Origin of the sequence: Collinsella aerofaciens, from assembly GCF_015555045.1 — a bacterium.
In the GTDB taxonomy this organism is placed as follows: Bacteria; Actinomycetota; Coriobacteriia; order Coriobacteriales; family Coriobacteriaceae; genus Collinsella; species Collinsella aerofaciens_W.
In genome coordinates, this window is the sequence record NZ_JADNJQ010000002.1 from 37,663 (window position 1) to 95,333 (window position 57,671).

General features: G+C 59.0%; 43 protein-coding genes (1 of these 43 running past the window's edge). 13 read left to right on the forward strand and 30 right to left on the reverse strand.

The features are described 5' to 3' along the window. Nucleotides 1–910 precede the first annotated feature (910 nt). The 8 genes from I2E45_RS01470 to I2E45_RS01505 form a co-directional block, all read right to left on the reverse strand. Complete coding sequence (locus I2E45_RS01470) at nt 911–2,674, reverse strand: SpaA isopeptide-forming pilin-related protein (RefSeq protein ID WP_195443917.1); 1,764 nt, start codon at nt 2,672–2,674, stop codon at nt 911–913. A gap of 114 nt (nt 2,675–2,788) precedes the next feature. After that, nucleotides 2,789–4,459 (reverse strand): isopeptide-forming domain-containing fimbrial protein, encoded by a 1,671-nt coding sequence (locus I2E45_RS01475; RefSeq protein WP_195443919.1) that lies wholly within the window; start codon nt 4,457–4,459, stop codon nt 2,789–2,791. Next, complete coding sequence (locus tag I2E45_RS01480) at nt 4,452–7,952, reverse strand: Spy0128 family protein (protein ID WP_195443921.1); 3,501 nt, start codon at nt 7,950–7,952, stop codon at nt 4,452–4,454. Before I2E45_RS01480 ends, I2E45_RS01475 begins: the two co-directional genes overlap by 8 nt. A 505-nt stretch (nt 7,953–8,457) precedes the next feature. Beyond that, the gene (locus I2E45_RS01485; protein WP_195443923.1) at nt 8,458–9,279 is read right to left on the reverse strand and encodes an HAD family hydrolase; all 822 of its coding nucleotides are present in this window, start codon (nt 9,277–9,279) and stop codon (nt 8,458–8,460) included. Nucleotides 9,280–9,502: 223 nt separating this feature from the next. Further along, nucleotides 9,503–10,597, reverse strand: coding sequence for an MFS transporter (locus tag I2E45_RS01490; RefSeq protein ID WP_195443925.1), 1,095 nt, complete (start codon nt 10,595–10,597; stop codon nt 9,503–9,505). A gap of 458 nt (nt 10,598–11,055) precedes the next feature. Continuing rightward, on the reverse strand, nt 11,056–12,360 hold the full coding sequence (mobB, locus tag I2E45_RS10590) for a molybdopterin-guanine dinucleotide biosynthesis protein B (RefSeq protein WP_195443927.1): 1,305 nt from the start codon (nt 12,358–12,360) through the stop codon (nt 11,056–11,058). Nucleotides 12,361–12,364: 4 nt separating this feature from the next. Then, nucleotides 12,365–13,420 carry a GTP 3',8-cyclase MoaA gene (moaA, locus tag I2E45_RS01500; protein ID WP_271742030.1) on the reverse strand — a complete coding sequence of 352 codons (1,056 nt, stop codon included), beginning with the start codon at nt 13,418–13,420 and terminating at the stop codon, nt 12,365–12,367. Between the two features lie 235 nt (nt 13,421–13,655). Then, complete coding sequence (locus tag I2E45_RS01505) at nt 13,656–14,693, reverse strand: hypothetical protein (RefSeq protein ID WP_195443928.1); 1,038 nt, start codon at nt 14,691–14,693, stop codon at nt 13,656–13,658. Nucleotides 14,694–15,010: 317 nt separating this feature from the next. Between I2E45_RS01505 and I2E45_RS01510 the strand changes: the two genes are divergently transcribed. The 3 genes from I2E45_RS01510 (at nt 15,011) to I2E45_RS01520 (ending at nt 18,535) form a co-directional block, all read left to right on the forward strand. Next, complete coding sequence (locus I2E45_RS01510) at nt 15,011–16,357, forward strand: MATE family efflux transporter (RefSeq protein WP_195443930.1); 1,347 nt, start codon at nt 15,011–15,013, stop codon at nt 16,355–16,357. A 54-nt stretch (nt 16,358–16,411) separates the two neighbouring features. After that, a complete protein-coding gene (locus tag I2E45_RS01515; RefSeq protein WP_229058771.1) occupies nt 16,412–17,122 on the forward strand; it encodes a MerR family transcriptional regulator in 711 nt (236 codons plus the stop codon). A 240-nt stretch (nt 17,123–17,362) separates the two neighbouring features. Beyond that, complete coding sequence (locus I2E45_RS01520) at nt 17,363–18,535, forward strand: hypothetical protein (protein ID WP_195363721.1); 1,173 nt, start codon at nt 17,363–17,365, stop codon at nt 18,533–18,535. Between the two features lie 417 nt (nt 18,536–18,952). On the opposite strand, the gene ligA is transcribed toward I2E45_RS01520, so the two are convergent. After that, nucleotides 18,953–21,181, reverse strand: coding sequence for an NAD-dependent DNA ligase LigA (gene ligA, locus I2E45_RS01525; RefSeq protein WP_195443932.1), 2,229 nt, complete (start codon nt 21,179–21,181; stop codon nt 18,953–18,955). Between the two features lie 429 nt (nt 21,182–21,610). Between ligA and I2E45_RS01530 the strand changes: the two genes are divergently transcribed. Genes I2E45_RS01530 through I2E45_RS01545 form a run of 4 tightly spaced genes read left to right on the forward strand, consistent with a single transcriptional unit; the run spans nt 21,611 to nt 23,265 of the window. Continuing rightward, nucleotides 21,611–22,012 carry a hypothetical protein gene (locus I2E45_RS01530; protein WP_195443933.1) on the forward strand — a complete coding sequence of 134 codons (402 nt, stop codon included), beginning with the start codon at nt 21,611–21,613 and terminating at the stop codon, nt 22,010–22,012. Between the two features lie 54 nt (nt 22,013–22,066). Then, nucleotides 22,067–22,435 (forward strand): hypothetical protein, encoded by a 369-nt coding sequence (locus I2E45_RS01535; RefSeq protein ID WP_195443935.1) that lies wholly within the window; start codon nt 22,067–22,069, stop codon nt 22,433–22,435. 44 nt (nt 22,436–22,479) lie between these two features. Continuing rightward, a complete protein-coding gene (locus I2E45_RS01540; RefSeq protein WP_195443937.1) occupies nt 22,480–23,001 on the forward strand; it encodes a hypothetical protein in 522 nt (173 codons plus the stop codon). Nucleotides 23,002–23,013: 12 nt separating this feature from the next. Beyond that, nucleotides 23,014–23,265 (forward strand): helix-turn-helix domain-containing protein, encoded by a 252-nt coding sequence (locus I2E45_RS01545; protein WP_161115503.1) that lies wholly within the window; start codon nt 23,014–23,016, stop codon nt 23,263–23,265. A 104-nt stretch (nt 23,266–23,369) separates the two neighbouring features. Here the strand turns inward: I2E45_RS01545 and I2E45_RS01550 are convergent, their stop codons facing one another. The 5 genes from I2E45_RS01550 to I2E45_RS01570 all read right to left on the reverse strand — a co-directional run bounded on the left by I2E45_RS01550 (nt 23,370) and on the right by I2E45_RS01570 (nt 29,056). Next, the gene (locus tag I2E45_RS01550) at nt 23,370–24,824 is read right to left on the reverse strand and encodes a S1C family serine protease (RefSeq protein ID WP_195443939.1); all 1,455 of its coding nucleotides are present in this window, start codon (nt 24,822–24,824) and stop codon (nt 23,370–23,372) included. Nucleotides 24,825–25,030: 206 nt separating this feature from the next. Then, entirely contained in the window at nt 25,031–25,693 is a 663-nt protein-coding gene (locus I2E45_RS01555) for a response regulator transcription factor (protein WP_161145500.1), read from the reverse strand. Nucleotides 25,694–25,743: 50 nt separating this feature from the next. Beyond that, nucleotides 25,744–27,081: a glutamine synthetase family protein gene (locus tag I2E45_RS01560; protein ID WP_195443941.1), complete on the reverse strand. Its 1,338-nt coding sequence runs from the start codon at nt 27,079–27,081 to the stop codon at nt 25,744–25,746. 134 nt (nt 27,082–27,215) lie between these two features. After that, entirely contained in the window at nt 27,216–28,238 is a 1,023-nt protein-coding gene (locus I2E45_RS01565) for a LacI family DNA-binding transcriptional regulator (RefSeq protein ID WP_195443942.1), read from the reverse strand. A 125-nt stretch (nt 28,239–28,363) separates the two neighbouring features. Continuing rightward, nucleotides 28,364–29,056: a GntR family transcriptional regulator gene (locus I2E45_RS01570; RefSeq protein ID WP_117745681.1), complete on the reverse strand. Its 693-nt coding sequence runs from the start codon at nt 29,054–29,056 to the stop codon at nt 28,364–28,366. A gap of 848 nt (nt 29,057–29,904) precedes the next feature. Between I2E45_RS01570 and I2E45_RS01575 the strand changes: the two genes are divergently transcribed. Then, complete coding sequence (locus I2E45_RS01575; protein WP_195443943.1) at nt 29,905–30,630, forward strand: ATP-binding protein; 726 nt, start codon at nt 29,905–29,907, stop codon at nt 30,628–30,630. 304 nt (nt 30,631–30,934) lie between these two features. Continuing rightward, nucleotides 30,935–31,129 carry a hypothetical protein gene (locus I2E45_RS01580; RefSeq protein WP_195443944.1) on the forward strand — a complete coding sequence of 65 codons (195 nt, stop codon included), beginning with the start codon at nt 30,935–30,937 and terminating at the stop codon, nt 31,127–31,129. Between the two features lie 99 nt (nt 31,130–31,228). On the opposite strand, the gene I2E45_RS01585 is transcribed toward I2E45_RS01580, so the two are convergent. The 7 genes from I2E45_RS01585 to aspS all read right to left on the reverse strand — a co-directional run bounded on the left by I2E45_RS01585 (nt 31,229) and on the right by aspS (nt 39,011). Further along, entirely contained in the window at nt 31,229–33,178 is a 1,950-nt protein-coding gene (locus I2E45_RS01585; protein WP_195443945.1) for an NAD(P)/FAD-dependent oxidoreductase, read from the reverse strand. 102 nt (nt 33,179–33,280) lie between these two features. After that, entirely contained in the window at nt 33,281–33,481 is a 201-nt protein-coding gene (locus I2E45_RS01590; RefSeq protein WP_195443947.1) for a hypothetical protein, read from the reverse strand. A gap of 202 nt (nt 33,482–33,683) precedes the next feature. Beyond that, a complete protein-coding gene (gene feoB / locus I2E45_RS01595) occupies nt 33,684–36,011 on the reverse strand; it encodes a ferrous iron transporter B (RefSeq protein ID WP_195443949.1) in 2,328 nt (775 codons plus the stop codon). A 123-nt stretch (nt 36,012–36,134) separates the two neighbouring features. Next, nucleotides 36,135–36,356: a FeoA family protein gene (locus tag I2E45_RS01600; protein ID WP_006234774.1), complete on the reverse strand. Its 222-nt coding sequence runs from the start codon at nt 36,354–36,356 to the stop codon at nt 36,135–36,137. A gap of 39 nt (nt 36,357–36,395) precedes the next feature. Next, nucleotides 36,396–36,638: a FeoA family protein gene (locus I2E45_RS01605; RefSeq protein ID WP_022094360.1), complete on the reverse strand. Its 243-nt coding sequence runs from the start codon at nt 36,636–36,638 to the stop codon at nt 36,396–36,398. A 193-nt stretch (nt 36,639–36,831) separates the two neighbouring features. Continuing rightward, the gene (locus tag I2E45_RS01610) at nt 36,832–37,080 is read right to left on the reverse strand and encodes an HPr family phosphocarrier protein (protein WP_195404046.1); all 249 of its coding nucleotides are present in this window, start codon (nt 37,078–37,080) and stop codon (nt 36,832–36,834) included. A 143-nt stretch (nt 37,081–37,223) separates the two neighbouring features. Next, nucleotides 37,224–39,011 (reverse strand): aspartate--tRNA ligase, encoded by a 1,788-nt coding sequence (gene aspS / locus I2E45_RS01615; protein ID WP_195443951.1) that lies wholly within the window; start codon nt 39,009–39,011, stop codon nt 37,224–37,226. 256 nt (nt 39,012–39,267) lie between these two features. Here aspS and serB point away from each other — a divergent pair, with 256 nt between their 5' ends. The 4 genes from serB (at nt 39,268) to I2E45_RS01635 (ending at nt 42,270) form a co-directional block, all read left to right on the forward strand. Beyond that, entirely contained in the window at nt 39,268–39,903 is a 636-nt protein-coding gene (gene serB / locus I2E45_RS01620; protein WP_117563673.1) for a phosphoserine phosphatase SerB, read from the forward strand. Between the two features lie 114 nt (nt 39,904–40,017). Then, nucleotides 40,018–40,800, forward strand: a complete 783-nt coding sequence (gene larB / locus I2E45_RS01625; protein ID WP_195443953.1) for a nickel pincer cofactor biosynthesis protein LarB — start codon at nt 40,018–40,020, stop codon at nt 40,798–40,800. Between the two features lie 10 nt (nt 40,801–40,810). Continuing rightward, nucleotides 40,811–41,728 carry a nickel pincer cofactor biosynthesis protein LarC gene (larC, locus tag I2E45_RS01630; RefSeq protein WP_195443955.1) on the forward strand — a complete coding sequence of 306 codons (918 nt, stop codon included), beginning with the start codon at nt 40,811–40,813 and terminating at the stop codon, nt 41,726–41,728. Nucleotides 41,729–41,730: 2 nt separating this feature from the next. Next, nucleotides 41,731–42,270: a TetR/AcrR family transcriptional regulator gene (locus tag I2E45_RS01635; RefSeq protein ID WP_195443956.1), complete on the forward strand. Its 540-nt coding sequence runs from the start codon at nt 41,731–41,733 to the stop codon at nt 42,268–42,270. A 302-nt stretch (nt 42,271–42,572) separates the two neighbouring features. Here I2E45_RS01635 and larD read toward each other — a convergent pair whose 3' ends face one another. The 9 genes from larD to I2E45_RS01680 form a co-directional block, all read right to left on the reverse strand. Then, nucleotides 42,573–43,304, reverse strand: coding sequence for a D/L-lactic acid transporter LarD (gene larD, locus I2E45_RS01640; protein WP_117790214.1), 732 nt, complete (start codon nt 43,302–43,304; stop codon nt 42,573–42,575). A 49-nt stretch (nt 43,305–43,353) separates the two neighbouring features. After that, a complete protein-coding gene (gene larA / locus I2E45_RS01645; protein WP_195443958.1) occupies nt 43,354–44,631 on the reverse strand; it encodes a nickel-dependent lactate racemase in 1,278 nt (425 codons plus the stop codon). 419 nt (nt 44,632–45,050) lie between these two features. Beyond that, nucleotides 45,051–47,864, reverse strand: coding sequence for a phosphoenolpyruvate carboxylase (locus tag I2E45_RS01650; protein WP_369831629.1), 2,814 nt, complete (start codon nt 47,862–47,864; stop codon nt 45,051–45,053). A gap of 258 nt (nt 47,865–48,122) precedes the next feature. Next, nucleotides 48,123–49,436, reverse strand: coding sequence for a histidine--tRNA ligase (hisS, locus tag I2E45_RS01655; protein ID WP_195443960.1), 1,314 nt, complete (start codon nt 49,434–49,436; stop codon nt 48,123–48,125). Between the two features lie 192 nt (nt 49,437–49,628). Next, the gene (locus I2E45_RS01660; protein ID WP_195443962.1) at nt 49,629–50,048 is read right to left on the reverse strand and encodes an MFS transporter; all 420 of its coding nucleotides are present in this window, start codon (nt 50,046–50,048) and stop codon (nt 49,629–49,631) included. Nucleotides 50,049–50,087: 39 nt separating this feature from the next. Next, entirely contained in the window at nt 50,088–51,383 is a 1,296-nt protein-coding gene (locus tag I2E45_RS01665) for a M20 family metallopeptidase (protein ID WP_195443964.1), read from the reverse strand. 121 nt (nt 51,384–51,504) lie between these two features. Beyond that, entirely contained in the window at nt 51,505–52,482 is a 978-nt protein-coding gene (locus tag I2E45_RS01670) for a DMT family transporter (RefSeq protein WP_195443966.1), read from the reverse strand. 333 nt (nt 52,483–52,815) lie between these two features. After that, nucleotides 52,816–55,005: a YhgE/Pip domain-containing protein gene (locus tag I2E45_RS01675; RefSeq protein ID WP_195443968.1), complete on the reverse strand. Its 2,190-nt coding sequence runs from the start codon at nt 55,003–55,005 to the stop codon at nt 52,816–52,818. Beyond that, nucleotides 55,006–57,671 carry the 3' portion of a YhgE/Pip domain-containing protein gene (locus tag I2E45_RS01680; protein ID WP_271824610.1) on the reverse strand. 67 nt of this gene lie beyond the right edge of the window, so 2,666 of the gene's 2,733 nt are visible here — the last part of the coding sequence; its start codon lies off the right edge, out of view; its stop codon occupies nt 55,006–55,008.

Consider the following 57,671-nt stretch of genomic DNA (forward strand, 5'->3'; position numbering starts at 1 on the left):
CCACCGTCCGCACCGCGCGTGCGCCTACGGACCTTAAACCGAACCTCATACGAGTCAAGAAACGCGATGACGAACGTGCCCACCGCCGCGAGGGCGGCGAGCGCGTTAAGGAATTTCAGCATTTGGGGACCTCCGATCGAGTCGTCGGCCGCCCGCGCACGGGATGCGTCGCAAGGGTATTTTACTGCGAGTGTATGCACCCACGCCTGGTAAACGCGATTTTGACAAACATTTGTTCGATAGTTACACACACGGTTCCTCACCCAGCGAAGCCTGGCCGCATTGTCCGGGTTTGCCCGACGTGTTTGCGTTTTCAAAATGTCCCGAATCGGCTGGGCGATTCGGGATACAATGACTATAGAAAACGACGCACCCCGCGTAAATGTTTGGGAGCGCGGGCGGCCTAGTTTTCAGCTTTTGTTAAATGCCCGGGATCCGACCCCCGGGCATTCTTATTTGCGCTTGTTGCGGCGCAAATGCCTTCTACCGTCCGCACCGCGCGTGCGCCTACGGACCTTAAACCGAACCTCATACGAGTCAAGAAACGCGATGACGAACGTGCCCACCGCCGCGAGGGCGGCGAGCGCGTTAAGGAATTTCAGCATTTGGGGACCTCCGATCGAGTCGTCGGCCGCCCGCGCGCGGGATGCGTCGCAAAGCCATTTTACTGCGAGTGTATGCACCCACAGCTGGTAAACGCAATAATTGCAAACATCTGTTCGATATTCATACGCTTGATCCATCGGGCAATGGAGTCTGGTTGCGTTATCCCAAAAGAACGGGGCAGACTCCAGTGCGGAGTCTGCCCCGAAAAGAGAATGGCAAAGCAAGAACGTGGATGGACGAGAAGAGTGTCCGCAAGTCTCATGGCCATCACATCCCACCTGCCAAAGGGATGGGCGAGCGAGCGTTACTCCTGCTCGGACTCCTCAGCCTGCTTACGGCTGCGGATGAGGTGAGCCACGCCGATGCACAGCACCGCGCCACCAGCGATCCAAGTGAAGGTCACGCCGTTAAGGCCGGTGAGCGGGAGGTTGGAGCCCTGCTGGTCGGTGACAGTGAGGTGCACCTTGCCGTCAGCGGCCTCGGTATTAGTTTGAGCCACCTTGACGAGATTCTCATCAGTACCATTAGCAAGAGTGCAGCCCGGGTTAACAACAGTCGTATCGTCTGCCGGAAGCGTCCCGCGAGTAATGGTGAACGTGATGCCAGCGCTGTGGGAGTTGTTATATCCAGGCGCCGGCTTGACCTCCGTAAGGACGTAAGTACCCTCATCAAGACCAACAACGTTGATCTTGCCGCTTGCGTCGGTCGTCAGCTTGGCCTGCTCGCTATCAGGCGTCTTGGTACCATCCGCCTTGATATAGTTACCATCATCGCCCTGCTCCTGCAGCGTGAACTCAACGCCCGCGAGCACCTTATCTTCATCATCGGAGCCCACCTTGGTGACATCGATGCCATAGGTGTAGTCATAAGCAGGGTGCTCAACCGTGGTTCCCGTAGCATTCTCATCATGCGGGTTGTTGGAATAGGTCAGCGTAACCTTATTTATCTGGGCTTTACCAAGCAAATCCTTGAACTCTTCTTTGATCTTACCCTTTTCAAAGATCTTGCGAGAGTCGAGCTTAGCCTGGTATTCGACAGTCACCTCAGAGCTGCCGCTCAGCGAGATAGCAGTGTTGCCCTCACCCTTGCAATCCTTGAGATTGGGGAAGTTGACAGTCAGCGTACCGTTATTGTATGTGGCATTGTAGCCATTCTCAACCTCGGTACCACCGATCTTGACCGTGACATCGGGCGTCGTGCCGCCATCCTTAAACTTGGGCGTCATGGATTTGGGAAGCGTATCCGTGAAGGTGTACGTGTAGGTGCTGTAGGTGTTGATATTACTCGCAACCGTACCGATGAGTTTATAATCAACCCAATCGTCCATAGCTGAGTCAGCGGCCTTATTGGGGTTCAGAAAGTCACCGAATGTGCCATTCTGTGCGTCATCCTTGACGGCCTTGGTCACGTTGGGGACGCTCTTCTTGGGGGCTACATTAACGTCAGAGCCACCGACGATGGTGAAGATCGGTGAGGTGTACGCGTCGGTATTGCCTTCAGTACCGCTAGTCTTACCGGGCGTATCGGTCACGAAAAGCCAGTAGCCATGTTCCAGATTCTCAAAGTTACCCTTGCTGGAATTGCTTGGCTGTGTCCAAGTGAGCGTCTTGTCCCCCTCCAAGGCCGCAGCAATCAAGTCCAGAACCGTGCCACTATCAACCGCCGTATTCTTTCCGGCATTCAAGCCCTGAGCTTGATTAATGAACTCAGCCCACGTCTGGGCGTCAGCATTAACGTCAGGTACTCCTTTAACGTTCTTGAGCGCAGTCGTAACGAGGGTCTTCACATTACCCGGAGCCCACTGAATATCAGAAAGAGTCTTGGCGACCGAATCATCCCAACCATCGCTCTTTTTGTCCTGCGTGATCTTCGCGGTAAAGATCTTGATGCCCTTGAAAGATGTGGCATATCCAGCGTCAGGGTCAGCGATAAACACCTTGCCCGGCTCCGTAGCCACCGTCGGCGTACCCGCCGCAAACGCCATGGTCACCGGGGCCATCATGCCGCCGAAGCTCAGCGCTGCCGTGAGGCCTGCTGTCACTGCCAGGCGTGCGATGTTCTTGTTCATGCTCATCTTCTTTTCCTCCGTTTTCCGGTTGGTTCTCATTCGATCGGTCATCATCTGTCTGTGTCTTAGCATCTGCTTCGCTACGTCTCGCCCCGCTCTCTGTGGGGCTGCCAGCTACTCTTTATGGCTGCCACCTCCCCGCTTGATCAGGAGCGCGACCACGATCAGTGCAGCTCCGGCGACCGCTGCGGCGGCCACGGCGTACATTGCCATATCGCCAGTCAAGGGCATAAAGCCTCCGGTGGTGATGCTAGGGGGTGTGCCGGTGGGCGTATTAATGATCGACGCCTCCAGGCTGCCCGTCGACCCGTCCGCGCTGTCGGCGCGCAGGGGCGACTCGGCCGTGATGGTGAGCTTGGGCTTGGCGGCGGCCACCTGATCGACGTCCAGGCCCTCGGCCTTGACCGTCACGGAGCGCGTGCCCTCAAAGGCGGTGTAGCCCTTGGGCGCCTTGAGCTCGCGGACCTCCAGCTTGCCCGAGTCCACGCCCGAGACGGTCACGCGACCGTCCTCGCCCGTGGCGACGGTGGCCTTGCCCTCCGCATCCCACGTGCCGTCGGCCGCTAGCGTGCGGCCGCGGTCGTCGGCGATGTCCAGGACCGCCCCAGCAAGCGGCTTATCACCGTCGCTACCACGCTTGATGAGCGCGAGATCCCAGGTGTAGGCGCACGCGTCATCGCTCGGCGTGCGGGTAAAGCCGGCATCGCCGGACTGGTCGGCAAAGGGAGAGCGCGGGTAGCGCAGGTAGGCCTCGTTGGGGTTGCCCTTCGCGATGCCGTGGCTGCATGCGCTGTTGAGCGGCGCATTGTACACGGCGACCACGCGGGCGCCCGCGGTGAAGGCGTCGGCCCCGCCGAGCGCGGCGATGAGGTCGCCGGTGCGCACGGTGAAGGTCTTGCCGTCGGCCGCTACCTTGGTAGCGCACTGGGCTGTGATGTCGGTCCAGCCCTTCGCGGGCTCGGTGCCGGCGCGCCCGTCCTTACCGGTTGAGACGGCGTCAAAGCCGCCGTCCGCGCCCGCCGCCACGTACACGCGCATGCTCGCGGCGACCTTGGAGGGGTCGAGCCCCGCGCTCAAGGTGTCGACGAACCGCACCGTATAGGTGTCGTAGGCGGTAAGACCCACCGGGACCGTGGCAGAGAGGCGCCAGTACAGGTCGTCGGCGACCGTGGCGTCGGCAGCTTTCTGCCAGGCGGCGGTGCTGTCCTCCAGCACGTGCTTTTGGACCTTGGGCGTCGCCGCCTTGGGCTTGACGGTGACGGCGCTGCCGCCGACCAGGGCCATGACCGGCGCGGTACCAGCCTCGCCCTGGGCGATGGAGTCGTCGTCGGCGACGATGAGCCAGTAGCCACAGGGCAGCTCTGACGCCGTGCCCGCGTTAAGGGGCACGGACGCGGCATCAGAGCTCTGGAGGGAACGAGCGAGCTGTGCGCTCAGCGCGCTCGTAAGGTGGGAATCGGCGTTGAGCCACTCGGCAGCTTCCTGCGCGGTGGTCTGGGAATTGGGCATGCCAGCGCTGTGCAGCACAGGCAGGACGGCGTCGCGCACGGCGTCGCTTGCCCAGGCGAGGTCGGTGGCGATCTTGGCGTCGCTGTCGCCGTCGACGACGTTGGCGCTAAAGATCTGGTAGGCGTCGTAGCTGCTCGCCACGGTGCCGCTCACCGTGATAGAACCGGTCGCGGTCGGCGCGGCCTGCGCGGTAGCGGGGAACACAACCGCGCAGGTGCCGATCAGGAGGGCAAGCAGCGCAAACAAGATCGGGAAGGAGCAAACTTTCTTATTCACGATGCTCGCCTCCCTTCGCATTCGCCTTGCGACGAATGTGCATCCAGGCCGCAGCAGCGCAAAGCACCGCCGCGCCGGCAAGGTACGTCAGAGTGACGCCCGACATACCAGAAAGGGGCAAAGAGGTGGAGTAGGTGTTGGTGAAGGTGGGGGTGGACTCGGTGAGGTCGTGGTCAGTGGTATCGTCGCTTTTCCACTTGCCTTCGGAGTCAACGGTTCCCTTCCTGTAGGTCACCGCACAGTCGATATGTCCTTCGGTGTCATCCGTTGCCGTAACCGTGAACTTATAGACCGAGTGGTCGAACTTGTAGTGCGAGAATATCGAGCTATCGTTCTTCTCGTGCATATAGTACGTGAAGGTCTTGGAGGCGCCACGACCCGTAGAGCCACCAGCAGTGTAGGGATCCTTCGTGATATCAGAGAGCGTGTACGCAATCCCCTTATCAAAGATGAACGGAAGCGTCTGCTTCTTTTTATCGCCAGAGGTCACGGCAGTGCCGACGATGTCTTCTTCTCTAAAACTGCTGTCTTTCGCAAGTTGAAGCGTAAACTCCTTCATCTCGCCACCCACAACGACCTTAGTCGCCTTAGGAGTCCAGGAGCCACTGGAGGTGTACGGAGTGTACTTATTGGTGAAGGTCTTTCCCCCGTCGGGGCCGACAATCGAATAATAGCCTTGCTCGTTCTTTTCCAGCGGGTTAGTTGAATCTCCCAGACTCACGCTTGTGATCGTGTAGTTGTGAACGCAAAGAGAAACCTCCGAGTTTGGATTTTCCCTGCTAGGCACTTTCATGAGTTCCGTTTTGTTGTCCTGAACCTTCACCACAATCTTGTACACGGTTGGGTCGTACGTGATGTCGGGATCGTACGTAATGTCGGGATCATTGCCAGCATTTTCGACCAAGTAGTATGTAATCTCATTAGCCTTAACAGCCTTATCAACGTACTGTTCATCAAGGTCAAAGGTGATGTTACCGCTCTCATCATTCTTGGCGGTTCCGACCAAGGTGCAGCCGCCACTGTTGAATGTCTTGTCATTCCAAGAGGGCTCCGTCGCGGCATCCGGATCCTTACGGTAGACCGAGAAGGAGAACTTGCCTTTGCCAAAATTCATGTTTTGATTGGTCTGCTGATTGGCCTGCTGATTTATCAGCGCCTTGGTTGCCTTCAACTTAAGGCTCGGTAAGATGTACGTATCCGCAGGCACGCCTAGGTACAAGTTGCCATTCGACATGATGCCGCCACCATGGTCCCAAGAATAGTTGCCCGTGATGAAAGTTGTCGCTTTATTCCGTACTGCACCAATCGTCGTTTTATCCTTGATATCAACACCCGAAGTCAGACCGATGCTATTTTTTACCTGAGCAGCACCGTTGGCGGGGATGCTGATGCGATTCGTTAGCTCAATGCTTCCCGAATACTTAGCGTCTATATCGCCAAGCATCTTGCCGCTTACCACTGCGACCGGCGTTGTGTGACCTTCCGCCGCGAGGAAGAAATCGGCATGACCATTCTTACGAAAAACATGATTGCCGTTTCTATCGACCGAGTTATAGGCTTCCACGTCTTCTGTCTTACCGTTGCCACCGCCAGAAAGATGGGGGCTGCTATTATTGCCGGAATTATTCGACGGGTCGTATTTGTCGTTTTCGCTGTTGTAACTAGAAGCGCCTCCAGCGTCAGTGTTGCCAAAGATCGCCGTGCCGTCGGTGTTCGTTACCAACGTCTTGCCCGTCGGGCAGACTGCAACGCCACCACCATAGCCACCAGCGGTATTGGTGCTTATATAGGAGCTATAGACAAATAGCCTACCCGCATTAGATGCGGTCTCATTAGAGCCCTGGACGAAGATGCCGCCTCCGCCCCAGTCAAAGCGAGACATGCAGTGGTTATTAGTGATGTAGACTGGGCTATCTTTTGACGCTCCACTTATCATCGCGTCAACCTTCTGGCCCACTCGAATGCCAGCGCCCTCAGATCGGTAGCTCACGTTAGAGGCAATATTTCCTCCCGTAATGTTGAGCCATGCCATATCTGAGTGAAACATACTGGTAACGTAAACGCCGCCGCCAGCTTCCTCGGAATAGTTGCCAGTAATCTGGCCACCGGAAATGGTGACATGGGCGCCGTTATTGGCAGCAAGCCCAGCGCCGCCATGACAACCATTGCCATCCGTGCCACAGAATTTAGCCATTCTATTATTCGTGATATAGCCACCAGAAACGGTCACGATGCCGCCCTCGGCCATAATGCCGCCACCGAATCCCTTGCTGAGTGTGCTATTACCGGAGATTACGCCCCTGGTCACCTTGACTGCAGACCCCTTGGCATATACACCGCCGCCACTCGAAGCGCAGTTGCCAGCAATTACGCCACCGATCAGATCAAGGGTCGAAGCGCCGCCCTGTTCATTAGACACCATGACACCTGCACCGGTGCCCGAAGTTCCCGTAGAAGCACCGCAAACATAGCCACCGCTCATATTGACGGTAGAACCCCCCTCGGCATAGATCAGGCTACCGACATTGCAGTCCTTTTTCTGCGTAATAGCGCCACTTACGAGGTTAAACGTGCCATGTTGGTAAACGTTAATGAGCCTCATCGTGGAGTTCTTGGTGACTCCAACAATTGCGCCCTGAATAGTCGCCGTGTGCTCATAGATCTTCTCGGTGGTACCTGCACCACTTGCAGTCGATTCGGTTACGTAATAGGTAAGGTCAGTCGGAATGCCATTATCGTCATAAGACATCTTTGCCGTCTTGCCATAATTGTCAGGTGTCAGATGCTCGTCCTTATCTTGCAGCTGCTGGCCGTCGACAACATTCTCCTGAATGTACCCAGAGTCCACGTCGTCCACGACCGTAAGCGTCGCGCCCTTAGCAATATCAAACAGAGGCTTGCCAGCACTATCCTGCTTTATCTTGTGACCATTTAAGTTCAAGGTGATATTGATGAGATTGTCGCTGGACTGTTCGAGCCTAATCTCATCGTTATAGTCGATATCGGCCGTAAGCTTAAAAGTAGCAACGCCGTCTCCATCACGCAGTTCCTTGTTAAGGAGCTTTGAGCTCAGCTCCGCCGCGTTGCGAATTTCATAATCTGATTCATTCTCTGTAGCAGGCGCGATTGCGTCTTCATCATTAGTGTCGTCTTCGGCAGGCTGCTCGGCACTTTTGGCTCCCGCGTCATCGGACGACAGGCCCGTCGCGACAGCACCACCAGAGGTTTCGCCGCCCTCGGTCTCGTCGCTATTCTGCTTTTCGGTATCCCCGTTGTTGGTGTTTTCTACATCAGTAGACTCAGTTGAGGAATCAGCCGCCGCCACAGTTTCCTCGGCTGCACCCGTCTGAACATCGTTGGCAATGGCCTGCGAGATTGGAGGCATGACGAGCGACAGTACCAGGCTCAACACGGAGGCTCCGCACAAAACGCCTGCCAGTACACGGCGCGTCGCTTTATTACTCTGTTTAGATTTGTCTGAATTTGCTTTCATCGATGTCTCCTCCCCAAGAGACCGCGATCTTGCTCTTTCACTATCAAACGTATCTGCGCAACCTGAAATTGCGCACGCTTAGAATGACTATTCTAACGATTGTTTGAACATTTGGGCAAATAAACCGATAGTTTTGTAGCGAATTATCAATTCTCTTGACAATTGCTCAGATTTACCTTCGTTTATTCGCTATCTATTTTTTGTTTCTACTGGTAATTTAGTTGCCCATCATTTTTTAATGGCATTAGATTTATTTGCACAACATTTTGCTCAAGAGTAAACATCCTGTAAACAGTCGAAAATTGACCATGAGCTGTAGGTCATTTACCGGGAGAAATACCCTATCAAACTGATGAGAATATCTTTAACTCATCGGTAGTCAGAAGCGTAATGTTCAGACAACAATATTTGAATTTTCCCACAGATTTTAGGTACCAATTCGCCCAAATCGCCTGAGGCCACCGCAAAAGAGCCTGCCCCCTTCTGCGGTGGTTCTCCCCCGGCGCTACAGCAGATGTTCCTCGATAAAGATCGCGATGCCGTCTTTGTCGTTGCTTGCGGTTACAAAGTCGGCGGCGGCACGGGTGGCGTCGCTTCCGTTTGCCATAGCCACGCCCACACCGGCATCGGCCACCATGCAGGTGTCGTTATCGGCATCGCCAAACACGCAGATGTTCTGGAGCTCCATGTCGTTGAGCTCCGCCACGCGCACAAGGCCGCGCGTCTTGGACACGCGCGGATCCATGAACTCGTAGAGCCGTTGCGTGGTCTGCAGAGCCGCAGCCTTAACAGTGTCGTCGGCGAGCGTCGACGCCCGCTCAATCACCCGCGGCATTACCTCGGGCGCCATGGTAAACATCACCTTGGGCTGCGGCTCGCGCAAAAACTCGGCAAAATCGACCACCTGGTAGGGCACGCCGTCGACGCGCGACAGGTGCTCGACGCACGCGTTGCTCTCGGGCACGTAGAACACGCCGTCTCGGGGGCAGACGGGCGTTGCTGGAAGGTCCGCCATGTGCTTGCAAATGCGCGCGATGGTCTCGCCCGGCAGCGGATAACTCAGCTCGTTGATGTCATGCGCGCGGTCGATGACCTCGGCGCCACCGCAGCCCACCATCACGTCTACCAGTCCTTCGATGCCCCAGAGCTCGTACATGGCCTCGGTCGCGCGGGCGTCGCGCCCGGTGCACAGGCCAAAGAGTACGCCGCGCTCGCGCAGGGCGCGAATCGCCGCCACGGTGCGCGGGGACACCGTGTGCTGGCTCGTGAGCAGCGTGCCGTCGATATCGCAGAGTACGGCTTTAATGTGGCTGAAGGTGGTGTCCATGGGGGCCTTTCTGGGTTGTGCGGCGATGTGGGGTGTATTCGTGAACGGCGTACATGGTATACCAAGGCGCGCACGGGGCGCTTTGGTGCAAAACTACCACAAAGGTGCCTGGCCCCTTTGTGGTGGCCGGACTCGCAGGATGGCCTGGCCCGGGGCGCAAACCATCACAACATTCGACGTTTTTCGGCAAAATCGCGATTTTCATCGAATGTTGTGATGGTTTTTACTGCCTTGCGGCACGATCCAAATGCCGGCGTCCAAACAGCAGTAGCGCCGCGGGAACCGCCGTCACGACCATGCCCGCACCAACGAGTGTCTGCTGCACGCCAAACGTCGCCGCCAGCCACGGGGCAATCGCCAGCGGGGCCACGCCGGCGAACATGTTGCCAAAACCCATGACCGAGTTGACGCGGCCGAGCTGCTCGAGAGGAGCCGTCGTTTGCACGATCGTGTTGTGGAGCGGGTTGACGACGCCCCAGGCCACGCCCAGGGCAATCTGGCCGACGAGGGCCACGCCTACGTACGGCGTCCCCACATAGAGCAGGCTTCCCAGACCTACAGACATGAGCGCCACGAGCAGCGTTTTGAGGCTGACGAAGCGCGGCGGCAAGCGGAGCGCGACCACGGCGCCCAGCACCGCGCCCACACCGCTGGCCGACGAGAGCCAGCCCATCCATTCGACACCGACGTGCAGGACATCGCGGTAGAAGAACGACTCCAGCGGATCGAAAGCACCATAGCCAAAGTTCGAAAGAAAGATAATGCAGAACAGTAGGGCGAGAACGCTGTTGGTAAAGACTGTCTTGATGCTGGTCGCGAAGGTTGCGCGGGTGGATTTGCTGGAGTCGGAGCTTTGACTGGCAGTACTTGCCGTTGTGCTACCGTCCGCAGGAGTACTTTCGCGCGCGGCGACGCGACCTCCTTGCGGCCTAAAGCCCCAACCGGCGACGAGCGCCAGCACGGTAAAGAGCATCATGAGCACGAACACCGCGCGTGACGATGCAGCCGCCGCGACAAAGCCGCCCAGTGTGGGGCCGACAATAATGCTCACGTTGGAGAACATGGTTATGGCGGAGTTGATGTCTTTGAGCTCGACGGGGTCGTCGGTGAGATACGCCGGATAGGACGTGGCGATGGGCTGGGCGAATCCCATCACAAAGCCCAGGAGTACCGCGCCGGCAAGGACTGTTCCGGTCGCGCTGCCAAAGGCGAGGATTGCCGCGCCGGTTGCCAACGTGGCGACGATGCTCAGCAAGAAATGACGGCGCGGGCCCCAGGCGTCGAGCGCCGCGCCACCCACAAAGGATCCCAAGATCACGAATACGTTCATAAAAAAGGACGGCCAGCGATGTCGCCGCAACCGAGGCATCGTCTGCATAGGTGAGCGTTCCGATGACACCGATAAAATAACTGGTCTGAAAGCCGGTATATATGAGGAAGCGCATTGCCACCAGGTGCTTAGCCTGCGCGGACAGCGATGATTGAGGCTTTGAGAAGAGAGAGGCGAGCATGGAGACTCCTTGTTTCATACAAATGCGGACGGCGGGCATTCGCCGCCGTCTGTCAAATCAATCAATCCGCATGAAACATTAAGGACGCATCAAGCCCCTTTTCTCCGTTTTTCGCCCGTCATGAACTACTTGGTAGATTGTAAGGCATGTCCCACACATCTACCAAAGCAAAAACCACCACAAAGGTGCCTGGCCCCTTTGTGGTGGAAATGACGTTTGCCCAGATAAAACCTGCCAAAATGAACCTGTCCCTTTTTGGCAGGTTTTAGGCCAGATGGTCTTGGATGAGGTCGCAGATGGCTCGGGCGTCGTTGATGTTGATGGCTCGGGTCGCGAAGCCGGCGTCGAAGGCCTGACGCGCCAGGGCCTCGTTGCAGGCAAGGGCCAGCGTGTGACCGTCGACCAGGTCGAGCGAGCTCTTGCCGCGCAGACGGTCGACACCGGAGCGCGCGACCACGATGTTGTCGAAGCCCTCGGTCTTGTAGCCCTCGATGATCACCACGTCGACATCGTTGTAGCGCGACAGCAGCTCGCGCGCGGGCATCTCGTCCTCCTCGCGCGTGTCGGCGTACTCCGCCCAGCGCGTGGCACAGATGAGGCCCACGTGCTTGGATCCGGCTTGGTGATGGCGCCAGGTGTCCTTAGCGGGCACGTCGATATCAAAGCCGTGATGCCCATGATGCTTGAGCGAGCCCACGCGCAGGCCGCGGCGGGTGAGCTCGGCAATGACCTTCTCGACGAGCGTGGTCTTGCCCGAGTTCTGGTAGCCGATAAACGCGATCGCGGGAACGGCCGGGGCCGGAGCTGCGGACGCGACGGCGACGGGTGCGCTTGCGGGCGCGGCACCGTCAGCGGCCACGGCCTCAACGGCAGCGGCCTGACGCTCTGCGCGATCCCACACGCCCGAGCGTCCGCCTTCCTTGTGCAGCAGGCGCACGTCGACGATCTCCATGCCGCGATCGACCGCCTTGCACATGTCATAGATGGTCAGGCACGCGGCGCTCGCGCCGGTCAGGGCCTCCATCTCGATACCCGTCTTGCCCGTCACGCCGGCCGTAACCAGCACGTGAAAGCCAACCTGCCCGTCCGCGCGCGCCGGCGCCCAGCCCTCGGGCACGTCCTCGACCGGCGTCCCCGCCGGAGCGATGGGCGCAATGTCGCACTTGCTCTTGGTAATGAGCAACGGATGGCACATGGGGATGATGTCACTCGTGCGCTTGATGGCCATGATGCCCGCGACGCGCGCGCAGGCGAGCACGTCGCCCTTTTTGGCGCGGTCCTGCAGCACCATGGCCTGCGTCTCGGGGTGCATGAGGATGGTGCCCTCGGCGATGGCAATGCGATGGGTCTCGGCCTTGTCGGACACGTCGACCATGCGCACCTCACCCTTGGCGTCCACGTGCGTCAGCTCGTCGCGACGGGCGTCACGGGCGGGCTCGATGGCAGCGCTGGCAGTCGGCTGCGCGGACGCGTCGACGTTGCCAGCATTCGCCGCGGCCGTGACTTTGTGGGCAGACATCGCGGCCCTGCGAGCGGCCTTGGTGGCATCGGCGTACCTGCTCTTGGCCATATGATCATCCTCCGATTTGGGACATAAATCGTTGCGTGCCCTCAATTATCGCGTGTTCCTGCGGTTTGTGGGCCACAGCATCGCGCCAAATCGAAAGTACCTGCATATCATCACCACGGCGCAGCGCCTCACGCACCGAATACTCGGCATCGCTGAACAGGCACGGACGCACGTTGCCATCGGCCGTCAGGCGCAGACGGTTGCAATTCGCACAAAAATGGTTGGACATGGCGCTAATGAAGCCAACCGTTCCCGCCGCGCCCGGAAAGTGCCAATAGCGCGCAGGGCCCGCGCCGGCAGGAGCGTCGTTGATGTCGAGCGGCTCGAGCTCGCTCAGTCCCGTCGCGGCGGCCCCGGCATTGATGCGCGCCCGCAGCTCGTCGCTCGGCACGGTATCGCTCGCGTCCCACAGCTCGGGATTGAGCGCGGGCGCATGCGGGTCCACAGCGCAATGCGAGCTCGTGCGCTCGTCGCCGATGGGCATGTATTCGATAAAGCGCAGGTGGATGGGGCGGTCGGCGGTCAAGCGCGCGAGGGCCGCCACGTCCTGGTTGAGTCGGCGCACAACAACGCAGTTGACCTTAACGGGCTCAAAGCCCCAAGCCAGCGCCGCGTCGATGCCAGACATGGTCTGCTCGAGTCGGCCCAGACGCGTGATCTTTCCAAAGAGCGTAGGGTCGAGTGTGTCGAGCGAAATGTTGACGCGGTTAAGCCCGGCATCTTTGAGCTGCGGCGCCAGCTTGGGCAGCAGGGCGCCATTGGTGGTAAGCGAGATGTCCTCGATCTGCGGGATTGCGCGGATGTCACGGATGAGCGGGATGATACGGCGGCTGACCAGCGGCTCGCCACCCGTCAGGCGCACGCGGCGAATGCCCTCCCCCGCCACCATGCGCACAAAGCGGGCGATTTCCTCGGCGCTGAGCAGCTCGTCATGCGCGCGGGGCGCCACGCCATCGGCCGGCATGCAATAGATGCAGCGGAAATTGCACTTGTCGGTAACGGCAATGCGCAGGTAGTTGATATCGCGGCCAAAGCCGTCATGTTGCACGTGCCCGTCCACGCAGCCCTCCCCTCACACGGCGTTTTATTCTTCGGAAAACATAATACCCCACGAGAGAATCATGCCGACACCCGTACGACAGGACGGACCACTTCGAGCAAGACCAGCTTCCCAAGCCCATCCTCAGCATACAAACCATCACAACATTCGATGTTTTTCCCGATTTTGGCAAAAAACGTCGAATGTTGTGATGGTTTGCCTGCCCACGGCACCCCGCAGAAGGACCAAAGCGCCCCTAAAGGCCGCCGTCCCAGTGCCGAATCACGAATTCTCGCAGGTCGTTCTGACGTTTCTGGAACGCTTCGCTTCGGTCGCACTTAAGGCCCATCGCGAGCGCAATGGCGTTCATCGCCCGGTGCAATTGCAGCTGATGGGCAAACTGAGTCCCGGTGAGGACGATCATCCTAAAGCCCGGCGCGCTCAGCACGGTCATACGCTCCGCATCCGACGCGCTGCGCTGTTTATCAAGATGGTCCAAGCCGTTGTATTCAATCCCTGTACCGCTTGCAGGCGCATATACATCGATCTCGAAATACCCGGCCTTTGCGAGATACTTGAACTCGTTGGGAACATCGACCCGATGGTTGAGCTCGATCTTGGCGTATCCCAGCCCGCCCTGGGAACGTTTTGCTACAACCATGATTGCGGTGGCCGTCTCCATGGGCGACCGCGCGCCATCGTGCACGCGCTTGAGCACGGCGGCCGCGCGTATAGCCCCCTGACGAGATCGGTTCTCATTGCAATAGGCAATCAAGTCGGCAACGGTATACCTCTGACCCATCTCGATATAATCGCCTGTCGACAGATGATTCAAATGGTATCGGGCGCAGATTTCGTAGCCATATTCCAGCTGCTCGGGCTCGCTCATCCACGAACCCGCTTGGACAAAACACATGACCTCATCAACCACCAGAAGGCCCTCTGCCACCTCGATAAGATGGCCTGGAGGTACCGGCGCTCCAAACACGTGGCACCTGAATCCAGCCGGCGTCGAGCGCTCAAAATCGAAGTTGACGAGCGTGTCGATATGATCGAGCTCTTCTCGTGGAATACCAAGCGAAACCAGATAGTCGGTAACGATCCCAACTGCCGTTGAAGCCCTCAGCCCCTTGGCATCGAGTCCCAATTTGGGCAGGCTCGCGGTCGGCTCCGCCTCGTTAGCAAGCGAGTCCTCATCGTATAGGCTGCTTGCTCGCGAGAGCGGCTCGGACGGGCGCGCCACGTTGTGGTACAGCCAGGCAGTCTTATGGGACAGGACAATCGGCAGGTCCATGAGCCCTCCAATGGAGTCGGATAACCAACCGTATTCCCCTGCCCACGGGTCCGCACACCTTCGCGCGCAAGAAAGCGATTCCACCCGGTTGAGTGGCAGAAAAACCATCACAACATTCGATGCTTTTCCCGATTTTGGCGAAAAACGTCGAATGTTGTGATGGTTTGAGGCGAGGTGAGGAGCATGGAGGGGTCAAAACATCGCGCTCGGAGCGTGACTTTTTTCGCCCCACTGTCGACACAAACCTTGACTCTACAATCGTTGTAGGGTTTTCACTACACTGGTACGTAAACGAACCCAGCCAGAAAGCCCCGCCCATGGAACACGACCTCACACGCGGCAATGTCCTTAAGACCATCGCGGTCTTTGCCCTGCCTTATATGCTCTCGTACTTTTTGCAGATGCTCTACGGCATGGCCGACCTGTACATGATGGGGCAGTTTAGCGGCGCCGCCGGCATCACCGCCGTGGGCAATGGTGCGCAGACGCTCTATATCATTACCGTGACGCTCGTGGGTCTAGCCATGGGAACGACGGTCATCGTCGGCCACGCCGTGGGTTCGCGTCGCTTCGACCGCGCCGAGACCGCCATCGGCAACACCATCACGCTCTTTATGGGTGTCTCGGTGGTGCTGGCCGTTGTCCTGCTTGCGCTGTGCCCGCAGGTTGTGGCGCTCATTGGCACGCCGGCCGAGGCAGTCGAAGGCACCGCCGCCTACCTGCGTATCTGCTTTATGGGCATCCCCTTTATCGCCGCGTACAACATTCTTTCGGCCATCTTTCGCGGGCTGGGCGATTCACGCTCGCCCATGTACGTGATCGGCGTGGCATGCATCATCAACATCGCGCTCGACTTTCTGTTTATTGGGCACATGGGGCTCGGCCCCGTGGGCGCGGCGCTCGGCACGGTAACCGCGCAGACGGCCAGCGTTGCCCTCGCGCTCGTGTGGCTCAAGAGCCGCCGCACGAACATCCATGTTAAGCGCAGCGACCTGCGCCCCCAGCCCGAGGTGCTCGGCAGCATTCTTAAGATCGGCGTGCCTGTGGCCGTGCAGGACGGCTGCATCCAGGTGGCGTTTATGTTTATCACCGTCATCGCCAACCACCGAGGGCTCGTCGACGCCGCTGCCGTGGGCCTGGTCGAAAAGATGATCAGCTTTTTGTTCATTGTGCCGAGTTCCATGGGTGCCACCGTCAGTGCGCTCACGGCGCAAAACGCCGGCGCGGGCAAGGGCGATCGCGCACGTCAGGTGCTCAAGGACGCCATGACCATCTCGGTAGTGTATGGCTGCCTGATCACGGTGCTGATGTGGCTGGTGGCGCCGGCGTTTATCGGCTTTTTTGCCAAGGACGCCGCGGTGGTCGCGGCCGGTACCGGCTATATGCGCAGCTATATTTTCGACGCAATCTTTGCCGGCATCCACATTTGCTTTAGCGGCTTTTTCGCTGCGTACGGCAAGAGCTACATCGGCTTTGCGCACAACGTGCTGGCCGTGGCGCTCATTCGCGTGCCCGGTGCATGGCTGCTATCGAATGCCTATTCCAACACGCTGTTTCCCATGGGCATCGCTTCGCCGTGCGGATCGATTCTGTCGGCGGTCATCTGCGTTGTCGCGTTTACCGTGCTCAACCGGCGCGGGGCTTTTGACAAGTTGGCAGCGTAGCGGGGCAACGCGAGTCTGGCGCCCCTCCCCGACCCTATTGAAAGGAGCGGTCCCATGACCGACTCGCCAACTGAACATACCGAGGGCCTGCTCCGAATTGGCGAGGTGGCGCGCCTGTTTAACCTGAGCGTGGGGACGCTACGTCATTACGAGCAGATGGGCTTGCTGGACCCGGCGCACATCGATCCGGCGAGTGGGTACCGCTACTACGGATCGCGGCAGCTCTCCACCCTTAATACCATCAGCCACCTGCGTGTTCTCGACTTGCCGTTGGCGCAAATCCGCGAGTTTGTGACCACGCGCGATGTGGACCTCATGCAGCGGCAGCTGGCTCAGCAGCAGGAGCTCATCGAGCGAAAGCGACGCGAGCTGGAGCGCGTATCACGCAAGATTGACAACCGGCTTGCCCTGCTGCACGACGCCTTGAACACCGAGCTCGATACCATTTGCACAATCGATGCGCCCGAACTTCGCTGCGCCGTGCTGCGCGAACGTGTCAACCCTACCGACGCCTATGCACTGGAGTGGCAGATTCGTCAACTGCAGAAGGGCCAGCACGAAACCTTTGTCTTCCTGGGCAACTTAGGCGTCGGGATTAGCGCCGAGCGCCTGGCCGGCGGCGACTTTGACGGCTACGACGAAGTCTTTCTGCTGCTGGATGACACGGACGATTACCTACCTGGGCGATGTCGAAGTACGTCCCGCCGCGCGGTGTCTGACGGTCAGCTTCCGCGGCACGCACGGTCAGGCGGCCCCGCGCTATGAGCGCTTACTCGATTACATGCACGAGCGCGACCTGTCCCCCGCCGGTCCCTCGCGCGAAATCGCCCTCATCGACGACATCATCAGCGACGACCCGGGAGCGTATGTGACGAGGATCGCGATACCGGTCCGCTAATCACTACCATTTATCGAGCAATTCCATCCATTTACCTTAATCCGAATTAGATTGTATTTTGTAGCAAATAAAATGACAGCATATTGCCCCCATAGGCAGGAGACATTATGCCCAGAGTTCAATCACGTCGCTCGTTTCTTCTCGGCCTAGCCTCGATCATCGGCTTATCCGCGTCACGCCCAACAAGAGTATTCGCCGCCGACTCAAACTCATCCGTCGCTTTTACATCAGACCTAGCACAAGACTACGCGCTTTCCCTGTTGCCCATCGTCGACGGATCCGCGAACTTAGAGATCGAGCAAATCGTTCCCGTATGCCAACAAATCGGCCTTATCTGTGGCTATGAAATCAGTGTCACAAGGGAAGGAAGCCCTTACGGTTATTTAATACTTGACGCATCATATCCTGGGCTTCTGAAGGAGATAACCCTCGGCGATACCATTCTTCCGATTTCAGCTTCTCTATCAAACGCCATTTCAACTTATTCCGGCCAACAGGCCACAAACCCAACCGTACTAATTTCGTACAACGATATTGAATATGGAACTTTGGTGCCAGGAACTAGAGACTGTGTAACCAACTATAACAATATACGGTCTGTCCCGATTGTCACCGAAAAGGGTATAGCACCTCAAAGCAATAACCCAACTTCATGGGATGCTGTCATTATCAATGAAGATGACTTGATGTTGCATTTCCAAATAGACGATTTAAACGGAATACCGTTCCGAGGAGTCTCGGAATCATTAGTTGAAGCCCGCACTAATAAGTATGCATGCGTCGTTTCTGCCTTGTACGCTGTATCAATGCATTACGGTCTCACCAGTTCAAACGCTAATCAATTTAATCCCGATTATTATAAAGAAATATGGAACGTCACTGGCACAACAACGTATAAGACCAATGATCAGGGCGTCGAGTACGGAAGCACGATCATCCCAGATGGAATTGTTCCGTTTAAAAGTCTTGCCGCTCAAAAGGGTAGAGCACTTAATACTCAATTTTTCGGTTATCAGCCTCAATTCGCTCAGTACAGAGCAACTATCGATCAAGGGAATATCGGCTTGTATCATATGTGGATCAACAGCCGAAACAGTGAAGGATCCGTCGAGCTATCAGGTCATACGGTCACGGTAACTGGCTATTTTACTGGGCATAATGGAAGCTCTGGCATCGAACTGCAGTGGCTCGAAGTATTCGACGGATGGAACACTTATCCCCGAGCGATTAACTATGCAACGCCCAATATGGTCAAATTGAACGGAACAGTCTTTTGGTAGACCGGATGGCACCATCAAAATGCTATGGCACCACGGCCTTTGCCCTGGTTACGATATTGGTGATTTTCGCTATGTTTGCATCCATTTCTTCATGCACAGATAGAGCCCGCTATAGCGGAGGAGATGATTACCTTGTCTTTGGAGCCGGCAGCGTTCATTCTATTGAGGGAACGGAACTCGTAATCCAAACAGACAACAGTCCCCGCTACACCGACGCTGGAAAGCAAACCCGGATTACATTCCCCTCATCTGGCCGAATCAAAGACAAGCTTTCCCAAATCAAAGTTGGGACAAGAGTTTCCTACTCACGCTTTGAGTCGGTAGACGCATCTGGATCATACGAGGGAAACGATATCGAAATTGAACAGGCAAACACTATAGAGGAACTGAGCCTCTGCGCAGTTCCTCAACAAATCATTATGCCTCCGGGACCCTACCCGTCGCCAAAATCTGTTCAAGTACCGCCTCATCCAGCACAGGTACACCCAGCTGTTCGGCCTTGGTAAGCTTGGAGCCCGCTTTGGGGCCGGCGACCAGATAACTCGTCTTCTTTGACACACTGCCCGAAACCTTAGCGCCGAGCACCTTGAGCGCCGCACCCGCCTCGTCGCGCGTGCGGTTGACGAGCGTGCCGGTGAGCACGAAGGTCAGGCCCGCAAGCGGCTGTGCGTCGACAAGCTCGCCCGCCACGCCAGCGTCGGCTGCGGCCTGTGCATGCGCGGCGCCCAAGTCGACCTCGAGCGACAGGCCCGCCTGACGCAAGCGCTCCAGCACGGCGAGGTTCTCGGGCACGGCCAGGAACTGCTTGACGCTCGCCGCGATCTTGGGACCGATGCCCTCGCACTCGGCGATATCCTCTTCGCTCGCCAAGATAAGCTTGTCAATCGACAGGAATCGCTCGGCGATGACCTCGCCCACGCTCTTGCCCACGTGGCGGATACCCAGGGCAAACAGCACGCGACCGAGTGGCTGGCTCTTGGACTTGTTGAGCTCGGCGATGATTTTCTCGGCCGTCTTGAGGCCCACTGGAATGGGGTCGCCCTTCTTGACGCCCTTTTTGCTGTTGGAGCTGGCATAGGTGCGCCCTGTGTCCAGGCCGGCGATATCGTCGACCGTGAGCTGGTAGAAGTCCGCGACATCATGGATCAGACCAGCGGCGATCATCTTGTCGACGATCTCGTCGCCCAGGCCGTCGACGTCCATGCAGCCGCGGCTCACCCAGTGGAGCAGGCGCTCCTTGAGCTGTGCGGGGCAATCGATGGACACGCAGCGGTAGGCAACCTCGCCGTCCTCGTGGACCACGGGGCTGCCGCACACGGGGCAGACCTCGGGCATGTGCCAGTCAACCGAATCGGCCGGGCGCTTGTCGAGCACCGGGCCCACGACCTCAGGGATTACGTCGCCTGCCTTGTGCACGATGATAGTGTCGCCCTCGCGCACGTTTTTGCGACGGATCTCGTCGATGTTGTGCAGCGTGGCGCGCGCGATGGTGGAACCGGCAACCGTCACCGGGTCGAACTCGGCGACCGGCGTGAGCACACCGGTGCGGCCCACCTGGATGCGAATTTCGCGCAGGACGGTCTGCTTTTCCTCGGGCGGGAACTTGAAGGCGATGGCCCAGCGCGGTGCGCGGGCAGTAAAACCTAGGTCGAGCTGCTGCTGGAAGCTGTCAACCTTTACGACCACGCCGTCGATGTCGTAGTCCAGGTCACCGCGGTGCTCAAGCGCCTGGGCACAGAACTCGTGGACCTCGGCGGGCGTGGCGCAGCGTGCCACGTTGGGATTGACACTAAAGCCGGCGCTACGCAGCCAATCGAGGAACTCGCGCTGGCTGTGGACGTGCAGCGGATCGGTATCGGCGATGGCATAGATAAAGGTGGCCAGGTCGCGGCGCGCCGTGACCTTGGGATCCTTCTGACGCAGGCTGCCGGCGGCAGCGTTGCGCGGGTTGGCGAAGGGATCGCGACCCTCGGCATCGGCCTCGTCGTTCAGGCGCACAAAGCTGCCCTTAGGCATGTAGACCTCACCGCGCACTTCGATGGTACGCTCGCGGTCGGCGCCCATGTGAGCGAGCGCCGGCTCGGACAGGTGCATGGGCACGTCCTTGATGGTTCGCACGTTGAGCGACACGTCCTCGCCCGTGGTGCCGTCGCCGCGCGTGGCCGCGCGCACGAAAGTTCCGTTTTGGTAGGTAAGCGCCACGCCCAGGCCGTCGATCTTGAGCTCGCAGGTATAGGTGACGCTACCGGCACCGAGCGCATCCTCGGCGCGCTGGAGCCACGCGTCAAGTTCGTCCAGGTCCATGGCATCGTCCATGGAATACATGCGTGCCATGTGCGTTACCGGCGTAAACTGCTCGCTCACGTATCCGCCCACACGCTGGGTATAGCTGTCGGGCGTCACCAGGTCGGGATAGGCCGCCTCGATCTCCTGCAGCTCAACGAGCATTTTGTCGAAGGCAGCGTCCGTGATCTCGGGCGCGTCGAGCATGTAGTAGCGATAGGCGTGGTAATCGAGCTCGTGGCGCAGCTCGGCCGCGCGCGCTGCCGCCCGGGCATGGGCGTCGGTCGGTGCGGCGGCATCCGCGCTCGCGGGCGTTTCGGTATCGATGTCCACGCCGTCACCAAACAGGCTCGATTGCTCCATAGCGGCACTCCTTCGCTCGATTTCAAACGGATACAAGAGTACCACCGGTCGCAACGGGGTCGAATAGCGGTCTCAAACCGCACCGAATCGGCAGCCGCCAGACCGGGGTGGACAGCTAGTTCAGATACGTATAATTCTGCGAGCCTGGTCGTGTTCAGACGTCATCATTCCAGCCAATTTGGCCGCCCCGGGGGCTGCACGACCGACTCGTTCCCCCTTCTAGACTCCCATCCGAACCCCTTCCCCATCCCAAAACAGCTCAAAACGCATGCTGAACCGCCTCGGATTTATACGTATCTGAACTAACTGTCCAGGCTCACCCAGAATCGAGCAACTTCATATGCTCCTTTTTTAACTCAATTTATCGCAGTTAATATTTTATATCGTGTTTGCAATATATTTTGGTATTATCAACGTGAGGTGATTGAAATGAAGAATCAGTCCAAACGTTTCCTAACCATCCTCGTCCCCCTTGTCCTTATAGCAGCCGCTTTGCTCGGCTTTTTCTGGAAGGACATTCCCTTTTCGAAAGACCTTTCCTTGCGGGGCGAAGTCGTTGCTGTGTATCACCCTTCCGCCAGCGGGGCAAGCGAAGGCCGCTTCGTTATCGCAAGCGAGCAATTCCAATCCGCACCGCTGCACCTCAACTTCAAAATCGATTCAACCATCCCCATTAAGGATCAGGATGGTAAGAAGGCAGAAGTCGGAGCCATCAAAGAAGGTGTCTACGTTGACGTAACCTGCACCGTCAACACCAGCAGCGATCCCGATCCCACAAAGCTGCCCGCCCTCATAACGCCAACAGCCATCATGATTACGCAAAAGGAATAGCTCGATGTCAGAAAGGAGTTTAAAAAATAATCACCAGACAGTTAGGAGCCAATGATGAAAAAGGTTGCTTATTTACTCGCCGTCTGCCTTGTTGGGTTATCGTGCATGACCGCGCAGCCCGCCTTCGCAGCAGAAACCCATTCCTCTATCATTTCACCAGTTGCCGAAAGTCGTTCAATCTACACCGCCGAAACCACCCTCGCCTATTCGAACGGCGTCAGGCTCCATGTTACTTACACTGTTAACGATACCTATGGAACGATAACAGGCATCAAATCCATAAAGAACTGGACCTCCAATTCTCGAGTAAGCAACATCAGCTGGACTTATAGATACGGACTCAGCAACGGAAGCGTCGTCGTAACTGTTACTTACTATTACAACGGCAGTTGGCATTCTGAAGCAAGAACTATCTATGCTTAGGATTTTTTGGCTGCGGCATTGCCGCAGCCTTTTTGGGGTTAATTATGGAAAGCTCAGATAAACGATGCTGTTTTAGCAATGTGATGTTGCTCGCCACTTTGTCTGTCGCAGCAATCATGGCGGCCTTCTCAGCGTTCAGCGTTGCCAACGAGGCGCGGGAGGTGCTCTTTGCACCCACTCCCTTCTATATTAATGGTGAGTCCATTCCGAGCGCCGTCCTTACCGCACTTGCCATCCGCGATGTTCTGGCCCTGGCGCTCTCAATCGCATGCCTGATTGTCTACTTGAACTTCTGCTTTGACGTCGTCAGTACTCAGTCGATATTCACGCGAAAACAATGCCGGCGTTTTCTGGTTGTTGGGCTTCTGCTGCTCATTTCTTCAATTGTCTCGATTACCTTCGATAACCTGTGTGCCGTCCAGCTCCCCAACGACGTCAGTATTACTGCAATTGGTATCTTTGGTTTTAACGCTTGGACACTGGTTCTCGCTTTGTTTGCGCTATCCCTTTCGGCTATCTTTGAGTACGGGCGACTCTTGCAGTCGGACGTTGACGCCATTATTTAGAAGGAGGGCAGCATGCCAATCGTCATGAGACTCGATCGCGTCATGGCGGATCGCAAAATGTCCTCTCAAGAACTTGCCGACATTATCGGCATCTCGCCCGTTAACGTTTCGCGCATTAAAACGGGGCGGCTCAAGGGCATTCGCTTTTCGACGTTGACCGCGATGTGCGAGGCACTTCACTGCAAACCTGGCGACATCATTGACTGGATGTCAGACGAAGAGTACATCGAGGCATTTGGAAGCCTTCCCAGCGACGAAGACTAACCAAAATGATCCGTTTTCCTCCATCCCCAACGGATCGATGAGAAAAGAGGGGGCTGTCCCGCATTGACGGGACAGCCCCCTCTGGCATCGGTATGTGCGGCTCGTTAGTAGCCCTGGCCGTAGCCCTGGCCCTGCTGGCCCAGCAGCTCCTCCAGGTACTGGCGCAGCTGCTCGTCGGTAATACCGCCGTTGCCGGTGTCGGTCGAACTGTCGTCCTGCTGCTGGTTCTGCAGTTCCTCATCGGAGCCCAGCTCGACGGTGACCTTCTTCTCTTCCTTGCCGCGCATGAGCGTGATCTCGACCTTCTCGCCCACCTCGTGGCTGCGCAGCGCGATGATCAGGCCATCGGCGCTCGTGATCTCGTCGTCGCCCAACTTGGTGATGACGTCGCCCTCCTGAATGCCGGCCTTGGCGGCAGGACCGTCCTCAACGACGCTCGCCACATACGCGCCGCTATCGGTGCTCAGCTTGTTGGTGCGGGCGTTGAGCGCGTTGACGCTCGAAAGCGTAGCGCCCATGTACGGATGCACCGGCGTCTTGCCGTCGATGATCTGGTCGGCAATGTTCTTGGCGTAGTTAACGGGAATAGCAAAGCCCACGCCCGAGCTGGAGCCCGAATAGCTCTCGATGAGCGAGTTGATGCCCACCAGCTCACCATTGTCGTTAACGAGCGCGCCACCCGAGTTGCCCGGGTTGATGGCGGCATCGGTCTGGATCATGTTGGCATAGATAGTGTTACCGTTGGTAGAGCTCATGGCCGTGGAGCGATACAGTGCCGACACAATGCCCGTGGAGACAGACTGCTCGTTGCCGAACGGCGAGCCGATGGCCATGACCCACTCGCCCACGTTGAGCTTGGAGGAATCACCGATCTCGATCGGCGTGAGCTTGGAGGCGTCGGCATCCTTGAGCTTGATGACGGCCAGGTCGCTCGAGGCGTCGTTGCCCACGAACTCGGCCTCGTAGGTGGTGCCGTCGTCCATGGTCACCACGTACTGGTCGTAGCCGTCGACCACGTGGTTGTTGGTGAGGATGTGGCCCTCGGTATCGAGCACCACGCCCGAGCCGACGCTGCCCGAGCTGTCCGACTCGTCGGCAGACTGCGAAAGCGAGCCATTCTGGCTACCGCTCGAAGTGGCGGTAATGGAAACCACGGAGGGCAGGGCCTTAGCAGAAACGGCCTCGGCCAGCGTGGTATCCTCGGAGTCAATGGTGATCTTTTGCGTCGACGAACCCGAAGCACCCGCCGTCACGGCATTCTTGCCGCCACCGATATCGAGCGTGCCGCTCATAATGAGCGCAATGACCAGCAGGGCTCCGCAGGCACAGCCGGCAAGCGCCGTAATAAAGATCGGCAGCTTTTTGGTCTTGGTCTTGACCACCGTGTGCTTGTTCACGACCTGCTGGCCACCCAGCGGCTTGCCGGTCTGCGTGTCGTAGGCCTGCACGTAGGGAATGTTGCTGTCGGCAGGCGTCGACTCCACCTGCACGCGCGGCTGCTGCTGGGTCTCGCCGGCGTTGCCCGCATCCTGGGGACGCTGGGAATCGTACTCGCTCATAGCTGCGATCCTTTCGTCAAATAACCAAAGGCCCGCCAAACATGTGGCGGGCCATCATTGTTCACGTTGAGTTGTACCCCAATATGCGGGCGAACGTGTATGAGAACGCAATCTTTTAGGAAGGCTTAAGTTCTGCTGCAGACCCGAAAGGACCCGGCCTACGGCAAAACCACCACAAAGGTGCCTGTCCCCTTTGTGGTGGAAATCTAGTCCTTAAACAGATAGCCCACGCCGCGGACGGTGGTGATGTGTGCCGCGATCTGCGGGCCTACCTTGGAGCGGATGCGTCGAATGTGCACATCGACGGTGCGCGTGCCACCGCAGTACTCAAAGCCCCACACGCGGTGCAGCAGCACCTCGCGGCTGTAGGCGCGGTTGGGGTGCGTCGCCAAAAAGCTCAACAGCGAGTACTCCATCAGCGTCAGATCGATGGGCTCATCATCGAGCGTCACCTGGTAGGTGGCCAGGTTGATCTCGAGGTTGTCGATGTTGAGCACATCGTCGGCGGCGACGGTCTCCTCCTCGCCCATCAGGCGCTGTGCGCGAGCCTTGAGCTCGTTGGGCGTCGCCGTGGGGCATACAAAGTCGGCATGCGCGTGATTCGGCAGGCGCAGGGTGCCGAGCGCCTCGTCGTCGACAATCACCAACATGGGGACGCCGCCGCGATCGTCAAGCCACTTGGCAATCTGATCGATGCGGTCGCTGCGGATGCCGTCGGAATCGAGGATCAGCAGGTCAAAGTCGTGCGCCGCAGTCGGCGAATCGGGGGTAGCCAGGCTCACCTCGACACCCAGGGTGGTCGTCAAGCTGCGGGCAAACTCGTGGAAGCGCGTCGTGCGCGCCATGAACAGGGCACTCTTTTCGGACATATCGGCCTCCAAGGAAATGAGCTCAATCGTACTGGAACAAGCCAGCGTGATTAGGAGTTCGCCAGGTAGTGCTTGATCTCCCACTCGGTGATCGTGGACTCAAACTTATGCCATTCGTCGCGCTTCTTTTTGAGGAAGAAGCTGTGGATGTGCTCGCCGAGGGCATCCTTCATAAACTGCGAGTCCTCAAACACGTCGAGCGCCTCTTTGAGCGAGCGCGGCAGCGGCGTATAGCCGGCCTCAACCATCTGACGGTCGGTAAGCTTGAGTGTCTCGGCCGTGGCCTCGGGCGGGAGCTCCAGCTTGCGCTCGATGCCGTCCAGACCAGCCGCCAGCGTGACGGCGTTGACCAGGTACGGGTTGGCCATGGGATCGGGACTGCGCAGCTCGATGCGCGTGGACAGCTGCTTGCCGGGCTTGTAGACCGGAATGCGGACCATACTCGCGCGGTTGCGCAGGCCCCACGTGGCGTACTGCGGCACGGAGTCGCCGCCCGTGGTAATGCGCTTGTACGAGTTGACCGTGGGGTTGGTGATGGCGCTGATCTCGCGCGCGTGCGCCAGGATGCCGGCCATGTAGTGCTTGGCGATATCGGAGAGGTGGTACTTCTCGTCGTCCTCGCCCCAAAAGACGTTGTTGCCGTCGTGGTCGAATAGCGACTGGCACAGGAACATAGCGCTGCCGTCCTCGCCCGCCAACGGCTTGGGCATAAAGGAGGCGTGGCAACCGCTCTCGTAAGCCTGCTGCTTAATGATGAGCTTGGCCGTAGTGATGGCGTCGGACATGCTCAGGGCCTCGGCGTGGCGCAGGCTCATGCCATGCTGCGAGCGGCCGGCGGCGTGGAAGGTGTACTCCACGGGCACGGACATCTTCTCGAGCGTGAGGACCGTGTTGCGGCGCAGGTCGCGAGCGGCATCGCTCACCGAAAGGTCAAAGTAGCCAACGTTGTCGAGCGGCTCGGGCGTGCGCTCGTCGGGGAAGTAGTAATACTCCAGCTCGGCGCCCACGTTGAGCAGGTAGCCGGCCTTCTCGGCCTTGTGGAACATACGGCGCAGAGCATCGCGCGGGTCGCCGGCGAAGGGCTTGCGATCGGGAGTGCACACGTCGCAGAACACGCGGGCGACGCCGTTGTGGCTCGGGCGCCACGGCAGAATCTGGAAGGTCGAGGCATCGGGGAACGCGAGCATATCGGCTTCCTCGGGCGTGGCAAAGCCCTCGATGGCTGAGCCGTCAAAGCCAATGCCCTCCTCAAAAGCGACCTCGAGGTCCTCGGGGCTGATGGCAAAGTTCTTGAGGCGACCGAGAATGTCGACAAACCACAGACGCACAAAGCGGATGTCACGCTGCTCTACAGAGCGGAGTACGTAATCGATGTTCTGCTGGTTCATGTCGCTCCCCTTTCTTTCAGGCGGGTTTCGACTGTTCTTTATCGCAGATACTATCGCAGAAAAATGTTTCCGCAGGGTTAAAGCGTGTCCGGCGCTCAAAAAACGTGCGCGAACAGGCAGTTGCGAACGAGCGGCTAGCGCGAAGTCGAAGCGCGGTGTTCGATGTGGCCGGGGATCTCGATGCGTTTGGGCGCCAGCTTTGCGGCCTCGCCCACGGTGGTGGTAACGACGTCGATGCGCTCGGAAAGGCGCTCGACTACGCGCTCGGCAATGGTGAGGGTGTCCTGCGCGGCCGTGGTGACGCCGCCAAAGAGCACATGGTTCCAGGGGTAGTCGTCAAACGTCGCGATCTTGAGCCCCGCCGGCAGCGAGGGACCAAGCTGCGCCAGCGCCTCGGTCAGACGCAGGAAAACCAGGCCGTTGACAGCAATGAGGCCGAGCTTTTTACCTGCATAGCCGCGGATGGTCTCGTCCAGGCGGCCGACGCCCGTGGCGCCCCCGTCGGCCAGGGTGACGACCTCGCCGGCAAGGCCGCGGTGCAAAAGCTCGTCGGTAAAGGCCTCGGCGCGCTTGCGACGCACGGGGCTGTCGTCGCTTGCCTCGGTGAGCAGGCACAGGCGCTCGCTGCCAGCGGCGGTCAAGGCGTCTACCAGGCCGGCGACCAGCTCACGGTTGTTAGATGTCACCAGATCGACACCGCCGTCGGCAACGTCGCGGTCGAGCAGCACAACGGGCAGGCGCCCCGCGGCCGCGGCGATCGCCTTGTCGTTGCCTCCGCAGGTGTTGACGACCAGGCCGTCCACGTCAGCATCGATAAGTCTGGCGAGCGACTCGGCCTCCTTAGCGGGGTCGTTACCGCTAATGGCCGTCATGAGCGAGCAGCCGCGCGCGGCGGCGCTGGCGGAAAGTCCTTCAAGCATGGCGCTCGAGAACGGGTTGGCGATGTCGGCCAGAATCACGCCGATGAGGTTGGTGCGTGAGCTGCGCAGATTGCGCGCGGCAGCACGTGGGCGATAGCCGGTGCGCTCGATAACCGCCGCGATGCGAGCACGGGTTTCCTCGGTCATTTGCCCGGGACGGTTGTTGAGATAGCGCGAGACCGTGGCCGGGCTCACACCCGCCTCGGCGGCAATGTCCTTGATTCTCATCTGCGCCATGGCGCACCCCGTTTCCCAATTGTCAGCAGTCTGAGCCATTTTAGGCATTTTTTTAAAAATCTCGCTTGCAAAACGCTGTAGGTGAGCAGCGTCGTTTTTACGTCTCGAGCAGATGCGATGATGGGCTAGATAGACGAGTCTTTAGGCAGCTCAAAGTAGTCGGGATGCAAGGCGATAACCGGGCCCTGCTCCTCGGGCATCAGGTGCAAGTGCGTCTCTGCCAGATAACTCGCCGCATCGGTATCGCCCCTCTTAATGGCCTCGAGAATCCGGCGATGCTGCCGACGAATCGGCTCCCAATCCAGATCCTGCGACACCATACGCAACCAGTTGTATCGCTCAAAATGCGTGTTGATGCTCTTCATCCAATCCCACAACATGTGACGATCGGCAATCTCAAAACATGTCTCATGGAACAAGTTGTCCAGATCGAAAAAGCGACGTGTTTCGCTATGGTCGAGTGACTCGGACTCGGCAAGAATCTGCTCAAGCCGCTGCTTTTGCTCGGGCGTAGCAGCCGAACAACATTTAATGAGCACGCTTCTCTCGAGCTTCTCGCGCAAGAAACAGGCGTTCTCGGCGCGCTCCATGCTGATTTTTGAGACATAAGTGCCGCTTTTGGGACGCGTTTCCACCAGCTCCTGCTCACGCAGGCGCACAAAGGACTCGCGAATGGGCGTGCGCCCGATTCCCGTCTCCTTTTCCAGACCAATCGCCGAAAGGCGCGTGCCAGGCTTGAGCTCGGCATAGATGATCTTGGAGCGCAATGCGTTGTATGCCTGGTCTTGCAGGCTCTGATAATGCTGGTGTTGTTCCATAAAGCCCTCGGATGAAGCCCACGGTTTGTCGAATATCACCACGTAATACTATCGCATCGACACGCCCCAGCTCCCAATCAGTCTTTTTGGGACGGGGCTCTTTTAGCTACCCTGGCCCGCAGATCGGCCCCCTTGCCACAAAAGTGGCCCATCTACTACGTTAACACGGATAGCCTCGGCCATACCGAAAACCGTGAAAACAAAACCGCAGGTAGACAGCTTGTCGATTTTCGAAAAAGCCGACTATGGTTGACCCCTGCGGCTTAAACGTAGTAGATAGGCCCTTTTCGTGGCGCAGCACTACTGCACCCCAAATTGGCACCCCGAGCCCTCGTGAGTTGCCAACAAGCTGTTCGCCCAGCGCTTTATCCGCGCGGCATTTGGAAAATAGCACCACCGCAAAACCCGCGAGTAGCGCTTACTTTGCTATATCTTGCTATACTTTGCTATATCTTGCTATATCTTGAGCAAAGGTGGCTCACATGCAAACAAACCCTTTTAAGCCCACAGCAGGTAAAACACCTCCCACGATTATCGGCCGCGAAGATGTGCTCGAAGAATTCAATGAGGGCCTCACCAACGGGCCTGGTGCCCCTGGGCGCCTAATGCGCATAGCCGGCGTCCGTGGAACGGGCAAGACGGTCCTCCTTGACGAGTGCTCACGTTTGGCGCAAAGCCGTGGCTAGACGGTCATAAAAGAGGTCGCAACCGAGGGACTTTGCCAGCGCATTCTCGAACAGCTGCAGCCCAAATTCCAGGCCAAACACGCCAGATTTGAGCCCACCGTAGCTGGCATATCCATCGGCAGCATAGATATTGAGCGAATCGGCCCATCGCTACGCGACGCCATGAGACAGACAATAACCAAGAATGGAAATGGCCTGCTCATCACTCTCGACGAGGTTCAAGACGCAGAGCTCGATGAGGTCCGAACGCTCTCCATTGCGATTCAGCAGGTTATCGGCGAAGACCTTGATATCGCCTTTGTTTTTGCTGGGCTGCCTTCGATGATTGAAAGCATCATCAACGGAAAGACACTTACGTTTTTGCGCCGTGCCCTCCCCTTTGATCTGAAGGCTGTGGCAGTAACCGAAGTGTCGTACTCCCTCGAGGAAACCATTGAAGCGTCTGGCGTGGAGTTGCAGCCAGGTATTGCCGGCCAACTTGCCGAGGCAACGCAAGGCTATCCTTTCATGATCCAACTCGTTGGATACTACGCATGGCAGTTGGCAAGACGCGCACATACAGCGATTATTGGAGAAGAAGAAGCCGAGCGTGGCATTGCAACGGCACGCGAACGCTTCTGCGCCATGGTGATTGAGCCCGCGCTGCGGCGCATTCCGCCCACGTGCATCGCTTATCTGCTGAGCATGGCGTCTTTGGGGCAGACGAGCTCGACCAGCATGGTTGCCGATGCCCTAAACAAAACGCCTCAACAGGTGAGCTCCGTCCGCAGCCGCCTGTTAAGAGAATCGATTATCGAGGCCCCCTCGTACGGCAAGGTCTCATTTGCCATCCCCTACATGCGCAATTACCTCTACGAACACAAAGCCGAACTGGAAGTTGAACTGTAGAAGCGGTAACTGCCCTGCAAGACGAAAACCGTTTTCATACGGATTTAAAGCAGACGTAAACGGTTTTCGTCTGTTTTACGTTCGGGAATAAGACGCAAATTGCACTTTCGTATGGTTTTACGCCAAACGCAACACGCTTTTGTCCGGCTATGCGTCCCCAATCCAGACGAAAAGGGCCCCGAGCTCGTGTGAGCTCGGGGCCCTTTGTGCCGCACATCTATGAGATGGAATCGATGCGCACGGGCGCTACTCCATGTAGCCACCCTGGGATGGCGGAAACCTCGTCGTTCCCCGCCTGATGGGCGTGCTCAAGGCATCCGTCCCCCTCTTTATCGACGTGACCGGCAAAAAGCTCGTCGAGGAAACTATCCGCACGCACCTCGATGTGGCCGACGCCATCGCCTCGCGCAATCCCACCGCCGCGCATGACGCGATGTATCTGCACCTGGTGTATAACCGCAACATGATTGCGGAGGGAGCAGAAGCAAAAGGCATTTAGGGCCCGACAATAATCTTTCTTTGGCAAAACGCAAGCGGCGGCTGCCCAACACACAGGGCAGCCGCCGCTTTTTGCAATCGATTGGCGCAAAGGGGTTGATTAGAGCTCGCAGGCGACCTTGTAGCCATCGCCGATGGCGTCGCGGATGTTGCCGCACTTGTTGGCATCGCCCAGCACGTGGGTGGCAACACCGGCGGCGGCAAGGTCGTCGGCCAGCTTGGTATTGGGACGATAGCCCATGGCAAGCACCAGCGTATCGGCACCGGTGATGGTGTGGACCTCGCCGTCCTTCTCGTAACTGATGGTGTCCTCGGTAATCTCGGTCACCTTGGCCTCGGTCAGCACGTGGACGCCCTTGGAGAGCATGCGCGTGATGAGCACCGCGCGACCGGCACCGCCCTCGTTGGCGGCGAGCGTCTTGGTCATCTCGATGACGGTGACATCGCGATTGGCCGGCGAGAGGTCATTGACCAACGGGGCCAGGTAATCGGCCGTCTCGCAGCCAACGGTACCGCCGCCCACGATGACGATCTTCTTGCCCGGGAAAGCCTTGCCGCTCAGCAGGTCGTCAGCCGTCATAACCTGCTTAAAGCCCTGCATAAAGGCCGGGGCGATGGGCTCGGCGCCATAAGCCAGGACAACCTCGTAGCCGGCGTAGTCACGCTGAATGTCCTCGGCAGTAAGCTCGGTGCCAAATACGCACTTCACGCCGACCTCGGCCAGGCGACGGTACTGATACTTGATCACGCGGGTGAGTTCCTGCTTTGCCGGCGGAACGGCCGCGATGCGCATCTCGCCACCCGGCTCGTCCTGCTTATCCACGAGCACTACGTTGTGGCCGCGCTTGGCAGCAATGTAGGCTGCCTCCATGCCCGCAGGACCAGCGCCCACAACCAGCACGTTCTTAGCCTCGGCGGCAGGCTCGTAGCCGGCCTCGTCGCGCTCAACATCGGGATTGACGGTGCAGGAGATGCGCTTGCCAAACATAATGCCGTTCAGGCAGCGCAGGCAGCCAATGCAGGGGCGGATGTCGTCGGCGTTGCCGGCGGCTGCCTTGTTGCAGAACTCGGCATCGCACAGATTGGCGCGGCCCATCATGCAGATGTCGGCAGCACCGTCCTCGATCAGCTCCTCGGCAATCCATGCCTCGTTAATGCGGCCGACCGTGGCAACGGGAATGTTGACGTGCTTTTTGATCTCTCGCGAGCAGGCGGCATGCGAGGCCTGCTGCGTGCCGGCGGCGGGAATGGCAGAGCCGCGCTTGATGGTGGTACCGCCCGACACATGAATCATGTCGACGCCGGCCTTCTCCAGGCGACGTGAAACGTAGATCATGTCGTTGAGGGTCAGGCCGCCATCGGTGTACTCGTCGCCCGAGATACGGACGTCGATGATAAAGTCCTTGCTGCAGCGCTCGCGAATCTCGGCAATGACCTCGAGCAGGAAGCGCATACGCGCGTCGAGCGAGCCGCCGTACTCATCGGTACGCTTGTTGTAGAGCGGGGTCAAAAAGCCGCCGAGCATGCCGTGGGCGTGCGCCGCATGGACCTCGACGCCATCGACGCCGGCCTTCTGCATACGCACGGCAGCGTCGCCAAACTGATGCGTGAGCTCGTGGATCTCATCGACCGTGATAGGACGCGGTGCCTCGCGGGCATAGGACGGTCCCACGAAGGACGGAGCGATCAGGCGCGGCGTGCCCGGAATGTTAAAGGCCATGTAGGCGGGGTGGAAGAGCTGCGGCATGATCTTGCAGCCGTACTCGTGGACAGCCGCGGCGAGCTTTTCCCAACCGGGGATAAACGTGTCGTCGTAGCAGCACATGTCACCCGGCAGATAGGTATAGGTGGGCTCGACCGTCACGACCTCGGTAATGATGAGGCCAACGCCGCCCTTGGCACGGGCACGGTAATGATCGACCAAGTCGTCGGTCACATAGCCATGATCGGCCAGGTTCGTGGACACCGGCGGCATAAAGACGCGGTTCTTGACCTCGGTCGTACCGACCTTGATCGGACTAAAGAGCATTGGATAGGCGGAGGACTCCATGCGGGATTCCTTTCATTTGAGCCGCTAGGCGGCAGTTGCTGACGTACCTATCGTACCAGAAACTGCCGTATCCGCAGTCAAACATGCCCAAACGCCGGTCGGCTAATGAATACCGCGACCCAAGTCTTCGGCGATTTTGTCTACGCCCTTAAGTGCAGCGCACGTCTTTTTGTTGGAGCAATGCCCCGTGCAAACGCCACCCTGAGCGCAGTCGGCGCAGGTGCCCTTGCGGTAGATGCGCACGCACACGGCGACAAACGCAACGCCGATAACAGCCAGTACAACAATATCGATAGGTGCCATAGCAAGCCTCCTCTAGTTAACCACCACTTACTTTACCCCATTCTCCACCTACCAAAAAGGGACAGGTTTATTTTGGTCGGTTTTATCTGCGGAAACGCCACATCTTAACTTCTGGGGCAAAGTAATCTGTCTCCCATGCACAAAAAGCCCGGGGTCGCTGGGACACCCGGGCTCGTGGAAAGGGGTTAATCCTTATTCGGACTTAGGCGGAAACTGCGGCAGAAGCAGTGTTGGTCTCGTCCTCGTCGGTCCATGCATGTTTGGGCATGGGACGGAAGATCTGGAAGAGCATCGCAACCAGCAGCACGATGGTCACAATCGTCCAGATACCAAACTGTCCCAGCACAAGCAGGTTGTAGAACTGGTTGATGAACAGGCCGATAACCCAAGCGAAGGCGCACTCGTAGCCGATGGCAATCGCGGTCCACTTGCCGGAATCCATCTGGTTGCGGATGGTGCCCATGGCGGCAAAGCACGGGGCGCACAGCAGGTTGAACGCTCCAAAGGCAACGCAAGCACCCATGGTGGGGAACATGCCGGCAAACGCGGTCCACAGGCTCGGGTCGGTCTCGCCCGCGTCGGCGACGGACAGCAGCGAGCCGGCGGTGGCGACAACGTTCTCCTTAGCGACAAGGCCAGAGACAGTCAGCGCGGTGGCCTGCCAGGTGCTAAAGCCGAGCGGGGCGAAGATCCAAGCGACCAGGTTGCCGAGCATGGCAAGCACGGAGTAGTCCATGAACTCCTCGGGGATGCCGTCCATCGCAGGCAGGAAGCCAAAGGAGCCGTTGTAGCTGCCAAAGTTGGACAGGAACCAAACCACGACAGTGGAGGCAAAGATGACCGTGCCGGCCTTCTTGATAAAGGCCCAGCAGCGCTCCCACACGTGCAGCGCCCAAGAGCGGATCGCCGGGAAGTGGTAGGCAGGAAGCTCCATAACGAACGGCGTCGGGCGGCCGGCGAAGAGCTTGGTCTTCTTGAGCATGAGGCCCGAAGCAATGACGGCAAAGACGCCCAGGAAGTAGAAGAGCGGGCTGATCCACGCGGCGGTGGTGGAAGAATCGCCGATGATGGAACCCATGAGCAGGGCGATGATCGGCAGCTTGGCGCCACAGGGAATGAACGTGGTGGTCATGACCGTCATGCGGCGGTCCTTCTCGTTCTCGATGGTCTTGGTAGCCATGACGCCGGGGACGCCGCAGCCCGAGGACACGAGCATGGGAATAAAGGACTTACCGGACAGGCCAAAGCGGCGGAACACGCGGTCCATGATGAAGGCGACACGGGCCATGTAGCCACAGTCCTCCAGGAAGGACAGCATGACGAACAGCAGGAACATCTGAGGCACAAAGCCAAAGATGGCACCCAGACCGCCGACGATACCGTCGCAGACCAGCGAATCAACCAGGCCACCGTCCTCGGTGCCGCCTGCCACAAGGGCGTCGTGCACCACGGTGGTGATGCCGGGGACATAGGGGCCGTACTGCGCCGGGTCGACCGAGTCGGCATTGTCGCCCGCAGCCTCGACAGCTGCGTCGTAGGCGTCGCGACCCTGACCGAGCACGTACCAACCGTCGGTACCGAAGAGCTGGTCGTTGGTGAAGTCGGTCACCGTGCCGCCCAAGGTAGAAACGGCGATGTAGTACACACAGAACATGATGACCACAAAGATCGGCAGGCCCAGGATACGGTTGGTAACCACGCGGTCGATCTTCTCGGAGGTGCTCATCTTGGCCGGAGCCTTAGTGAGGCACTCGTCAATGATGTGCGCGATGACGCCGTAACGCTCGCCGGTGATGATGGACTCGGCATCGTCGTCGCAATCCTGCTCGCACTGGGCGACCAGCTCCCCCACGCGAGCGGCCTTCTCCTTGGTGAGGTTGATGAGTTTGCAGGCGTCTGCATCACGCTCGAACAGCTTGACGGCGTAATAGCGGCGCTTGTTGGCGGGAACGCTCGCCGGAAGGTTGTTCTCGATGTGGTCTAGAACGTCCTCGATAGAAGAATCGAACTTGTGCTCCGGCACCTGGCCCTTGGAAGCAGCGGACTTCTTAACCTGCTCGAACAGCTCCTTGATGCCCTTGTTCTTAAGAGCGGAGATCATCATAACCGGGCAGCCGAGCTTCTTGGAGAGCTTGTCCGTGTCGATCTTGTCACCGTTCTTCTCGACCAAGTCGGCCATGTTGAGGGCAACGACCACGGGCAGGCCGGTCTCGATAACCTGAAGCGCCAGGTACAGGTTGCGCTCGAGGTTGGTGGCGTCGACCACCTGGACGACGACATCGGGCTCTCCGCTCATGAGGTAATCGCGCGAGCATTGTTCCTCGGGACTGTAGGGGGAAAGCGAGTAGATGCCGGGGAGGTCCGTAATGGTAACGTTCTTGTCGCTTAGGAGCTTGGCTTCCTTTTTCTCAACCGTGACGCCGGGCCAGTTGCCAACGTAGCCGTTGGCGCCGGTAATCAGGTTGAAAAGCGTGGTCTTGCCGCAGTTGGGGTTACCCGCCAGCGCGACATGGATCTGAGAATCCGCCATTCAATCCTTCTTCCTTGTGTGCCTGCGCTGCTTTCTCCGCGCAGGCTGGATAATGTGCTTCAAAGTTGCAGCATTAAGTTAGAAAAACCTAACTTTATCTGCAGAAATATGCGCCGCGAGTCCTTACTGAACCTCGACGACGGCGGCCTCCTCCTTGCGGATGGAAAGCTCGTAGCCGCGCACGTTGATCTCGACCGGATCACCGAGCGGTGCAACCTTCACGACCTTGAACGAAGTGCCCTTGATGAGCCCCAGGTCCATAAGGTGGCGGCGAAGCGCGCCCTCACCGTGAAGCTTGACGATGGTAGAGCTCTCGCCCACCTTAACGTCACCCAACGTCTTCATCCTCTTGTCCCCCTTTCGGTTTTTATCAAATGCTGCGAACTAACCGACGGTCATGATGTGCATGGCCACCTTGGAATCGATGCCAAAGCGTGCGCCCAGCACCGTGACGATGATATTGGCGCCACTCGAGCTCACCACGTGGATTTCGTTGCCCTCGACAAAGCCGAGGTCCTTGAGGTGGTGCTTCATGTCCTCATTGCCCTTTACACGAGACACGCGCACGGTTTCGCCCGCTTTTACCATCGAAAGCGGCATGGCCGGCATCTGCGGTCCGCAAGACATGAGTAGCTCCTAACGTCAGTTCGTCCTTAACATCGACGCGATAAAAGTTAACCACGTCTATGTTCGCTTTAGTAAACTAACACGTGGTTAACTTTTTGGAAAGGGTCCCCATTCAGATTTCGAAAAAGTTTCCTATACGAAACAAAACAAAAAGGCGCGGCAAAGAGCTGTCCTTTGCCGCGCCCCGTCATGCTTAGAGCGAGAGGTTTCTGATCGACGTAACGCAGGAAGCCTCGTCTACGCCCGAAACACGAAAGACGACGCTCTCGCCGCACTCACCATAGAGGGCCATGAGTCCCATGACATCGCGGCCATCCGTGTGGCGATCGCCGATGCTGACTGACACGTCGCTACGATGCTTGGCAATGATGTCATAGAGCAGCGCAACCGGGCGGGCATGTAATCCCAACGGATCTTTAATCGTCTTTGTAAACTCGACCATGTCCCCTCCCACGACATCGCACATTCGGCCGGCAAACCCAGCCACGTGGTAGTTATTGTACGTTACCGGCGCACCCCCGTCTCACAAAAAACGAGGGAAGGCACGCGTCCTTCCCTCGTTGCGGGCAATATGTAGCCACTCGCCTACATCAGGCGCAGGCTGACGTCCTTGAGCTGGGCGCCACTAACGGCACTCGGGGCGCCCGACATGAGGTCGGAGCCGCTGGCCGTCTTGGGGAACGCCATGACGTCGCGGATGGAGTCGGAACCGGTGAGCAGCATGCACACGCGGTCCAGGCCCAGAGCGAAACCGCCCATCGGGGGCGCACCAAACTTGAGGGCCTCCATGAGGAAGCCGAACTGCGACTCGGCGCGCTCCTCGGTAAAGCCCAGGAGCTTGAGCATGGACATCTGCATCTCGGCGTTGTGGATACGCATACCGCCACCGCCGGCCTCAAAGCCGTCCATGACAAAGTCGTAGGTGCAAGAACCGGCCGCCAGCGGGTCGGCCTCGATCTTGGCGATGTCGGTCTCGGTCGGCAGCGTGAAGGGCTGATGCTCGGCAGCGTAGGCCTTGCGGTCCTCATCCCAGTGGAACAGCGGGAAGTTGACGACCCACAGGAAGTCGTGGCCCTCACGCTTGATCTCGAGTGCGTTGGCCATGTGGGAACGCATGCCGCCCAGGATCTCGTCAGAGAGCAGGCGCGGGCCGGCGGCGAACATCACGAGGTCGCCAGGCTCGACGTCCATGCGCTCGCGCAGAGCAGCCATCTCCTCGTCCGAGAAGAACTTGACGATGGGGCTGTTGATGGAGCCGTCCTCGCGGAAGGCGATCCAGGCCAGGCCCTTGGCGCCAAACGTGGAGGCCACGCCGGCGAGCTTATCGATCTTGGCACGTGCCCAGGCACCGGCGCCCTTGGCGTTGATGGCCTTGACGACAGAGCCCTCCTCGTTCGCGGCAGTCGCAAAGACCTTGAACTTGGAGTTGGCAAAGATGTCGGTCAGGTCGACCAGGTGCATGCCATAGCGGGTATCGGGCTTGTCGGAGCCATAGGTGTCCATGGCATCCCAGTAGTTCATGCGGCGCAGCGGCGTGGGCATCTCGACGCCCATGCGACCGAAAGCATCGGCAAGAACCTCTTCGAGCGCGCTCATGACATCGTTCTGGTCCACGAAGGACATCTCGATATCGACCTGAGTGAACTCGGGCTGGCGGTCGGCACGCAGGTCCTCGTCGCGGAAGCACTTGGCAACCTGGTAGTAGCGCTCGACACCACCGACCATGAGCAGCTGCTTCAGGAGCTGCGGGGACTGCGGCAGGGCGTAGAAGTTACCCGGCTGGATGCGGCTGGGGACGATGAAGTCGCGGGCGCCCTCGGGCGTGGACTTGAACAGGGAGGGCGTATCAACCTCCATGAACTCACGGTTGTGCAGCGCCTCGCGAATGGCAAAGGTGAAGTCGGAGCGCAGCTTGAGGTTGGCCATCATTTCGGGACGACGGAGGTCCAGATAGCGATAGCGCAGGCGGGTGTCCTCGCTGGTCTCGATGCCGTCCTCGATCTGGAACGGCGGGGTGACGGACGTATTGAGTACCTCGGCGTGGTCGGTCAGGACCTCGATCTCGCCGGTCGCGAGCTTGGTGTTGGTGGTCTCCTCGCCACGAGCGCGCACGACGCCGTGGATCTTGATGGGCCACTCGGGACGCATGGTCTCGGCGATCTTAAAGGCATCGCCGTCGGAGTGCTCGGGGTCGAAGGTGAGCTGCGTGATGCCCTCGCGGTCGCGAAGGTCACAGAAGATAAGGCCGCCGTGGTCGCGGCGACGGCTCACCCAACCGGTGAGGGTGACCTCTTCGCCCACGTTCTCGAAGCGAAGCTCGCCGCAGGTACGGGTGTGCATGGAATGCTCATCGATGGGACGGGTCTGGCTCATACCAGTGATCCTCCTTTATGGATCTGTGCCGCCCCGTGTCGTTCCGGGCGGCGTCGTACAGATTTGCCCAGCCTGCGTAAACCGCGCAGCCGGGCATGGCGTTCTATCTTATCGCACCCGCGTCGATGTGCCGCGAAAAAGTAGCTCTTGCCCAAAGACTTGACGGAGACGAAACAATTGACGCGGCCTGGCCGTCGCCCAAGCGCGCGGCGTGCGACAATGTGCCCCAATACAACCGCACTCGGAAAGGCCCGTCATGACCGCACGCCTCATCGTTATGGATATCGACTCCACGCTCATCAACCAGGAGGTCATCGACCTGTTGGGCGAGGAGGCCGGCGTGGGCGAGCAGGTAGCGCAGATCACCGAGCGCGCCATGCGCGGCGAGCTCGACTTTAAGCAGGCGCTCGAGGAACGCGTGGGGCTGCTTGCCGGCTTGGATGAGAGCGTATTCGAGCGCACCTTTGAGCGCGTGACGTTTACCCCCGGCGCGCTGGAGCTTGTGCGCTCGGCACACAGCAAGGGCTGGAAGGTCGGCGTGGTAAGCGGCGGCTTTCACGAGGTCGCCGACAAGATCGTGGCCGCCGCGGGCATCGACTTTTGCCTCGCTAACCGCCTGGAGGTCGTGGACGGCAAGCTCACCGGTAAGCTGGCGGCAGACATCGTGACCAAGGAGTCCAAGCTCATCCAGCTGCTGGATTGGGCGGTTGAGTGCGGTGTCGACATGGCCCACACCGTCGCGATCGGCGACGGCGCCAACGACATCCCCATGATTCAGGCCGCGGGCACGGGCATCGCGTTTTGCGCCAAGCCCAAGACGCGCGAGGCCGCCCCGTTTGCCATCGACGAGCGCAACCTGATGCTCGCCATGGACATCATCCTGCGCGACTAGCCGATCCGTCTAACAATTGAATCAGTCTGTCCTATAGTTTCCGAACAATTTTGTCTTAGTGTTCGGAAACATACCCTTTGAGTGCTAGACTTTGCGCCGTCGAAGGGAACATATATGGATAAGCGAGATCTTGAGCAGTTGCTGAGCGATGTTGCCGGCGGAGCAGTCGCCCCTGCCGATGCCCTCACGCGCATCCAGACGGCGCCAACCGCCGACCTGGGTTTTGCACAGCTCGATCTTTCGCGCGGGGTGCGCCAGGGAGCCGGCGAGGTTGTCTACGGCGCCGGTAAAACCGCCGAGCAGGTTGCCGCCATTATCGAAGCACTGCGCGATGCCGGCCAGGAGCGCATCCTGGTCACGCGCCTGGACGCCGAAAAGGCAGCCCGCACCTCGGAGCTCCTCGACAACGGCATCGACCTGGGATATGCCCCGGACGCACAGCTCGCCCTCGTGGGAGGCAAGCCCTCCCCCACCGGCAACGGACGCATCGTCGTCGCCTGCGCCGGCACGAGCGACCTGCCCGTCGCCGAAGAGGCGGCAGTGACGGCCGAGTTCTATGGCAACGAGGTCGATCGCCTCTACGACGTAGGTGTCGCCGGCCTGCACCGTCTGCTCGCGCATGCCGAGGAGCTTGCCCAGGCACAGGTGGTCATCGCCATCGCCGGCATGGAAGGCGCGCTGGCGAGCGTTGTCGGCGGCCTGGTGAGCTGTCCGGTCATTGCCGTTCCCACCAGCGTGGGCTACGGTGCGAGCTTTGGTGGCGTAGCCGCGCTGCTCGCCATGCTCAACTCCTGCGCCAGCGGCGTTTCGGTCGTCAATATCGACAATGGCTTTGGTGCCGCATACCAGGCAAGTCTTATCAATCATCTGAGCGCCGGCACACCCCGCGCCCGTTAAGGAGCATTCCATGTCTAACCATCAGCACACGCTTATCATCGATGGCACCTCGGGCATCAGCGGCGATATGACCGTCGCGGCCCTGCTCGACCTGGGCGCCAGCGAGGAGCACCTACGCGAACAGCTCGCCACGCTGCCGGTCGACGGCCTTTCGATCGCCGTGACGCGCGTAAACAAGCATGGCATCGACGCCTGCGATTTCGACGTCCAGCTTGCAGAGGGGCTCGAGAACCACGACCACGACATGGCCTGGCTCTACGGCAACGAAGCAGCTGCCGAGCACACGCACGAGCATGAGCACCACCATCATGATCATAGCGAGCACGAACACGAGCACTGCCACGAGCATGACCATGAGGGCCACGCCCATGAGCACGAGGATCATCACCACACCCACCACCATCATCACCGCTCGCTAGCCGACGTCACCGCCATCATCGATGGCTCGCAGCTATGCGATGGCGCCAAGCGTCGTGCCCTCGCCATTTTTTCCGTACTCGCTGCTGCCGAGGCCAAGGCTCACGGCAAAACGCCCGACACCGTCCTGTTTCACGAGGTGGGCGCCGTCGACTCCATCGTCGACGTCTGTTCTGTCGCCATCTGCCTCGACGACCTGGGTATTGAGGATATCGTGGTCGAGTCGCTCTCCGAGGGCCACGGAACCATCCGCTGCGCCCACGGCCTCATGCCCATTCCCGTCCCCGCTGTTGTCAACCTGTGCCAGGCAGGCAATATCGCCCTCACGCCTGCACCGGTCGCCGGCGAGCTCGTGACGCCGACGGGCGCCGCCATCGTCACCGCGCTGCGCACGTCCGACCAACTGCCCTCACGCTACCGCATCGAAGCCGTCGGCTACGGCGCCGGCAAACGCCCCTACGAGGGTTGCTCCGGCACGCTCCGCTGCCTGCTCGTTCACGCGGACGCATAGCCATGGATGCCCGCAAGGCAAAAAGCCGTGCCGCCATCGTTGCGGCGTTCTCCGAGCTCCTGTGCGAGGAAGATTACGGCAAGATCACCGTCGGCGACATCATCGCTCGCGCCCACGTAGGTCGGGCCACGTTCTACGGCCTCTTCAAAAGCAAAGATGACCTGCTCGCTGAACTCGTGCGCGATATCTGCACCCATGCCCTCGACGATGACGGTACACCCCTCGACGACCCGCTCGTACAGGTCGAGCATATCCTCAACAACCTCTGGGAACGCCGTCAGGGTGTACGGGCACTGGTAGCCGGCGCCGGTTCACGCGTCTTCGCCGACAGCCTCCGCAAGACCATCATGGCCCGAGCAGCCGAAACCGTCCCTACCGACCCAAACGGCCCCGCCGGCACCATGGACCGCAGCTTCCTACTACACCACATAGCCTCAAGCTTCGTAGGAATGGTCCAATGGTGGGCCTGGCACAACTTCCAAGCAGATAAAGCCGACGTAGCCAAAGACTACCTCTCGGCCATAAAGCCCCTCTTCAACTAAGTAAACCCCTCATCCCAAAGCTCCGCCCCAACCCAAAGCACAATCCATCCCAAAGTATCAACAACAGCCCAACGCCCCTACCAGCAACAAGCCCCTCCCATCCAAATTCAGATATATATGTTGGGTTGCTTGTACGAACGCAACAAAGACCCCGCAGCTGACCGCATGGGGTAACTTCCCAGCGCATTCCGCAGGACGCAAAAAGGCTCGCCGCACGAAGTGCGCAGCGAGCCTTTTTGCATGTCCGAGGACGCGCTGGGAAGTTACCCCATGCGGCCAGCGGACAACTATGTAGCCTCAGACTAGAACATGCCCAAGAAACCGTGCACAAACAGTGCAGCCAGAGCGGCACCGACAAACGGAGCGATGCCAGGAACGAGCAGGCCGTACTTCCAGTTATTGTCAGCCTTGTTCTTGATCGGCAGCACCTGATAGGCCATGCGAGGACCAAGGTCACGAGCCTGGTTCATGGCGAAGCCGGTGATGCCGCCCATGCCCATGCCAACAGCCCAAACGATCAGACCGACGCAGATAGCGAGCATCAGAACGTTCTCGCCGGCGCGGTTAGCGGCAGCAAGGATGGCGCTGATGAACACAAAGGTGCAGATAGCCTCGCAGAAGAAGTTACGAGCATAGTTCGTGCCCTCGGTGGTGGGGTTGGTCGAGAAGATGTTGCGCTGGGCAATGGGATCGACGACGCCATCGGAAGCCTTGAACTCATCGGCATACATAAGCCAAGCGATTACGGCGCCCACAAAGCCGCCGAGCATATCGGCAATCATGAAGGGGATGCAGCTGCTCCACGGCACCAGGCCGACGATGCACTGGGCAAGCACCATAGCCGGGTTCATGCACACGGCGCCGCCAAAGACAAACAGGCAGACCGAGATGCCAAAGGACCAGGTGGTGATGGCAAACATGTGGCCGGAGCCCTGATACTTGGTGCCCTTGAGCACGGTATCGCAGTGCACGCCCACGCCAAAGATGATCATGAGGGCCGTTGCGCCGAATTCGCAGAGGAGTTTGGTAAGCATAAAACCTTATCTTTCTTGTCGGTTATAAACGATTCGTTTAGGCCGCGCGCTAGTGCTGCGCGACGACAACGCCCAGGCCATCGGGAATGACGGCAACCTTGGCGTCAGCACCCTTCATCTCAAAGGCGAGCTTGAGCGCCTCCTCGAGGGTGTTGACCGGCGTCATGTGCATATCCTTGATCATCTGGTGATCGCACAGGTCGGTGACCATGATCACAGGGTGATGTGCCAGGATGCGGGCGAAAATCTGGCTCGTCCACTGGTCGGGCAGGGTCTCGTCCTTGGGACGATCGATGCAGGCGCGCTCAAACTCTGCCGGATCGTTGTCGGCGATGTTGTGATAGAAGCCCTCGCCACCGTGACCGTCGGCGCAACCGGCAACGTCGATAATCACGCCGCCTTCGGGAAGCGTGGCCTCGGCAGAGCACATGCCCTTTACAGCCTGGTAGATGTTCTGGTCGAGCGGGTAGCCGCCGTTGGTGGTGACGGCAATCTCGCACTCGACGGGCTCAACGCCGGCAAGGCTCTTCACGAACTCGCAGCCAGCTTCGTGCGCCTTGTGGATGTCGCCGGCAAAGGAGCCGATGACCTCGTGCTTGCCGTTAAGTACCACGTTAAGCACAAAGGCAAGGTGAGCCATCTCGGCAGCGGCAAACATGTCCTCGCTCACGTGGTTGTGGCACAGGTTGCCGGCACGCGAGTGGGAATCATTCACAAACTGACCGTTGTGGTTGTACATGATGGTCTTGTAGCTGGCGATGCCGGGCAGGACGGACTTGCGGCTGCCGGAGAAACCGGCAAAGAAGTGCGGCTCAATGAAACCCTCGGCAAGCAGCAAGTCGCATTCGGCGGCAATCTTGTTGATGATGCAATCGCCGCCAGAAGGCAGGGTGCCGATCTTTTTCATCATGCTGTCGTCAGTCGCAACATGCATGACGATTTCCTCGTTGGCAACGATCTCCTCGCCATACTTATTGACGAGTTCCTCGTGCGTCGACGGACGGTGCATACCCGTAGCAACAAGAATGCGAACGCGCGCCTCAGGCGCAGCGGAGTGGATGTGATGCAGCAGAATAGGCATCGTCACACGCGAGGGAACGGGACGCGTATGGTCGGAGCTAATGATGACAATATCCTTCTTGCCAGCACAAAGCTCCTCGAGCGAAGGCGAGCCATAAGGGTTGGCAAGCGATTCCTCTACCAGCTCTTCCTGCGATTTTGTGGTCTTAAACTCGTTTTGATGACCTTCCATCACACCCGCGAAGTTCTTATCCTCGAGCTCCAGATGCAACGTCTTGTGGTCAAACGGCAGTTCACATTCAAACAATGACGAGCGCCCTCTTCCTTTAAACTGACACACTAGATAAACCGTTGGAAGGATACGCCGCTCACCGAAAAACACCACCGTCCACCGACTCATTAACACAACGTTCATATTTGACCCACAACAAAACGGCCGCGACCCCAAACGGGACCGCGGCCGCAACAGTCGTAAGGCGAGAAGCGCCACATGCATCTCAATCCCAATCGATAAGACGCGAGGCGCGAAGCGCACTTTATTATCATCAGCTTTAATCCCTGAAGACCGAGGGCGAAGGGACCCGATGGGTTTCCCTCTGAATGCATTCCGCAGCACGAAGCCCCCTTATCCGCAGCTCTGAAAGAGCAGGATAAGGGGGCTTCAAGTGCGAGGACGCATTCAGAGGGAAACCCGTCGGGTCCCGGTGAGAGCCACAGGGCTATCGATTACCCCGTGTTTTGCAAACCTGCCGAGACGCCGGTCACAGTCGAAAGAATCAGGCTCATGTACTCGGCCTTCTTCTCCTCGGCCATCTCGTCCTGGTTCATACGCACCTCGCGAAGGGCGCGGACCTGGGCGATAGACAGGGCGTCGACGTAGGGGTTGCGCACACGAACGGCGCAGCCGAGCACGCGACGACGCTGCAGCGGCCACTCGTCACCGACGATGGCAAGGACCCACTTACGCGTGAGCTGCATCTCGGTGAAGACCTTCTCGGACAGATCCTGCCGATCGCCCAGGTGCAGATACATCTTGGCGATGCGCTGATCGGTCTTAGCGATCGACATCTCGATGTTGTCGATAAAGGTGCGGAAGAACGGCCACTCCTGGTAGGCAGCCTTAAGCTGGTCAAGGTCGCCCAACTGCTCGCAGGCGGTGCCCAGGCCGTACCAAGCGGCCAGATTGATGCGCGCCTGGCTCCAGCTGAAGATCCACGGAATGGTACGCAGGTCGTCGAGCGACTTGGCGCCCAGGCCGCGCTTGGCGGGACGCGAGCCGATCGGCAGCAAGCCGACCTCGGTCAGCGGCGTCACGGTCGAGAACCACGGTGTAAAGTCCTCGGTGTTCAGCAGGTCCAGATAGCGCTCGTGGCTTGCGGCGTTGAGCTTCTCGGCCATATCCCAGAACTTCTGCGTGGTCTCGGTGTTGGTCTTCTCGACACTCGGGGCCGACTGCAAAAGCGTTGCAGCGGCAACGGACTCAACATGGCGCTGAGCCAGCGTGCGGTTGCCGTAACGGGCAAAGATGACCTCGCCCTGCTCGGTGAGCTTAAAGAAGCAGTTGACCGAACCCTTGGGCTGCGCCAGCACGGCCTTGTTGGCCGGGCCGCCGCCACGGCCCACGGCACCGCCGCGACCGTGCATGAGCACCAGATCGATATCGTTCTTCTCGGCCCACTTGGCGATACGCTCCTGCGCGGAGTGCAGCGCGAGCATGGCCGTGGTAGGACCGGCATCCTTGGAGGAGTCGGAGTAGCCCAGCATGACCTCCATGCGGCGGTTGGTCTGGGCAAGGCGCTTTTGCACCACGGGCAGCGTAAGCATCTGATCGAGCACGTCGACGCAGCCCTCGAGGTCCTCGAGCTGCTCGAACAACGGGATCACGTCGAGCTCGGGGACATCCTCCTCGTGTGCAAAGGACAGGTGCGCCAGCTCAAAGACGTCGGCCACATGCTGAGCGCTCTTGGTAAACGAGATGATGTAGCGGTGCGCCATCTTCTTGCCGTAGCGCTTTTGGATGGAGCCGATAGCGCGGAAGGTATCGATGACCTCGCGCGTCATGGGCTGCAGGTCGCCATGGATACCGTTCTCGTGGATATCCTTAAGGGCGCGGGCATGCACCACGGAGTGCTGACGGAACTCCATCTCGACCATATGGAAGCCGAAGGACTCGACCTGCCAGATGATGGTTTGGACCGGGCCGTAGGCAGCACGGACGGCACCGCAGGCGGCCAGCGAACGCTGGACGACGCGCAGGTCATCCAGGAACTCGTCGGCGCTGTGGTACATGGTGTCGGTGATACGACGGACGGTGGCGTTCAGGCGGTCGGCCATGACGAGCATGACGGCGCGATGCGGCTCGTGCTCGGAGATCAGCTCGGCGCGGGCCGTGTAACGAGGGCTCATCTCGACCTGATGGTTCCACAGGTTAATGAGCTCGGCCGACGGCTTGCTGTAGGTAGCCTCGAGCGTGAGGTTGCGGCCGATGTGGCGGCACTTGTCCTCGAGCTTGAGCACCATGTGCGTAAAGTACTTGGCGGCGACCTCACGGCTCACCTTGGCGGTGACGTTGGGGTTACCGTCGCGGTCGGAACCGATCCAGCTGCCGGGATGGAAGAACGCCGGGCACAGCGGCGGCACAGTACCGGCCTTGTCGCCCAGCACCCAATCGTCAAAACGACGATAGATAACGGGGATAACGTCGAACAGCGTGTTATCGAAGATGTCGATGATGGTATCGGCTTCCTCGACCGGCGTGGGCTTCTTGAGCGCGATGGGACTCGTACGCACCAGGGCGTCGATCTCCTGCAGCATATGGCGCTCGTTCTCCACCAGGTCGGAGCCGCCCAGACGCGGACGCTCCTCCAGCAGGTTGGAGATACGGCGGATCTTGCCCTCGACGGCCTTACGACGGGCCTCGGTGGGATGTGCGGTAAAGACAGGGTGGAACTCGAGCTTGTCGAGCAGCTCGTTGGCACCCTCGACACCCAGCTCATTCACCAGCTGGTGATAGGCAACGGTAAGCTCGTTGGCAGGATCGACCTCGGTATCGGTCGACGCACCGGCCTCGCGCTCGCGCAGCTGCGCCACACGGTAGTTCTCCTCCGACAGGTTTGCCAGATGGAAAAAGCTCGTAAAGGCGCGAACGATGACCTGCTGCTTATCGAGCGGCAGGCTGTCGATCAAATCGACGACCTCACGAAATGCCACGGCAGTGGGCTCGTCGGCGGTGGGCACGCCCTGCTCGTCGACGGCTTCGTCGGCAGCGCAGGTACCGGGGTTGCCGGCATTGACCACAATCTCGGCTGTCAAAATCTTGTCGAACAGGTCCGCGATCTCGGGATCATACTCGCTAAGCACACGGCGCTCCAGGCGCAAGAACAGCGCCAGATTGTCGCGCAGCTCCTCGGGGATCTCGATCTCGGCGAGACGCTCCCTGGACTCGGCATTCGAGCCGATTCGGTTAACGAGGCGGTTGACCACGGCAGCGACGCGCGCCGCGGCTTCGGGTACAGACTGGTTGCTTAGGTTCTCAGCCACGTTTCCTCCCATTCCTCCTTCTATGCACGTAACATGCGGTATTCATTATAGGCGCTTGAGAAATACTTTCGACACTGATTGCGCTTTACCACACAAAAGTATTTTCTGCATTGCAAAGGTTTTTGCCCTAAATGGTCGTATTTCTCGGTGGGCGGCATACGTAAACGGGGGCATTCCGCATAAAAGCGAAACACCCCCGTAACAATCGCTCTCCATGAGCTGAACTTTTTAGTGAGTCCACAGCTCAAAAATCATGCGCTACAGGCGCTCGCGAACCGCCTCGACCACGTTGGCCAGATCGACGAGGACCTCGTCATGGCTCTGCATGTCGCGTACCTTGACCTTGCCGGCGGCGAGCTCGTCGCCGCCCAGGACTAGGATGAGCTTAGCGCCCACCTTGTCGGCCTGCTTAAACTGAGCCTTGAGCGAACGACCCTGGTAGTCGGCCTCGGTCACGATACCTGCAGCGCGAAGCTCCTGCGTAATGGCAAAAACGTTCTGGCGCAACTCCTTGCCGGCGTTGGCGACGTAGACACACGGGGTCTCATCGGCGCCCAGGTCACTGCCAAAAGCCTGCAGGGCCAGCAGGGCGCGCTCAAAGCCGACAGCAAAGCCGACGCCGGCCGTAGGCTTGCCGCCCTCGAGCTCGACCAGGCCGTCGTAGCGACCGCCGCCACCGATGGAGCCGACACCGGCGCCGGGGGCCTCGACCTCAAAAACGGTGCGGGTGTAGTAGTCCAGGCCGCGCACCAAGGTGGGATCCTCGACATACTCGATGCCGGCGGCATCCAGATAACGCTTGACCTGCTCGTAGTGCTCGCGGCACTCGTCGCACAGGTTGTCGCCCATCAGCGGGGCCTCGGCCATGATCTCGCGGCAGTGGTCGTTCTTGCAGTCGAAGGCGCGCAGCGGGTTAAGTTCGGCGCGCTCGCGGCACTCGTCGCACATCTCGTCGGCGTGATCGAGAATGAACTGCTTGACCTGCTCGCGATAGGCCGGACGGCACTGGGCATCGCCCATCGAGTTAATGAGCAGACGAAGCTTGGAAAGATCGAAGCCCAGGCGCTTGTAGAACTCCATGAGCATGATGATGCACTCGGCGTCGGCAGCCGGATCGGGAGCGCCGAGCCACTCGATGCCCACCTGGTGGAACTGACGCAGGCGGCCCTTCTGGGGACGCTCGCCGCGGAACATGGCCTCGGCGTAGTAAGCCTTAAACGGCGTGGAGCCCTGGGGCACCAGGTTGTTCTCCACGACGGCGCGCACCACACCGGCCGTGCCCTCGGGACGAAGGGCCAGACGCTGCTTAGGCTTGAGCTTGGTATCGGTGCCTTCGGTAAAGACGCGCTCCAGGTTGGCGCCGCTAAACACGCGGAACATCTCCTTGCGCACGACGTCGGTCGACTGGCCGATGCCGTGGACAAACACGTCCACCTGCTCGATCGCGGGCGTCTCGATGGGCTTAAAGCCAAACGGCTCGAATACGCTGGCCGCAATCTGCTGCATCTTTTGCCAGGCGCGCATCTCGGCGCCGATAAGGTCGCGGGTTCCCTCCGCCTTCTGTGCCTGCATGGGCAAACACCTTTCTTTTGTATCGCGTCATAGATAGTGGACATTATACGGCACAAAGCAGCAACGCGGCGGCGCGTCTGACCGAACGAGGGTATGGGGACTCGTTCGGCCAGATGCGCCGCCGCTGTTTGTGACCCGTTTTCCTCCGTCCCCTTCGGATCACGTGATCTGTTGGGGACGGAGGAAAACGGATCATTTCGTAGGCCCGTGACCGCCTTGGAAACCGAATGATGGTACGAGCATCCATTCGGCTTCCAGGGCGGCCACAAACAGAACGGGGCAAACAGAAAAGAGCACGTAGACCTGCCACAGCTCACCGACAAAGCTCATGCCGGCAAGAACGGCAGAGGTGGCGATTACAGTGAGGGAGCCCAAAACGCGACCGCTTACTTTATCGGCAACATGACCGATCACAAGTGAGCCGATAACGCTCACCACGGTGGAGATGGCGTTGGAGATGTTGTACTGCGCAAGCGTGATGCCCAGGTCGCTGACGACGAGCGGCTGAAACAGGCTCATGCAGTTAACGAAAATCGTGTAGCACGTGGCCATGATGACAAAGCCGGAAGCCACCACGAGCCAGCCGGGGAAGAACTTACGCTGCTGGGACATACTGCTCCTTTTTAAACAAACGAGTAGCAAGATTGGGTGCTACCGGTGGTCGGCGATGTAGCCCAAAGCGACGGCGGCATAAGCCGCGGCGCCAAGGGGAAGCTCGGCATCGCTAAAACGTGCCTTGGGATGATGCTGAGCAAAATGCTCGTCCGTATCAGTCACGGCAGCGCCCACGGTAAAGTACGCACTCGGGATCTCACTCGAGATCAACGCGAAGTCCTCGCTCGCCATGGCGTGGAACTGCGGCAGGAAGGCGGCCTTGGGCAGCGTCGCACCCACATAGCCAAGCGAAGCCTGGGTCATGTCGTCATCGAGCACGAGCGGGGGAACATCCGAGAGCGTCTCGATGGTGGCCGGCGTACGATAGGTCGTGGCAACGCCGTTGACGACCTCCGCGATGCGGGTCTTGAGGTGCTCCATGAGCTCGACGTCGAATCCGCGCAGCGTACCTTCGAGCACACAAGTGTCGGGGATGACATTTGCGGCCTGACCGCCGGCGAACTTGCCAACGGTAAGCGCAACCTCCTTGGCCGCCGGCACCTCGCGGGAGATGAGCTCCTGAAGCGCCAGATGCACATGGACGCCGGCCGTGATGGGGTCGATGCAGATCTCGGGGCTCGAGCCATGGCCGCCCTTGCCCTGAAGCGTGATGCGAAAACCGTACACGCCCGAGAGCGCCGGGCTGCCGTAGAGTACCAGACCAAGCGGCGACTGGCTATTGACATGCATGGCAAAGGCGGCCTGGGGGCGTGGGTTCTGCAGCAGACCGTCGGCGATGGCAGCGCGTGCCCCCTCAAAGGTCTCCTCACCCGGCTGGAACAGCAGTTTGACGGTAGCATTGGCGTCGACAAGCTCGGCCTCGCGGGCCTTGAGCATACGAGCCGCACCAAGCAGCGCCGTCGCGTGCATATCGTGACCGCAAGCATGCATGCAGCCATTGGTGGATGCAAAGGGCTCGCCGGATTCCTCGGCAACGGGCAGGGCATCCATGTCGCCGCGGAGCATAATAACCGTACCGGCCTGTTCGTCCGCGCAGACGCCATTGCCCTGGGCCGCGGCGGCACCGGCGCCGACAAGGCTCACAACGCAGGAACCATCAACGAGCGTGGTATGGGGGATGTCCATCTCGTCCAGACGTGCCTGGATATAGGCAGACGTCTGCGGAAGATTGTTACCGAGCTCGGGCATCTGGTGTAGATCGTGTCGCCACGCAGCGAGCTCGTCTGCAAAAGCCTGAGCTTCTGCGACAAGACCGTCACCTATAGCGGTCTGCGCCGCTGTGGTAGCTTGAGGCGCTGGTTGCGGTTGAAAATCGGACAGTGCTGGTGCCATAGATGCCCTCCAGTAACGTTTTTGCAGCAAGCACTTTGATAGCGTAAAGTGCAAGGTACAACTTTAAGGGCGATGCATAAAAAATGCCGCCCCGGGAGGCGGCGCAACAAGTTGTTTACAATTACGGGCGCGGCTTTTGGCGCAAGAAGTCGAAATGCGTCTCGCTCAAGATAATCGACAGGAAGATGAGCGCGAAGCCGGCGAGCAGACGCGAAGTGAGCGCCTCCCCCATCAGCAGCACCGAGAACAGCACACCCGAAGGCGATTCCATCGAAAGGAGCAGCGAGCCCGTCGAGGCCGGGACATGCGCCAGGCCGACGTTTTGGATGAGCAGGGCCACGCACGTACAGCCCACCGATAGAAACGCCATCACACCGATAAAGCTCGGCGTCCACACGGACAGCGGCGCTTGGGTCTCGAATAACAGCGACGAGATCAGGCTCAGCACGCCGTTGCCCACAAACATCCAAAACGTGATGACGTTGATATCCATCTTGCGACCGTATTTGGCCGTCACCGCCATCTGGATGGCGAAAAAGACCGCACCAGCCAGCGTAATGACGTCACCGATGTTGAACTCGACGCTATCGAGCGCCACCAGGCCAATGCCCGCCAAGCACAGCAGCGCCGCGCCCAGGTTATAGCGGGTGAGTTTTTCGCCGCTCAGAAAATAGCTCGCGAACGGCACGAGGATGCAATACGTGCCCGTCAAAAAAGCATTCTTGCCCGCCGTAGTATGTGCCAGACCGACCGTCTGCAACGCATAGGCCGCCCACATGAGCACGCCCATACTCAGGCCAACGATCAGGTTGCGGGCATTGAAATGTGCAATGATGCGTTTGTGGAAGACGGCAAACATGACCAACGCTGCGGGCAGAAAGCGCACGTAGAGAAGTTCAAACACCGGAATGGTGTCGAGCGCGTCCTTCATGGTCGTAAAGGAGTAGCCCCAGACGACTGCCACCGAAAGTAGCAGGACTTTCCAGAACAGCGGCGAGCGAGCGCCGGCGCCGCGGAAGGTGCCACCCGCGCCCAAATCCTCACGGGCCACAGGGCTATCGGGCATGTTTTCGATTTCGTTGGCAGCGTATTGGGCCATGGAACATCCTCGCACTCAATCTGGGCGTGGTGTCCGCACGCGTATGGCTGCGTGCCGCCTCATGGTCAAATAAAAACGGGGCGCACCGGACCCCCGGCACGCCCCGCTACTGTAGCAACAACCAAGCAACCCGCGCAATTCACCGCACTAAAGTACCGACTTGAATAACCTCGATGTTTCGTCAACGTCAGCGAAAACGACCCTAAGCGAGCAAGGTGACGTGAAATGAAAGGGCGCTGACCTTCTGGTCGCGCCCTTGAAATTGAACGTCAGATTGCCGCTTAGGGTCGTTTGCAGCGTCGAGCCGTTACGCGGTTTGGTAAAACCGCGTAACTAGATTAATTTAGTACTCTCAAGCTTTTCGATAATCCAGTCGTTGGCTTTGATGACTGGGCGGCGGAAGACGACGCCCAGGGCCAGCGACGGAATCAGATAGCTCGCCAGAATGCCCAGCTCAACCCAGTACTCCATATGGTAGGCACCGGCCATGGCGGCGTGCATGGCGTTGATACCGTGAGTAAACGGCAGGAACGGATAAATCGCCTGGAACACGGGGCCGGTCATCTCGATGGGGAACGTGCCGCCCGAACCGCCGACCTGCATGACCAGCAGCACAACGGCCAAAGCCTTGCCGATATCGCCAAACGAAACTGTAAGCGTGTAGACGATATTGGAGAACACGAGACTCGCGACCCAGCCAGCCAGCACAAACTGCAGCGGGTTGTCGCACTGAATGCCAAAGAACAGAATGTCGCCCGCGCACACGAGCGTTGCCTGCAGCAGAGCCAAACCGCCAAAGAACAGGTAACGACCCAGATAGATCTCGTGCAGGCGTACGGGGATGAGCTCGTTGATAAGCTCATCGTCAACCGAGACCTTCATCATGGCCGCTAGTACGATCGAGCCGACCCATAGCGACAGAATCGTGTAGAACGGTGCCATGGCCGAACCGTAGTTGCGGATTGGATAGACCGGCTTGCGGTCGAGTGCGACAGGGCCGGAAAGCGACACGGCCAGACCCTCGGGATCATTGCCGATCATCGTCTTGATCGTAGCGAGGTCATCCGACATCAAGGCGCCGTCGAGCTCGTCCTTAAACGCACTGATCTTGTCCGACGCCTCACCCAGCTGATCGGAAGCCTTGTTGACCAGCTTTGCAGCCTTGGAGAGACCCTTTGCCAGCGAACCGGATGCGTCGGTCAGGCCGGCAACAGCACTATCCAGGTCGCCCGAGATACCCTTGAGCGAATCCAAAACGCCCGAAATAGTCTTCTTGAGCTCCTTGGCCTTGACCGAGAACGTAGAGTCGTAGTCAATCTTGGCGCCCGAGATACCAGCCTTGGCATCGGCGATGGCCTGATCGACCTCGGCACGCGATTTGTTAACCTCTGTCATACTCTTCGTGAGCGACGTCGCGATATTCGTCAGCTCATTGGCATTGTTGCGGTACTCCGTCGCGGTTTTGTCAAGCTCAGCAGCCGCGTCCTCAAGCCCTGCCTTGAGCTTATCGTTACTCACCTGTCTAGCAAGACTGCGGAGCTTATCGGCCGTGGCATCAATCTCGTCGGCACGCGTATTGAGTGACGCTGCGCCATCGTTGAGCTGAGACACCGTAAGATCGACATGCTGGTTTGCAGCGTCGAATGCCTTTGCGAGCTCGGTAGAAACGTTATCGAACGAACCCGCGCTCCCATCAATAGCGGCATCAATCGCATCGCTGGCAGACTTGAGCGCCTGCTCGGAATCGGCAATACCGCTCTCGGCATGCTGCATGAGCTGCTTCACCGACTCCTCGGTCGATCCGGACTGCTTGAGCATACCGCCCGCCGACGTCAGCGAATCGGACGTGGAGCTCAAAATGCCCGCAAGCGACGTTGCGCTGGCCTGAACGTCTCGCAGGTCCTCAATCGAATCGCCAAGCGTCGAGGACAGATTGGCGATAAAGTTGCTGACCTGGTCGGTGCTCATGTAGTCGAGCAGGCTGGACACGGTTTTAAGACCGATAGTCGTAATGGTTTCGGTAAAGGTCTCGTTGACCTGACTCTGGACGGCGCTCGAGCCCTTCTCAGTCACAATCTGGGCAATGGCGTTGGCCTTCTGATTCTCGTAAAACTCGATATCGGCATGCTTCACGTCGGTCGAAAAGAGCGTCATCATATCGGCGCTAAACGTCTTAGGGATAACGACAGCCGCATAGTATGCGCCCGATTTGACGCCCTCGATGGCCTTTTCTCGATCGTTGAGCACAACCCAGTCGAAGTTCTCGTTACCACGCAGGGTGGCGGTCACGTTTTCGCCCACGTTCACCTCGACGGGGATCAGATCGCTCTCGTAACCCTCATCGGTGTTGACCACGGCGATCTTAAGATTGCCGGTGTTGCCGTACGGATCCCAGCTGCCGGCGATGTTAAACCACGCGTACAGGCACGGTACGATAATGAGGCCCATCACGACAACCAAACCGATTACGGAGCGAGACACGTTTTGGACATCGCGCTTAAACAGATGCAGGATGTTCTTCATTTATGCCTCACCTCCTTTGGAGTGCTTGCCGAGCGGAGCATTCTTTTCATTCATCACAAACGTGTCATCCCCGTTCTCGGGCACATGGACCGCATCGCGATGACCACATTGGCTGACAGCCTGAGTCTTGGGCTCAGACCCCCGCTCGCTCGCATTCAAGCCGAACATGCGACGAGCGGCCGGAATGGCGGCCGTGTGCTCGCGCATCTCGCGGCGCAAGTCCTCATCCGAAAGCGCCGAGATGCGCATCTGGGTGTTGAGGCTCGCGCGGATGTACTCGATGTTGATGAGCCAGCCGCAGATGGCAATGACCGAGATAATCCAGATGACCAGTAGAATGATCTTGCCATTGTTGTCGATATCGAGAACCGTCGACAGAACGAAGAGCAGCACCTGCACGCCGACTACAGCGGCGAAACCGCCCTTGATGTAGTACGGGTAGCGATGTTCAAAGGCGACCGCATGATCGAGCACCTCACGACGGTACGAATCGGAATCGAGCATGACACGCATGGCCGTGCGCAGCGAGTAGCGCTGGCGCGGCAGGTCGTTGGACTCGCAAATCATCATACCGGTCGTGGAAAGCTGTTTATCAAAGAGCAGGTTAAGGTTGAGCAGCAGCGGACGCAGCTGCAGGCCGATAAAGAGCGCCACGATCAAGAACACGCCCAGAATGCACAGGTTAAACAGGTAGTTGAACGAATACATACCGCCGACCGTCTCACGCAGCAGATTGATGCCGTAGGTAAAGGGCAGCAGCGGGTGCAGCCACTGGAAGAAGCCGGGCATCATCTCGATGGGGTACATGCCCGACGAACCCGGGATCTGCACGATGACGAGAATGACGCCGATAGCCTTGCCGATATGCTTAAACGTGGTGGACAGCGCATAGATGATATTGACGTAGGTGAACGAAATGGCGATGCCGCCCAGCACGAACAGCAGCGGGTTAACGCACTGTACGCCAATGACCAGATCTCCCACCGTAACGATGATGGCCTGCAACGCACCCAGGATCACCAGGAGCAACCAGCGGCCAAAGTAGCCCTGACGCGCGGTAAAGCTGCCGATGCCTTCGCGGTCGACCTCGAGCTTGTAAATGGCGATGAGCACATAGCCGCCCACCCACAGCGCCAGGTTGGTGTAGAAAGGAGCAATGCCCGAGCCGAAGCTCTTAACCGGATAGATCGACTTGGACGCGAGCTCAACCGGAGATGCCATGAAATCTGCGACGTCATTGACGTCGACGCCCACCAGATCAGCCAGCTCGCCCATGGACTCGGAAGTCTGCAGGGCCGCAATGTCGTTGGCGGCGGTTGCGAGCTTATCCTGGACCTTGGCAAGGGAGCCGTCAGTCTGGGACAGCGTGGTCTTGGCCTGGCCGAGCGTAGCGTTAAGCTGCGAAAGCGTACCGCGCGCGCTTGCAATCGTGGGCGTGAGGCCAGATACAATTCCCGTCAGATCGCCCGAAACGGCGGCAAAGGAATCGAGCGCGCTCGAGGCCTTCGGCAGCGCGTTTTGGCCCAGGCTTGTTTGGGCCTGGCCAAGGTTGGTCGCACCGGTCTGGATTGCGTTATTGATAGCGTCGCTGGCGCCCGAAACAGCCGCGGCGTCATTCGCCATGGCGCTCGACTGCGCGGACAGACCGTCCTTGATGCTCTGCAACTTCTCGTTCTGCTCACGGAGCGTATTGATGGTCGATACAATGCGCGCGTCAATTTCCTCGGAACCTGTCGACGTGTCATTGGCGAGAATCTCCAAGTGCCCGATAACGGCCTTATTGTGGTCGATCGTCGCTTGGAGAGACTCGAGCGAGTTGTCGATACGGGTGGTCGTAGATGTGACCGTGCCCGTCAGCTTGCCGATGGCAGCGTTCGCGGAGGCCGACGTCTTGGTGAGCGCAAGGCTGCCTTCCGAGAGCGCCTTGGAGAGCGAGGCGATAGAGTTGCCCGCCGTGGTGCGAGCTTCACCCAGCAGGTCGTTGCCCTGAGAGATCGCTTGCGTCAGTGACGGCGCCTGACCCTGCATGCCGGCAAGTGCCGCATCAGCCGAGGCGATAGCGCCACTCGTCTTATCGATGGCGGCATTCATGTCGCCAATCGAATCGCGCACCTCGCCCAAGGTATCGGATGCCTCGGACACCGAACCAGCCAGCGAATCCTGGGCCTGGGTCGTTTTGTCCTTTAAATCGACTCCGGCATCCTTGGCAATGCTGGCAACGGTCTCGCCCACCGTGGAGACAAATTCCGAGTTGATCTGCTCCTCGATGGTGCTTGCGCCGGTGTCGGTAACCTTGGGCGCAATAGCGCTCTTCTTCTCATTGACGTAGTACGTAAGCTTGGGCTGATGGTAGTTGCCGTCGAGCATCGAAACCATGTTATCCGAGAAGTTCTTGGGGATTACGATGGCCGCATAGTACTCACCGCTCTCGACGCCCTCCTTGGCATCGGCCGCCGAGTCAACGAAGGTCCAGCCCAGCTGATCGTTCTCCTTGAGCTGATCGACGACCTGGTCGCCCGCGTTGAGCTCGCCCACCAAGTCGTTTTGGGTGCCCCGATCGTTGTTGGCGATGGCAATCTTGATACCCTGGGTGTTTCCGTACGGATCCCAGTTAGCCACGATGTTGTACCAGGCATACAGCGAGGGAATAACGCACACGCCAAGGG

Coding starts and splice junctions, on each gene's coding strand:
- I2E45_RS01470 (WP_195443917.1), bottom strand. CDS start 2,674: ATGAACAAGAACATCGCACGCCTGGCAGTGACAGCAGGCCTCACGGCA.
- I2E45_RS01480 (WP_195443921.1), bottom strand. CDS start 7,952: ATGAAAGCAAATTCAGACAAATCTAAACAGAGTAATAAAGCGACGCGC.
- I2E45_RS01485 (WP_195443923.1), bottom strand. CDS start 9,279: ATGGACACCACCTTCAGCCACATTAAAGCCGTACTCTGCGATATCGAC.
- mobB (WP_195443927.1), bottom strand. CDS start 12,360: ATGGCCAAGAGCAGGTACGCCGATGCCACCAAGGCCGCTCGCAGGGCC.
- I2E45_RS01505 (WP_195443928.1), bottom strand. CDS start 14,693: ATGGACCTGCCGATTGTCCTGTCCCATAAGACTGCCTGGCTGTACCAC.
- I2E45_RS01510 (WP_195443930.1), top strand. CDS start 15,011: ATGGAACACGACCTCACACGCGGCAATGTCCTTAAGACCATCGCGGTC.
- I2E45_RS01515 (WP_229058771.1), top strand. CDS start 16,412: ATGACCGACTCGCCAACTGAACATACCGAGGGCCTGCTCCGAATTGGC.
- I2E45_RS01520 (WP_195363721.1), top strand. CDS start 17,363: ATGCCCAGAGTTCAATCACGTCGCTCGTTTCTTCTCGGCCTAGCCTCG.
- ligA (WP_195443932.1), bottom strand. CDS start 21,181: ATGGAGCAATCGAGCCTGTTTGGTGACGGCGTGGACATCGATACCGAA.
- I2E45_RS01530 (WP_195443933.1), top strand. CDS start 21,611: ATGAAGAATCAGTCCAAACGTTTCCTAACCATCCTCGTCCCCCTTGTC.
- I2E45_RS01535 (WP_195443935.1), top strand. CDS start 22,067: ATGAAAAAGGTTGCTTATTTACTCGCCGTCTGCCTTGTTGGGTTATCG.
- I2E45_RS01540 (WP_195443937.1), top strand. CDS start 22,480: ATGGAAAGCTCAGATAAACGATGCTGTTTTAGCAATGTGATGTTGCTC.
- I2E45_RS01545 (WP_161115503.1), top strand. CDS start 23,014: ATGCCAATCGTCATGAGACTCGATCGCGTCATGGCGGATCGCAAAATG.
- I2E45_RS01550 (WP_195443939.1), bottom strand. CDS start 24,824: ATGAGCGAGTACGATTCCCAGCGTCCCCAGGATGCGGGCAACGCCGGC.
- I2E45_RS01555 (WP_161145500.1), bottom strand. CDS start 25,693: ATGTCCGAAAAGAGTGCCCTGTTCATGGCGCGCACGACGCGCTTCCAC.
- I2E45_RS01560 (WP_195443941.1), bottom strand. CDS start 27,081: ATGAACCAGCAGAACATCGATTACGTACTCCGCTCTGTAGAGCAGCGT.
- I2E45_RS01565 (WP_195443942.1), bottom strand. CDS start 28,238: ATGGCGCAGATGAGAATCAAGGACATTGCCGCCGAGGCGGGTGTGAGC.
- I2E45_RS01570 (WP_117745681.1), bottom strand. CDS start 29,056: ATGGAACAACACCAGCATTATCAGAGCCTGCAAGACCAGGCATACAAC.
- I2E45_RS01575 (WP_195443943.1), top strand. CDS start 29,905: ATGAGACAGACAATAACCAAGAATGGAAATGGCCTGCTCATCACTCTC.
- I2E45_RS01585 (WP_195443945.1), bottom strand. CDS start 33,178: ATGGAGTCCTCCGCCTATCCAATGCTCTTTAGTCCGATCAAGGTCGGT.
- I2E45_RS01590 (WP_195443947.1), bottom strand. CDS start 33,481: ATGGCACCTATCGATATTGTTGTACTGGCTGTTATCGGCGTTGCGTTT.
- feoB (WP_195443949.1), bottom strand. CDS start 36,011: ATGGCGGATTCTCAGATCCATGTCGCGCTGGCGGGTAACCCCAACTGC.
- I2E45_RS01600 (WP_006234774.1), bottom strand. CDS start 36,356: ATGAAGACGTTGGGTGACGTTAAGGTGGGCGAGAGCTCTACCATCGTC.
- I2E45_RS01605 (WP_022094360.1), bottom strand. CDS start 36,638: ATGTCTTGCGGACCGCAGATGCCGGCCATGCCGCTTTCGATGGTAAAA.
- I2E45_RS01610 (WP_195404046.1), bottom strand. CDS start 37,080: ATGGTCGAGTTTACAAAGACGATTAAAGATCCGTTGGGATTACATGCC.
- aspS (WP_195443951.1), bottom strand. CDS start 39,011: ATGAGCCAGACCCGTCCCATCGATGAGCATTCCATGCACACCCGTACC.
- serB (WP_117563673.1), top strand. CDS start 39,268: ATGACCGCACGCCTCATCGTTATGGATATCGACTCCACGCTCATCAAC.
- larB (WP_195443953.1), top strand. CDS start 40,018: ATGGATAAGCGAGATCTTGAGCAGTTGCTGAGCGATGTTGCCGGCGGA.
- larC (WP_195443955.1), top strand. CDS start 40,811: ATGTCTAACCATCAGCACACGCTTATCATCGATGGCACCTCGGGCATC.
- I2E45_RS01635 (WP_195443956.1), top strand. CDS start 41,731: ATGGATGCCCGCAAGGCAAAAAGCCGTGCCGCCATCGTTGCGGCGTTC.
- larD (WP_117790214.1), bottom strand. CDS start 43,304: ATGCTTACCAAACTCCTCTGCGAATTCGGCGCAACGGCCCTCATGATC.
- hisS (WP_195443960.1), bottom strand. CDS start 49,436: ATGCAGGCACAGAAGGCGGAGGGAACCCGCGACCTTATCGGCGCCGAG.
- I2E45_RS01660 (WP_195443962.1), bottom strand. CDS start 50,048: ATGTCCCAGCAGCGTAAGTTCTTCCCCGGCTGGCTCGTGGTGGCTTCC.
- I2E45_RS01665 (WP_195443964.1), bottom strand. CDS start 51,383: ATGGCACCAGCACTGTCCGATTTTCAACCGCAACCAGCGCCTCAAGCT.
- I2E45_RS01670 (WP_195443966.1), bottom strand. CDS start 52,482: ATGGCCCAATACGCTGCCAACGAAATCGAAAACATGCCCGATAGCCCT.
- I2E45_RS01675 (WP_195443968.1), bottom strand. CDS start 55,005: ATGAAGAACATCCTGCATCTGTTTAAGCGCGATGTCCAAAACGTGTCT.